52 protein-coding genes and 2 pseudogenes (2 of these 54 only partly in view) are annotated in these 57,671 nt (G+C 38.7%); 34 read left to right on the top strand and 20 right to left on the bottom strand.

Annotated elements, in window-relative coordinates:
• Positions 1-6 (bottom strand): annotated as a pseudogene (locus tag H6G06_RS27270) (fatty acid hydroxylase); its annotated part reaches 99 nt to the left of the window's first position; the annotation flags it as partial.
• A gap of 25 nt (positions 7-31) precedes the next feature.
• On the opposite strand from H6G06_RS27270, the gene H6G06_RS06945 reads away from it, so the two are divergent.
• Together H6G06_RS06945 and H6G06_RS06940 are read left to right on the top strand one after the other, a co-directional pair.
• Positions 32-421, top strand: a complete 390-nt coding sequence (locus tag H6G06_RS06945) for a 6-pyruvoyl trahydropterin synthase family protein (RefSeq protein WP_190558360.1) — start codon at positions 32-34, stop codon at positions 419-421.
• Positions 422-483: 62 nt separating this feature from the next.
• Positions 484-1,680 carry an MFS transporter gene (locus tag H6G06_RS06940; RefSeq protein WP_190558358.1) on the top strand — a complete coding sequence of 399 codons (1,197 nt, stop codon included), beginning with the start codon at positions 484-486 and terminating at the stop codon, positions 1,678-1,680.
• A 132-nt stretch (positions 1,681-1,812) separates the two neighbouring features.
• Here the strand turns inward: H6G06_RS06940 and H6G06_RS06935 are convergent, their stop codons facing one another.
• Positions 1,813-2,979 (bottom strand): AI-2E family transporter, encoded by a 1,167-nt coding sequence (locus tag H6G06_RS06935; RefSeq protein WP_190558356.1) that lies wholly within the window; start codon positions 2,977-2,979, stop codon positions 1,813-1,815.
• 118 nt (positions 2,980-3,097) lie between these two features.
• Between H6G06_RS06935 and H6G06_RS06930 the strand changes: the two genes are divergently transcribed.
• The 3 genes from H6G06_RS06930 to H6G06_RS06920 all read left to right on the top strand — a co-directional run bounded on the left by H6G06_RS06930 (position 3,098) and on the right by H6G06_RS06920 (position 5,844).
• A complete protein-coding gene (locus H6G06_RS06930; protein ID WP_190558355.1) occupies positions 3,098-3,484 on the top strand; it encodes a hypothetical protein in 387 nt (128 codons plus the stop codon).
• Between the two features lie 190 nt (positions 3,485-3,674).
• Positions 3,675-4,175 (top strand): hypothetical protein, encoded by a 501-nt coding sequence (locus H6G06_RS06925; RefSeq protein ID WP_190558353.1) that lies wholly within the window; start codon positions 3,675-3,677, stop codon positions 4,173-4,175.
• A 247-nt stretch (positions 4,176-4,422) separates the two neighbouring features.
• Positions 4,423-5,844, top strand: coding sequence for an LCP family glycopolymer transferase (locus tag H6G06_RS06920; protein ID WP_190558351.1), 1,422 nt, complete (start codon positions 4,423-4,425; stop codon positions 5,842-5,844).
• A 111-nt stretch (positions 5,845-5,955) separates the two neighbouring features.
• Here the strand turns inward: H6G06_RS06920 and H6G06_RS06915 are convergent, their stop codons facing one another.
• The gene (locus tag H6G06_RS06915; protein WP_190558349.1) at positions 5,956-6,108 is read right to left on the bottom strand and encodes a nicotinate phosphoribosyltransferase; all 153 of its coding nucleotides are present in this window, start codon (positions 6,106-6,108) and stop codon (positions 5,956-5,958) included.
• 374 nt (positions 6,109-6,482) lie between these two features.
• Between H6G06_RS06915 and H6G06_RS06910 the strand changes: the two genes are divergently transcribed.
• The 4 genes and pseudogenes from H6G06_RS06910 to H6G06_RS06895 all read left to right on the top strand — a co-directional run bounded on the left by H6G06_RS06910 (position 6,483) and on the right by H6G06_RS06895 (position 11,035).
• A complete protein-coding gene (locus tag H6G06_RS06910; protein WP_190558347.1) occupies positions 6,483-7,883 on the top strand; it encodes a nicotinate phosphoribosyltransferase in 1,401 nt (466 codons plus the stop codon).
• Position 7,884: 1 nt separating this feature from the next.
• Positions 7,885-8,506, top strand: a pseudogene (locus H6G06_RS06905) (nicotinate-nucleotide adenylyltransferase).
• A complete protein-coding gene (locus tag H6G06_RS06900) occupies positions 8,452-9,198 on the top strand; it encodes an NUDIX hydrolase (protein ID WP_190558343.1) in 747 nt (248 codons plus the stop codon). Before H6G06_RS06905 ends, H6G06_RS06900 begins: the two are co-directional and overlap by 55 nt.
• Positions 9,199-9,361: 163 nt before the next feature.
• Positions 9,362-11,035 (top strand): NAD+ synthase, encoded by a 1,674-nt coding sequence (locus H6G06_RS06895; protein ID WP_190558341.1) that lies wholly within the window; start codon positions 9,362-9,364, stop codon positions 11,033-11,035.
• 126 nt (positions 11,036-11,161) lie between these two features.
• On the opposite strand, the gene H6G06_RS06890 is transcribed toward H6G06_RS06895, so the two are convergent.
• Entirely contained in the window at positions 11,162-12,355 is a 1,194-nt protein-coding gene (locus H6G06_RS06890; protein WP_190558339.1) for a DUF4336 domain-containing protein, read from the bottom strand.
• Positions 12,356-12,472: 117 nt separating this feature from the next.
• Positions 12,473-13,162, bottom strand: coding sequence for a tetratricopeptide repeat protein (locus H6G06_RS06885; protein ID WP_190558337.1), 690 nt, complete (start codon positions 13,160-13,162; stop codon positions 12,473-12,475).
• Positions 13,163-13,504: 342 nt separating this feature from the next.
• Here H6G06_RS06885 and H6G06_RS06880 point away from each other — a divergent pair, with 342 nt between their 5' ends.
• Entirely contained in the window at positions 13,505-13,831 is a 327-nt protein-coding gene (locus H6G06_RS06880; RefSeq protein WP_190558557.1) for a YbjQ family protein, read from the top strand.
• A 422-nt stretch (positions 13,832-14,253) separates the two neighbouring features.
• Positions 14,254-14,889 carry a hypothetical protein gene (locus H6G06_RS06875; protein WP_190558335.1) on the top strand — a complete coding sequence of 212 codons (636 nt, stop codon included), beginning with the start codon at positions 14,254-14,256 and terminating at the stop codon, positions 14,887-14,889.
• Positions 14,890-14,996: 107 nt separating this feature from the next.
• Here H6G06_RS06875 and H6G06_RS06870 read toward each other — a convergent pair whose 3' ends face one another.
• From H6G06_RS06870 to H6G06_RS06855, 4 genes are all read right to left on the bottom strand, one after another.
• On the bottom strand, positions 14,997-15,455 hold the full coding sequence (locus H6G06_RS06870) for a YbhB/YbcL family Raf kinase inhibitor-like protein (RefSeq protein WP_338422918.1): 459 nt from the start codon (positions 15,453-15,455) through the stop codon (positions 14,997-14,999).
• Positions 15,456-15,610: 155 nt separating this feature from the next.
• The gene (locus H6G06_RS06865; protein ID WP_190558331.1) at positions 15,611-15,871 is read right to left on the bottom strand and encodes a hypothetical protein; all 261 of its coding nucleotides are present in this window, start codon (positions 15,869-15,871) and stop codon (positions 15,611-15,613) included.
• Positions 15,872-16,111: 240 nt separating this feature from the next.
• On the bottom strand, positions 16,112-16,459 hold the full coding sequence (locus H6G06_RS27265; protein ID WP_338422921.1) for a Uma2 family endonuclease: 348 nt from the start codon (positions 16,457-16,459) through the stop codon (positions 16,112-16,114).
• A 299-nt stretch (positions 16,460-16,758) separates the two neighbouring features.
• Positions 16,759-17,589, bottom strand: coding sequence for a hypothetical protein (locus tag H6G06_RS06855; protein WP_190558329.1), 831 nt, complete (start codon positions 17,587-17,589; stop codon positions 16,759-16,761).
• A 147-nt stretch (positions 17,590-17,736) separates the two neighbouring features.
• On the opposite strand from H6G06_RS06855, the gene H6G06_RS06850 reads away from it, so the two are divergent.
• Complete coding sequence (locus H6G06_RS06850; protein ID WP_190558327.1) at positions 17,737-18,054, top strand: flavoredoxin; 318 nt, start codon at positions 17,737-17,739, stop codon at positions 18,052-18,054.
• Positions 18,055-18,072: 18 nt separating this feature from the next.
• On the top strand, positions 18,073-18,390 hold the full coding sequence (locus H6G06_RS06845) for a hypothetical protein (RefSeq protein WP_242039608.1): 318 nt from the start codon (positions 18,073-18,075) through the stop codon (positions 18,388-18,390).
• Positions 18,391-18,393: 3 nt separating this feature from the next.
• On the opposite strand, the gene H6G06_RS06840 is transcribed toward H6G06_RS06845, so the two are convergent.
• The 3 genes from H6G06_RS06840 to sufR form a co-directional block, all read right to left on the bottom strand.
• On the bottom strand, positions 18,394-18,861 hold the full coding sequence (locus tag H6G06_RS06840; protein ID WP_190558325.1) for a hypothetical protein: 468 nt from the start codon (positions 18,859-18,861) through the stop codon (positions 18,394-18,396).
• A 46-nt stretch (positions 18,862-18,907) separates the two neighbouring features.
• Positions 18,908-19,603, bottom strand: coding sequence for a hypothetical protein (locus H6G06_RS06835; RefSeq protein ID WP_190558323.1), 696 nt, complete (start codon positions 19,601-19,603; stop codon positions 18,908-18,910).
• Positions 19,604-19,768: 165 nt separating this feature from the next.
• Positions 19,769-20,440: an iron-sulfur cluster biosynthesis transcriptional regulator SufR gene (gene sufR / locus H6G06_RS06830; protein WP_190558321.1), complete on the bottom strand. Its 672-nt coding sequence runs from the start codon at positions 20,438-20,440 to the stop codon at positions 19,769-19,771.
• A 207-nt stretch (positions 20,441-20,647) separates the two neighbouring features.
• On the opposite strand from sufR, the gene sufB reads away from it, so the two are divergent.
• From sufB to H6G06_RS06770, 12 genes are all read left to right on the top strand, one after another.
• The gene (gene sufB / locus H6G06_RS06825) at positions 20,648-22,087 is read left to right on the top strand and encodes a Fe-S cluster assembly protein SufB (RefSeq protein WP_190558319.1); all 1,440 of its coding nucleotides are present in this window, start codon (positions 20,648-20,650) and stop codon (positions 22,085-22,087) included.
• Positions 22,088-22,209: 122 nt separating this feature from the next.
• A complete protein-coding gene (sufC, locus tag H6G06_RS06820) occupies positions 22,210-22,995 on the top strand; it encodes a Fe-S cluster assembly ATPase SufC (RefSeq protein ID WP_190558317.1) in 786 nt (261 codons plus the stop codon).
• A complete protein-coding gene (gene sufD, locus H6G06_RS06815) occupies positions 22,995-24,335 on the top strand; it encodes a Fe-S cluster assembly protein SufD (protein WP_190558315.1) in 1,341 nt (446 codons plus the stop codon). Before sufC ends, sufD begins: the two co-directional genes overlap by 1 nt.
• 286 nt (positions 24,336-24,621) lie before the next feature.
• Entirely contained in the window at positions 24,622-25,887 is a 1,266-nt protein-coding gene (locus H6G06_RS06810; RefSeq protein WP_190558313.1) for a cysteine desulfurase, read from the top strand.
• A gap of 422 nt (positions 25,888-26,309) precedes the next feature.
• Complete coding sequence (locus H6G06_RS06805; protein WP_190558311.1) at positions 26,310-26,585, top strand: hypothetical protein; 276 nt, start codon at positions 26,310-26,312, stop codon at positions 26,583-26,585.
• Positions 26,586-26,943: 358 nt separating this feature from the next.
• Complete coding sequence (locus H6G06_RS06800; RefSeq protein WP_190558309.1) at positions 26,944-28,518, top strand: type II CAAX endopeptidase family protein; 1,575 nt, start codon at positions 26,944-26,946, stop codon at positions 28,516-28,518.
• Between the two features lie 762 nt (positions 28,519-29,280).
• Positions 29,281-29,556 carry a TM2 domain-containing protein gene (locus tag H6G06_RS06795; protein WP_190558307.1) on the top strand — a complete coding sequence of 92 codons (276 nt, stop codon included), beginning with the start codon at positions 29,281-29,283 and terminating at the stop codon, positions 29,554-29,556.
• Between the two features lie 380 nt (positions 29,557-29,936).
• Positions 29,937-32,369, top strand: coding sequence for a heavy metal translocating P-type ATPase (locus H6G06_RS06790; RefSeq protein ID WP_190558305.1), 2,433 nt, complete (start codon positions 29,937-29,939; stop codon positions 32,367-32,369).
• Positions 32,370-32,589: 220 nt separating this feature from the next.
• On the top strand, positions 32,590-33,090 hold the full coding sequence (locus H6G06_RS06785) for an FHA domain-containing protein (protein WP_190558303.1): 501 nt from the start codon (positions 32,590-32,592) through the stop codon (positions 33,088-33,090).
• Positions 33,091-34,580: 1,490 nt separating this feature from the next.
• Positions 34,581-36,158 carry a tetratricopeptide repeat protein gene (locus tag H6G06_RS06780; RefSeq protein WP_190558301.1) on the top strand — a complete coding sequence of 526 codons (1,578 nt, stop codon included), beginning with the start codon at positions 34,581-34,583 and terminating at the stop codon, positions 36,156-36,158.
• Positions 36,159-36,385: 227 nt separating this feature from the next.
• Entirely contained in the window at positions 36,386-37,711 is a 1,326-nt protein-coding gene (locus H6G06_RS06775) for a P-loop NTPase family protein (protein ID WP_190558299.1), read from the top strand.
• Positions 37,708-38,346, top strand: a complete 639-nt coding sequence (locus H6G06_RS06770) for a hypothetical protein (protein WP_190558297.1) — start codon at positions 37,708-37,710, stop codon at positions 38,344-38,346. The genes H6G06_RS06775 and H6G06_RS06770 overlap by 4 nt, the downstream gene beginning before the upstream one ends.
• 54 nt (positions 38,347-38,400) lie before the next feature.
• Here the strand turns inward: H6G06_RS06770 and H6G06_RS27765 are convergent, their stop codons facing one another.
• Positions 38,401-38,523 (bottom strand): hypothetical protein, encoded by a 123-nt coding sequence (locus H6G06_RS27765; protein ID WP_277875175.1) that lies wholly within the window; start codon positions 38,521-38,523, stop codon positions 38,401-38,403.
• A gap of 62 nt (positions 38,524-38,585) precedes the next feature.
• Between H6G06_RS27765 and hflX the strand changes: the two genes are divergently transcribed.
• The 3 genes from hflX (at position 38,586) to gshB (ending at position 41,892) form a co-directional block, all read left to right on the top strand.
• Positions 38,586-40,130, top strand: coding sequence for a GTPase HflX (gene hflX / locus H6G06_RS06765; protein ID WP_338422917.1), 1,545 nt, complete (start codon positions 38,586-38,588; stop codon positions 40,128-40,130).
• Positions 40,131-40,274: 144 nt separating this feature from the next.
• Entirely contained in the window at positions 40,275-40,547 is a 273-nt protein-coding gene (gene grxC / locus H6G06_RS06760; protein WP_190558295.1) for a glutaredoxin 3, read from the top strand.
• A 379-nt stretch (positions 40,548-40,926) separates the two neighbouring features.
• Positions 40,927-41,892, top strand: a complete 966-nt coding sequence (gene gshB / locus H6G06_RS06755; RefSeq protein WP_190558293.1) for a glutathione synthase — start codon at positions 40,927-40,929, stop codon at positions 41,890-41,892.
• A gap of 155 nt (positions 41,893-42,047) precedes the next feature.
• Here gshB and H6G06_RS06745 read toward each other — a convergent pair whose 3' ends face one another.
• The 4 genes from H6G06_RS06745 to H6G06_RS06730 form a co-directional block, all read right to left on the bottom strand.
• On the bottom strand, positions 42,048-42,602 hold the full coding sequence (locus H6G06_RS06745) for a coiled-coil domain-containing protein (RefSeq protein WP_190558291.1): 555 nt from the start codon (positions 42,600-42,602) through the stop codon (positions 42,048-42,050).
• Positions 42,603-42,617: 15 nt separating this feature from the next.
• The gene (locus H6G06_RS06740) at positions 42,618-42,995 is read right to left on the bottom strand and encodes a hypothetical protein (protein WP_190558289.1); all 378 of its coding nucleotides are present in this window, start codon (positions 42,993-42,995) and stop codon (positions 42,618-42,620) included.
• A 118-nt stretch (positions 42,996-43,113) separates the two neighbouring features.
• Entirely contained in the window at positions 43,114-46,257 is a 3,144-nt protein-coding gene (locus H6G06_RS06735; protein ID WP_190558287.1) for a helicase HerA domain-containing protein, read from the bottom strand.
• Between the two features lie 206 nt (positions 46,258-46,463).
• Positions 46,464-46,895 (bottom strand): FKBP-type peptidyl-prolyl cis-trans isomerase, encoded by a 432-nt coding sequence (locus H6G06_RS06730; protein WP_422387046.1) that lies wholly within the window; start codon positions 46,893-46,895, stop codon positions 46,464-46,466.
• Positions 46,896-49,065: 2,170 nt separating this feature from the next.
• On the opposite strand from H6G06_RS06730, the gene H6G06_RS06725 reads away from it, so the two are divergent.
• Positions 49,066-49,209, top strand: coding sequence for a FitA-like ribbon-helix-helix domain-containing protein (locus H6G06_RS06725; RefSeq protein WP_190558285.1), 144 nt, complete (start codon positions 49,066-49,068; stop codon positions 49,207-49,209).
• Positions 49,210-49,460: 251 nt separating this feature from the next.
• Here H6G06_RS06725 and ftsZ read toward each other — a convergent pair whose 3' ends face one another.
• The 3 genes from ftsZ to H6G06_RS06710 form a co-directional block, all read right to left on the bottom strand.
• The gene (gene ftsZ / locus H6G06_RS06720) at positions 49,461-50,747 is read right to left on the bottom strand and encodes a cell division protein FtsZ (RefSeq protein WP_190558283.1); all 1,287 of its coding nucleotides are present in this window, start codon (positions 50,745-50,747) and stop codon (positions 49,461-49,463) included.
• A gap of 799 nt (positions 50,748-51,546) precedes the next feature.
• Positions 51,547-52,464 (bottom strand): cell division protein FtsQ/DivIB, encoded by a 918-nt coding sequence (locus H6G06_RS06715; RefSeq protein WP_190558281.1) that lies wholly within the window; start codon positions 52,462-52,464, stop codon positions 51,547-51,549.
• A gap of 211 nt (positions 52,465-52,675) precedes the next feature.
• Positions 52,676-53,041 (bottom strand): hypothetical protein, encoded by a 366-nt coding sequence (locus H6G06_RS06710; RefSeq protein WP_190558279.1) that lies wholly within the window; start codon positions 53,039-53,041, stop codon positions 52,676-52,678.
• A gap of 768 nt (positions 53,042-53,809) precedes the next feature.
• Between H6G06_RS06710 and H6G06_RS27260 the strand changes: the two genes are divergently transcribed.
• The 5 genes from H6G06_RS27260 to H6G06_RS06690 all read left to right on the top strand — a co-directional run.
• Complete coding sequence (locus H6G06_RS27260) at positions 53,810-54,040, top strand: hypothetical protein (RefSeq protein WP_242039607.1); 231 nt, start codon at positions 53,810-53,812, stop codon at positions 54,038-54,040.
• Complete coding sequence (locus H6G06_RS27255) at positions 53,994-54,377, top strand: zinc ribbon domain-containing protein (protein ID WP_242039606.1); 384 nt, start codon at positions 53,994-53,996, stop codon at positions 54,375-54,377. Before H6G06_RS27260 ends, H6G06_RS27255 begins: the two co-directional genes overlap by 47 nt.
• A gap of 114 nt (positions 54,378-54,491) precedes the next feature.
• Positions 54,492-55,325 carry a photosystem II manganese-stabilizing polypeptide gene (gene psbO / locus H6G06_RS06700; protein ID WP_190558277.1) on the top strand — a complete coding sequence of 278 codons (834 nt, stop codon included), beginning with the start codon at positions 54,492-54,494 and terminating at the stop codon, positions 55,323-55,325.
• Between the two features lie 575 nt (positions 55,326-55,900).
• The gene (locus tag H6G06_RS06695) at positions 55,901-56,677 is read left to right on the top strand and encodes an RNA polymerase sigma factor SigF (RefSeq protein ID WP_190558275.1); all 777 of its coding nucleotides are present in this window, start codon (positions 55,901-55,903) and stop codon (positions 56,675-56,677) included.
• Positions 56,678-56,842: 165 nt separating this feature from the next.
• Positions 56,843-57,671 carry the 5' portion of a hypothetical protein gene (locus H6G06_RS06690; RefSeq protein ID WP_190558273.1) on the top strand. 53 nt of this gene lie beyond the right edge of the window, so 829 of the gene's 882 nt are visible here — the first part of the coding sequence; the start codon lies at positions 56,843-56,845; the stop codon falls past the right edge of the window.

The following is a 57,671-nucleotide window of genomic DNA, read 5'->3' as shown; positions in this document are numbered from 1 at the left end:
AATATTGCATAAACTAGGAAGTGATCTCAAGATGCCCAAATGGAAATTATTAACAGAATTCACGTTTGATAGCGCCCACTACATAAAAGACTATAACGGACCTTGTGGGAGAATGCACGGTCATACTTATAAGGTAAAAATTGAAGCAAAATCATCACAGTTACATTCTTCAGAATACTGTCCCCATCCTGTGATGGTTGCTGATTTTAGAAGTTTACGTTGGGCTAAAAAAGATGTCACCCAAGGAGGACTAGATCACTGTGTTCTTAATGAAGTTTTACCACCTGAATATGAAACAACTGCTGAGATGATTGCTAAATATATTTATGATGAGACTAAAAAGCGTTTACCCGCAGATGTAAAACTGAAGGTTGCAGTATCAGAAACACCTAATTCTTGGGCTGAGTATGAGGATGATTAAGCACAATTGTTTGTGGATTCCCGTGTTTTAATTGTTGAGGTAATAATCAACGGTTATCGGGTATGGCACAGAAATCCGCCGCTTTGAAGTTTGTGATTTTGCTTGGTTTTGTTAGCCTCTGCGCCGATGCGACCTATGAAGGAGCGCGTAGTATTACGGGAGCTTACTTAGAAGTTTTGGGGTCTAGCGGCACTGTGGTGGGACTAGTAGCTGGTTTTGGGGAATTAATAGGTCATGGGTTCCGCCTAGTTATTGGTTATCTTAGTGACAAAACAGGCAAATACTGGGGAATCACAACTTTAGGTTACATTTTGAATACAGCAGTTGTGCCATTTTTAGCCTTAGCCGGCAGATGGGAAGTAGCCGCAGGTCTGATGATGGCTGAACGTACTGGTAAAGCGGTGCGTACTCCCCCACGTGATGCCCTGCTTTCTCATGGTGCAAGTCAAATCGGTAGAGGGTTTGGATTTGGTTTACACGAAGCAATGGATCAAACAGGTGCAGTGATGGGACCTTTGGCTGTAGCCGCAATGGTTTATTTTCAAGGAGAGTATCGCAATGCTTTCACAATTTTAATTGTTCCAGCGGTGTTGGGATTAATTGTTTTATTAGTTTTACAAAAGCTATATCCAAACCCTAGTGATTTTGAAGTAGAAACAGTGGCAAATGAACAAGAAAAATTGCCGCGAATATTTTGGATTTATCTGGTTGCTGTCGGCATTATTGCGGCTGGATATGCAGATTTTCCTCTCATTGCTTTTCATTTTCAAAAGGGAGAAATTGCTTCTGGGCAAACAATTCCGCTGTTTTATGCTCTAGCGATGGCGGTTGATGCTGTAGCTGCTCTGATATTTGGATATCTTTTTGATCGTGTGGGTATTTCTATTCTGATAATTGCCGCTTTGATTTCATCTTTATTTGCGCCATTGGTGTTTTTTGGAAGCACTTATCTTGCTCTTTTGGGAATGGCATTTTGGGGGATTGGCATGGGAGCGCAAGAATCAATTCTCAAAGCAGCGATCGCTGGCATGGTTCCTATGAATAAACGAGCTACAGCCTATGGAATTTTTAGCACAGGCTATGGTTTATCTTGGTTTTTAGGCAGTGCTTTCATGGGGATTTTATATGATCACTCCATCACTTTTTTAGTGGTTTTTGCTGCGACAACTCAACTGCTAGCAATTCCTTTTTTTGTTTGGGTGAAATGGGAAGCGGATCACTCTCCCATCCCCTCCCTAGATGTTCAGGTAGGTGATTAATGGAGGCAGGAGGCCGTTTTTGTAACGGGGATTTATACCCCGCTCCAAAAACTTTGGACGAAGTCCGGTTTTAGACCCGATTGTTTTGATTAATGGAGGCAAATCGAAAACTTTTCGATTTACTGAAAGCAGCTATGGCTGAGAAACACTGAGGGAATTTTTGGATTCAGATGAAGGAGATTCTTCTGGTGTCATGGGTGCGGCTAACTCCCCAGATGAGGAATCTTCTGTATCTTCTCTAATGATCGGCGGACGGATGGCGCTAATAACTGTCTTAATGACAACAGCACAAGGAACCGCGACAATCACGCCCAAAAGTCCGCCAATTCTGGCCCCAGTCAAGACAGAAATTAGTATCCAAACAGGATTTAAACCCGTAAAATTCCCCAAAATCCGGGGTGCAATGATATTTTCAAGAATTTGCTGCACGATGACGGCAGCGGCTAATACTCTAGCACCCATCCAAACATCTTGTAGGGAAACCAATAAAGTTGTCATAGCTATCCCCACAGAACCCCCAAAGGGGATGAGAGCCATCAGGCCGATAGTTAAGCCAAACAACAACCCAAATGGCACTTTCAACCACAAAAATGTGGGAATGAGAGCCGAGGCCATACAGGTAGATAAAATCAACTGGGTGATAAAGAAGTTTTGAAAACTCAGGCGTACTGTTCTGGAAAAAGGGTCACGAAATTTTGTGGGTAGCCATTCTACTAAGCTTTCCCAGAGTTCACCACCATGTTGTAATAGATAGAAGGTCAAAACCATCGTCAGCAGAAAGTCTAGCAGACTGGTAAAGGTGACGACAGCGAGATTTAAGACTTGTCCAGCTATAGCTTGTAGTTGCCCCTTGACGCGATCATTAATTTGCACGACGATGGCATCGAGATTAATCGGTAAGCCCATCATTTCGGCTTTCTCGTTTAAAATCATTAACTGCGATCGCCCAGAGTCAATCAACTCTGGTAAGCGGGCTACCAGTTGCTGGGCTTGGGTCAGGGCTAGAGGAAAGAGGGTGACACCCAGCGCCAGTAAAATCGATAAAGCTAATAAAAATACTAAGATAGCAACTTGTTCTCGTCTAGCACCGTGCCTTTCCATCCAACTTACTGGGTAGTTGAGCAGAAATGCCAGTACTGAGGCTCCGACTAAAATCACTATCAAAGAGTGGAAATAATGGAAAATTGCCGATATCGCCCAACCATTGAGAACTAATAGGGGAGCGAATAGCGCGATCGCCCCGATTCGCGCTACTGGTGTAAATGTTTGCCACCAGTCAAGTAGCTTACGTGTCTGCATTTTCAGCTGATTGGGGATAGAACTAAATAGAACTTAAGCTAAATTCTTGTTTACAGACTATTATCTCTAACTATATGAATTTCAGTTCTGCCTCTAGTTTATGATTAGACCAACCACAATGCAAAATCTACCACCAATTGACAATTACCCACATTCTGAAGATACTGCTACCTCTAAACGATTGCTGCTTTTATATTTAATTCCTGTAATCGGCTTTTTTCCTTCCCTTTGGACTCTCTATCGCCGTCAGGGTAGTCGGGAACAACTGGCCGTGAGTCGTCTGTCCACTACCTTGGGTTTGACATGGATTTTAGGGTACTTGTTGTTAGCAACTGGGGCTGCAACTACTGATTTTTTTACATTACGTTTGTTAATTCTGAATAGTTTTCTCACATCTGGGTATTTCTTGGTGAGTGTTTGGTTAATTTTCCGTGTCATCCAAGAAAAATCTTACCGATTACCAGGATTCAGTAGTTTTGCCGAGCGAATACTGCGTAAATACTAAATCTTTATGTTTGTAAGATTTGGAGGATTGATACAGAACTTTATAGATCATCTGCCCAAGAATATGGTCAAATCTGGTTGATAAGAAAATAGGCTGAAAACCCTGGAGGTTGAGTATTGAAGTTTGGCGGAAAGATTCACAGTCCTTTAGGTCACAGATGTACGCGGAGTGTTCCCGTAGGGGAAGCCAGTTGAGCCGTTTACCGCTCAGTGACTTGATGATAATATATGGAAACTTTTTGTGGTTAAAGGGGGTGATATTGTTGTACAGTTGCCAACAAAATTTAATTAATCCCAAGCAGCAGTTAAACGCCGTTTTAGAATTTATCTGTTTGTCATCTCATAAGTTAACTCATTGCGGTATTTACTACGCCAGGCAGTTATATTTTCAGGTAGGGAGAATTGTTGGTAAGTTCAATTTAATCAATGATGAAGATAAAGACAATAAACATGACCAGGTTTTATATTCACAGGTAGCACAACAGACATTGATTTCTGTATCTGAATTATTTAAGTCATTTCAGGCTTTGGATAAAAAATACAGAAAAGGAGAACAAACAGATCAGCCTAGATTACCAAAATATCCTCAAACTGGATATGCGCTAGTAACATATCCAAAACAAGCATTAAAGCTGATTGAGGGGATTAAAGACTTTTGGCTAGATATCCCAGGTGCTATTACTATGCTTTGAGAGTCCGCTTTTGGGCTGCTTAAGAATCCCCGTACCTTTAGATCGGGGAGAGGTCAATCTTTCCATACTTCAATCAACCTCTCCGGATTATCAAAAAATTCAGAGAAATGCGGGTAAAGGTCTTGTCGTGTCTACGATAGGAAAAAGTCAGCACTATTAATTAAGATTTATCTATCATAGTCTGATTTGTCTATATATATTGAGTTGGAAAATCTACGATATTTTATCAGTCAGTGTGAGGGAATCTGTGACTATTCAACGAACATCAGCAGAAGATAATAAATCAGCTAAAGCCAAAGCCAAAGCCAAAGGCAAAAACTCTCGCAAGTCAAAATCTGGGCGCTGGCTATGGTTTGCGGTGGGTATGGGCGGGATTGCAATGGTGTCAGGTATGGCAGGGGCGTTGTTGGCAGTTTCCTGGGATAGCAAGCCTTTGCAGCAAGCCGAGTTAAGTGCTAAAGAGGCAGCAGTTTTTGATAGCGATCGCATTTCTGGAAATGGATTCCAATTTTCTCAATTAACTCGCCCTGTTAATATCTTGGTTATGGGGATGAGTGTACTGTCTTCAGATGTCCAAAACCCACCTAGTGAAACCAAAGAACTCAGGTATCTACCCCAGGTCAATTCTTTTGACGGTCTTGCCGATGTTATGCTCTTGATCAAATTTGATCCAGAGACAAAAAAAATAGTCATGCTTTCCATTCCCAGAGATACCCGTACAGAAGTTGAAGGGCATGGAATCAAAAAAATTAACGCCACCAATGTCGATGGTGGACCAGCCTTAACAGCTAAAACTGTCAGCAATCTCTTAGGTGGTGTGGGAATTGATCGTTATGTCCGCATTAATGTCTTGGGAGTTGCCAAGTTAATTGATGCCTTGGGCGGAGTAACAGTCTACGTTCCCAAAGATATGAAATATCAGGATGATTCCCAACATTTATATATTAATTTAAAGGCGGGTAAACAGCATCTTGAAGGCAATAAAGTACTTCAATTACTCCGCTTTCGCCATGATGAACTCGGTGATATTGGCCGCATTCAGCGCCAGCAAATGGTATTACGTGCCTTAATTGAACAAAGTCTCAACCCAAAAACACTAACAGAATTACCCCAAATTCTCAATACAGTAAAAGAGCATATTGACACTAATTTATCTGTTGAGGAGCTTGTATCCTTAGTCGGTTTTGGGGCGCGAACCAATCGCTCTAATATGCAGATGTTAATGCTTCCTGGTCGTTTTAGTGAAAAAAATGAGTATGATGCTAGTTATTGGATACCATATAAGCGTGCAATTACTAAATTAATGGTTCAAAACTTTGGTTTAGAATCGGCATCATTTGACAGCGAAATAATCAACCCTGCTAGACTACGCGTAGCAATTCAAGATAGTACAGGTGGCGATCGCTCTCAAATTCGTCCCTTAATTGCCGCCTTAGAACAGGCCGGATATCGTAATATCTTTATCTCTCAACCTTGGGGTGAGCCTTTAGAAACCACTCATATTGTCGCTCAACAAGGTGACAGTGACAGTGCTGAATCAATTCGTAACACTTTAGGTTTTGGAGAAGTACGGGTAGAAAGCACTGGTAATATCGGCTCTGATATTAGTATTCAGGTGGGTAAAGATTGGTTGCTACAAAAGGCAATGTTTGAAAATACTGCTCGGTAGCAGGGAAGAGAGCAGAGGCGCAGAGGAGAAGAGGCGCAGAGGAGCAAAGGAGCAGAGGAGAAGAAATATAGTCTTTCTTTTACCTCCTGACTCCTGATTCCTGAGAAAAATCTACCAAGATGCAACGTTACGTCTCTTATAAGGAATACCCGTAAAAGGTTGAAAACCAGTCACAGGATAAGCATCATCTGTAGGGCTAAAAATCCGCATGAAGGCTTCAGAAATAAATTGGGTCATACTAGCAAGCATTTTGGAGATAGCCATAACCTGAGACTCCTTTTTTTATGCCGTTTATTTATCTGAGATATCTACACTTTAATGCTGATATTTATGGGTTGCTCATATTCGCAATATATTGACAATTTATGCAATGATTTTTCAAATAGCTTTGCAATACTTTATTTAATTGAGCATTCAAACTTTTTCCTTTAATTCTAATTGTAACTACTCTGCGAGTAATAGGGAATTTTTGTTGCCTAATTATTCGGTATTACTATTACAAAATATAAAATAATAGGAATTTACAGATTAAATTACCTTGATTTACAAGGCTTTCAGACATAATCATATAAAGACTTGACATTATTTATGGTAAAAGCTACCATAATAGATAAGCAATTTTGCTAGGAAACAGTTATATGACCACTTTTATGGATGTGGGCTATGGCTACCAAAACCCAGATTTGAATCTGAGTCCTGAAGATTACAGCTTGTTGACAGACCTGTACCAGCTAACAATGGCGGCTTGTTACACAGGTGAAGGAATAGAACAAAAACGAGCCAGTTTTGAATTATTTGTGCGGCGCTTACCTGAAGGTTTTGGCTATTTAATAGCGATGGGTTTAGAGCAAGCTTTGGAATATTTGGCTAAATTTCACTTTAATTCATCCCAAATCGTCGCTTTACAGAAAACAGGAATATTTAATCATGCACCAGAGCGTTTTTGGACATTATTAGCAGATAGCGGTTTTACTGGAGATGTGTGGGCAGTACCAGAAGGCACAGCAGTATTTGCCAATGAGCCATTATTAAGAATTGAAGCACCTTTATGGCAAGCGCAGTTAGTAGAAACCTATCTTTTAAATACTCTTAATTACCAAACTTTAATCGCTACCAGAGCAGCAAGATTACGTGATATTGCGGGGGAGAAAGCAACACTTTTAGAATTTGGCACAAGAAGAGCTTTTAGTCCTCAAGCTTCTTTATGGGCAGCACGGGCAGCTTTGGCGGGTGGTTTAGATGCCACTTCCAATGTGTTAGCAGCACTACAGCTAGGGCAAAAACCAAGTGGTACAATGGCGCACGCTTTAGTGATGGCATTGTCAGCCCTAGAAGGTAGTGAAGAACAGGCTTTTACTGCCTTTCATCAGTATTTTCCGGGTGCGCCTTTATTGATAGATACTTATGATACAGTTGCAGCTGCTCAACAGTTGGCGGAAAAGGTAAATAGTGGAGATATTACATTAACTGGGGTGAGGTTAGATTCTGGGGATTTAGTTACTTTATCAAAACAAGTGCGGTCGCTCCTACCAGATGTATCTATTTTCGCTAGTGGTGACTTGGATGAATGGGAAATAAAGCGACTAAAAACAGCAGGTGCAGAAATTGATGGTTATGGACTAGGAACAAAATTAGTAACAGGTTCTCCTGTGAATGGGGTTTACAAACTTGTTGATATTGATGATATTCCTGTGATGAAACTGTCTAGCGGTAAGTTTACTTATCCAGGAAGAAAGCAAATTTTTCGTTCTTATGTAGATGCTAAGTTACAGGCTGATAGGTTGGGTTTATTTGATGAAATTCCGGGGATAGAAAAGCCTTTATTACAGTTGGTAATCAAAAAAGGTAAGCCATTACAACCACCTGAAAGTTTAACAACAATTCGGCAACGAACCACAGTTTCTGTTGCTGGTTTACCAGAGGAAACACGGAGATTAGAAAATCCGATTTCTGTGAAAGTGCAAATTTCTCCACCTTTGCAGCAATTGACTGAAGAGACTAAGAAAAGAACCGCAAAGAACGCAAAGGAAACAAAGTAAGATGAGGAAGATCGCTTTATTTGGAACAAGTGCAGATCCGCCAACCGCTGGACATCAAAAAATTCTCAAATGGTTGTCTGAACGTTATGATTGGGTGGCGGTTTGGGCGGCTGATAATCCTTTTAAGTCTCAACAAACACCGTTAGATCATCGGGCGGCAATGTTAAATCTGCTAATTACAGATATAGAAGCACCATTAGGCAATATTACTTTAGAACAAGAATTCAGTAGTTGGCGAACATTGGAAACAGTAGAAAAAGCTAAATTGCGTTGGGGTGATGATGTTGAATATACTTTAGTAATTGGTTCAGATTTGCTGACTCAGTTACCACGTTGGTATCATGTTGAAGATTTATTAAAACAAGTGCAACTACTGGTGATCCCCCGCCCAGGTTATGTAATAGATGATTCTAGTTTGGTGGGAATTAGGGACTTAGGAGGAAAAATAGCGATCGCTAGTTTAACTGGTTTAGATGTTTCCTCTACAGCTTTTCGTGAACAAAAAGATCCCGAAACTCTCACACCCCCTGTTATTGCTTATATTCATCGGGAGCAGTTGTACGTTTAAATGCCAGGACGCAATCAAAAAAAGATTCCAAATTCCACAAATCAACAACCTTTAGCTGATTTCAAAGTCGGTGTTGATAATGTCATTTTTTCTGTCGATACTACTCAAAATCGTCTGTTAGTGCTGTTAGTAATGCGACAGCAAGAGCCATTTTTAAATTCTTGGAGTCTTCCCGGTACTTTGGTGCGTCAAGGAGAATCCTTAGAAGATGCGGCTTATCGCATTATGGCAGAAAAAATTAAAGTCAATAATCTCTATCTCGAACAACTTTATACTTTTGGTGGACCAAATCGTGATCCACGAGAAAAAACTGATAGTTATGGTGTGCGTTATCTATCAGTTAGTTACTTTGCTTTAGTCCGGTTTGAAGAAGCCGAATTAATTGCTGATAAAGTCGCTGGTATCGCTTGGTATCCAGTTAAACAAATACCCCAGTTAGCATTTGACCATAATGAAATTATCACTTATGGACACAGAAGACTGAAAAATAAATTAGAATATAGCCCTGTTGCGTTTGATGTATTACCAGAGACATTTACACTCAATGATTTATATCAGTTATACACCACAGTTTTAGGGGAAAACTTCTCAGATTATTCTAATTTTCGGGCGCGGTTACTCAAACTAGGTTTTTTATCCGATACAGGAATTAAAGTATCAAGAGGTGCAGGCCGTCCCGCTAGTTTATATAAATTTGATGCCGAAGCCTTTGCACCTTTCAAAGATAAGCCTTTAGTTTTTATTTGATAGTTATAGTAATACCCTCTTAGTATCACAGAAAATACTGATTAAATGAACCACGAAGAAAGCGAAGAAAGCGAAGAAAGCGAAGGAAGAAGGAAGAAGGAAGAAGGAAGAAGGAAGAAAGAAGAAGTTTTAATAATCTGATTAACCATTACTAATTACAACTATGAAAATAGCCATTGCTCAACTTAATCCTATCATTGGTGACTTACCTGGAAATGCTCAAAAAATACTTGAAACTGCAAAACAAGCAGCATCAACAGATATACGTTTATTATTAACACCGGAACTTTCTTTATGTGGCTATCCACCAAGGGATTTATTATTAAATCCTAGTTTTGTGGAAGCAATGAATATCACATTACAAAAATTAGCTAAAGACTTACCACCCAATTTAGCCGTATTGGTGGGGACTGTGGTTAGAAATACCGAAGCTCACATTACTGGAGGTAAAACTTTATTTAACAGCATCGCTTGGTTAGAAGCAGGAAAAGTTAAGCAATATTTCCACAAGCGACTATTACCAACTTACGATGTATTTGATGAAAAACGATATTTTGAACCAGGGTTACAAGCTAATTATTTTGCTTTGGATAATATCAATATTGGGGTGACAATTTGCGAAGATTTGTGGAATGATGAAGAATTTTGGGGAAAACGGACTTATGCTGTTAATCCTATTGCTGACTTATCAATTTTAGGTGTGGATTTGATTGTGAATTTATCAGCTTCACCTTACACAGTTGGTAAGCATAAGTTACGAGAAGCAATGCTGAAACATAGTGCTGTAAATTTCCAGGAACCAGTAATTTATACTAATCAAGTTGGTGGAAATGATGATTTAATTTTTGATGGTCGTAGTTTTGCTTTAAATCTTCAAGGTGAAATTATCTGTCGTGCTAAAGGTTTTGAGACTGATTTATTAATTGTTGAATTTGACGAACAAGCGCGAGATTTACAGTTAGATTCTGTGTCTCCAGTTTATGAATCTGAAGATGAGGAAATTTGGCACGCTTTGGTTTTGGGTGTGCGAGATTATGTGAAAAAATGTCGCTTTTCTCAAGTTGTATTAGGTTTAAGCGGTGGGGTAGATTCGGCTTTAGTAGCAGCAATTGCTACTGCTGCACTAGGTAAAGAAAATGTCCTTGGTGTTTTGATGCCTTCTCCTTATAGTTCCCAACATTCTATTAGTGATGCTTTGGCATTAGCAGAAAATTTAGGTATTAAAACGCAGATTTTACCTATTGGTGAATTAATGCAAGGATTTGATAATACATTATCTGAATTATTTGCAGGTACAGAATTTGGAATTGCTGAGGAAAATATTCAATCACGCATTCGTGGTACTTTATTGATGGGGATATCAAATAAATTTGGTCATCTGCTTTTATCTACTGGTAATAAATCAGAAATGGCGGTTGGTTACTGCACTCTTTATGGTGATATGAATGGCGGTTTAGCGGTAATTGCAGATGTTCCTAAAACCCGTGTTTATTCTATCTGTAATTGGTTAAATGAGCATCATCAAAAAGAAATTATTCCCCAAAATATCCTCACCAAAGCGCCGAGTGCGGAACTCAAACCCGGTCAAGTTGACCAAGATTCTCTCCCTGCTTATGAGATATTAGATGATATTTTACAACGGTTGATTCATGACCACCAATCAGCGGAACAAATTGTAGCCGCAGGTCACGAAAAAGCAATTGTAAATCGAGTTTTACAAATGGTATCCCGTGCTGAATTTAAACGCCGACAAGCACCCCCTGGATTGAAAATTACTGACCGCGCTTTTGGTACTGGATGGAGAATGCCTATTGCTAGTCAAGTTGCAGATTATTGAGGATTATATCCCCGATTTCTGACATCAATTCATCATTATAATCGTTAGGGTATGAATAACATTTTACAAAAGGATAATATATACCCTACATATTTGCTCACAATTCAATTCAGATTGCTATATGTATTACACCTTTTCTTTTGTTGGTGTAGCAATACCACGCTCGACCAAACTAGCTTCTAGTTCTTGAATAAAGCGCAAATCTTCTGACAACAAAGGCTGGCTATCACTCACTGTTGGTTGCTTTTCTAAAAAACTGAATGCTTGGCGAAATTGAACAGGAGTTGCTTTAATTGGCGCATCAAAATGACAAGAAATAATTTGTTGAAAATTCCAAGTTGTGATTTTATCAGCCCATTCTATTACTTCTCTTGGTCTTTGAGGGAGAATGAGAATTTGTAAAATTGGTGCAACAAAAGGACGACCATTGCCAGATAATGCAGTAAATGTATTTTGCCAATTATCTTGCCACCGAAAAGGGAAAAAACCAAAGTATGCTTTAGGTGAATGGTCAGGCGCTCTTTTGGCATCTTGCCACATTTCCCCAAGTTGAGAAATTTGCACTGCACTGGGACGAAAGTAAATTGCAAACAGTGCTATTCTTTGCCAACCTTGACGACGGTTAGCTTCATTATCTGTAATTATTTGCTGTGCATTTTTTCTGGCGTGGAATAGCAAAGGATAAGGATACAATTGTAAAATAGTGGGTGGTTCTTCTGAGACGGAAATGATCGTATCTGTCACCAATAAAGTACGGGATGGTTTGTGCAGTAATGCAACTTCTACAAAAGAACCTCTTCCCAAGTTGATATCTAATATTGCATAGTCAAATTCATCACCGAAGGGATTTTGTTGAGTATCCTCTGATAAAACTAGGGTACGTTTTTGGGGAAAGCCTAACCAACTTAGAGGCAGATTGAAAGGAAAACTCCACTGGTGGGGTGCGACATAAACTAATGCTTGGGGAAATTTTCTGGCAAAAGGACCGACAAATATTTTATGCTCTAAACCGGAACTGGTAGGTAAAATTATGTATTTGACTCCTCCATGTTTTGCTTCTATTTCTTTTACCAACCGAATACATTCTGGTGTGGGTGCAACAGGTGCATAAATAAGAAGTCCGCCCGACTGTAGTTTAATAACTGTCATTCTAATTGGCACAATTGTATACAGGATGCCTTGCACCTGTTCAAATGTCCAAATGGTATCTTTGAGAATTTCTCGGCACAATGTCCTTCTCTGTCCATAGGGATACAGTGGTAAAGCAGGCCAAAAAGGCCATGACCAATCTTGCTGACTTCCAATTCCCTGAGCGTTCATTATTTTTCTAATCTGAGCTTATTTCTCATTTCTAGCATTAGAAAGGGCTTCACCTGGATTTCTCAGTTGTAGAGTTTCTATTTCTAAACTAAAATCCAAAATAGGTTGATATGTGAATTAGCCTCCTATTTCTCGCAGCATGGCTTCTACCCTGTCCACACCGTCTGGGTCATTACCACTGCGATATAAATTCAGGGCTTTCCTTAATACATTGCTGGCTTGTTGAGTTTGTCTTCGCTGCTTAAACATTGAACCCATTAACTCATAGGTGCGGGGGTTGTTTCTATTCAGGTTAATTGCTTGTTCATAAGCCCACATAGCTGATTCATAGTCTCCCAAACTGGTTTGGGTGACACCTAAACCTAGATAAGCATTTACATTACTACGGTTTAACTGGATGGCACGACGATAAGCTTCTTTGGCTCCGTTGGTGTCTGCTAAGTTCCCTTTGATATAACCTACAGCGTAATAAAAATCACTATTGTTGGGGTCGATAGCGATCGCACGACGGTAAGCAGTTAAGGCTAACTGAAAATTACCTTGTTGAGCATATAAGTAGCCAATACCAGAATGGATTCTCGCATTTCTGGGATCTAATCTGCCCGCTTCTTGATAAATTGCGATCGCCCCATTATAATCCCCCGCATCTACTAGTCTCCGCCCTTCCTCTAACAGTTCCTTTAGTCGCGGGTTTCTGGCTTGTGCAACTAATAATACTTCTGTATCCTCAGCTATCACAGGAGTAGTAGTCACAAAACTTCCTAACAATAGAACAGTCACTAAAAATGATGTTTGTTTGTATACCATAAATTTCCTTAAATTTTAGTTAAGTTTTTGTTTGTACATTAAAACAAAAATAGTTAGTTTTGAAAACTGTATTTATTCACATTGACAAAATCTTCCAAAATTGATAATTGCTGGAATCATTTCCTGTATACAGCAGTCTAGGCGATAATTTATACTAAAACTAGAAGTGGCAAGGCGAAGAGTTTGATCTAATTCGCATTTAAATCTGTGGGAGTATGACAATATAGGATGACAAGAACATTGCAAAAGTTCCAGCAATTCTCACAATCTGCATCAGGAGAATGCAAAAATAAAATATATCCAGATATATATCCAGGTATCTGCTCTTTGGAAGGTAAATCTATGCTCTTAAGTACCACTGATGTAATTCAAGGCGCTGTAATTGATTCCTATTTGGGTATTGTCACAGCAGAAGTTGTCTATGGCAGCAATTTTTTGCGGGACTTTTTGGCCAGCATTCGCGATATTGTTGGTGGACGTACTGGCAGCTACGAACGTCTATTTGAAGAAGGACAAAGGAAAGCATTAGCAGAACTCGAACAAAGGGCGCAACGTTTGGGAGCCGATGCTGTCATCGGAATTGGAATTGATACGGGTACGATTAACGTTGACCAATCTGGAGTTTTGTTACTGATTACTGCCACAGGTACGGCTGTAAAGATTCGTTAGGATTGTGTCATTTTTGAATACATAAAAAGTCTGACCAAGTAGATTTTTTTTATTTCCAGTCAGACTCTAATCAATTCGATAATTTTGATAATTTTTAGGTAAGAATTCAGTTAAGGCGATAAGATCCCCGACTTCTTTTATTTATTGGGTCCATAAATGATAAATTGATCTCAGAAGTCGGGGATCTGGATATGACTGATTGCTATGGCTGAATACTTACATTTTTAGATAAATAATTATGTTTGGAAATAAAATATAAACCTTGTCTTAGGAGGGTGAAATCATTATTTTCTAACTAAAGATATAGTGATCAACTCTTTCCACTGATAGATATGAAAAACACCAAAAAGTAATTTAATTTTAAACATAAGCATAAATATAGCTAGGAAACTTTGCTGAAATAGCAACGGAGAAAATAAACTATGTCATACGTAAATCGAGTAGGGGATGAAGTTATTCCTCCTGAGTCTCTGGTAGCGAGCCGAGTGACGGAATACCGTGATCGCGTGCGTTGGGGTCCGATAATTTCCGGTATTTTAGTTGCTTTAGCTACTCAATTAATATTAAGTTCCTTTTTTGGGGCGTTGGGTGCAGGCAGAATTGCTGACTCATTAGCACCAAGAACAATAGCAACAGGTATTATCAGTAATGTAGGCATTTGGTCAACTCTGGCTTTATTGCTTTCCCTATTTCTTGGTGGTTGGGTAACAACCCGCGCTTGTGGACCAATGCACCGAGATACAGCCCTACTCAACGGCGCAATTCTTTGGGCAGCAACCTTAGCTGTTAGCTCTTTTCTATTAGCAAATGGCGTATGGGGTGCTTTTGGTGTTGCTGCTGACAGTGCGGCAGCAGTAATGAATCAAATACAAGGGCAAGGTACTACCATACCACAGAATTTACCTGCCTTAAGTGCTGAACAAACTCGTGAAATTGCAGCTGCAACTTCTAGAACTTTGTGGTGGTTTGTTTTAGGTTCTTTATTAGGTTTAGCGGCCTCATTGATGGGTGCTGCTGCTGGTGCGCGTAGCCCTCGGACTAATAATTACAATCATTAACAATCTAATTTGCATAATATAGCATTTCATGATTAGATCCCCGACTTCTTGAAGAAGTCGGGGATGTTTATTCTTGATGATTTAGGAATTCAAGAGTTATTTGTTATTTAACCCTGACGTTTGTAGCGGCCAATTAATTCTGCTTTCTCCAAAACATGACCTTCCATTACACGGATGATTTGATTTTTATTAGCACCAGATTCTAAATTTAGCTTTTTATCTAAAGCATAAAGATGGAAAAAATAGCGATGGGTTCCACTGGGTGGACAAGGACCACCATAACCAAAATTGCCAAAATCATTTTTTCCCTGTACACCACAACTAGGAATAGTTTTACTACCAATTATTTTTTCTGGTAGTTGCTTAATGGTGGGAGGAATATCGTACACTACCCAATGCACAAACGTCCTTCCTGGTGCATCAGGATCATCAACAATTAATGCTAAACTTTGGGTTGCTGAGGGAATTTCATCCCAGATGAGGGGTGGGGAAATATCTGCACCATCACAGGTATATTTGGCAGGAATTAACCCATTATCAACAAAAGCACTGCTGCTTAATATCATGGTTTTTCCTCCCTTTGGGGACGGACTGAAATTATTATTAGCACTACAACTAATTAGAAGTAGTCCTGATAACCCAAAACTAGCAAAGGTTTTATTAATAAAAACTCGCCTTTTAGGCATATATATCAAGATAATGTCCCCCTAGAAATTATCCCCTACCACTTCAAAAATGCTTCTTCTACTCCTTTTTCTCTCCTGATTTTCGCATCTATTTCAAACCAAGTAATGATTTGTTTTGTTGTCAATTCCTCAATAGAAACATCATATTCTTTAGCAATATGTTGTAAAATCCGCAAAGAAGAAATAGTCAACCTGGTTAAAAACTTCTCAGGAGAAGATAATAAAGCTGCATCAACTTGGGCTGATTCGTCATGGGTTAAAAATTGGGTTGATGATTGATTAGGTGAGATATCCATAAGGTTTAAAGTTCTGTTTAAGTGCGAAGTTACCTTTATACTATTAAATCATATTATTGTAACCCCTGAGCAATAAAAGCCCAGCAATAAGTAACTCAACCTTCAAAAACATAATACCCAGATCCCCGACTGCTTAATTTAATCAGGAAGTTTGTGTTTTTAACCAACTCCGAAAATTCTTAATCATTGACACCTCACCCACTTGTAAACTAGAAGCTAAAAACTGAGTAACTTCTGTATTTAAAGGTAATTCGCAAAGGTTGGTGAAGCATTGCAAGGAATATATTTATCCTCAGATAAACTATAAATTTGCATCACAGGTTCATCATAACGCCAAACTTCAGGAACACCTAAAGCTAAATAAATAGGTAATTTATCAATAGAAGAACTAGCATAATCAACTTCTATTACTAAATCAGGTGGGGGATCTTGAGTTAAATCTAAACTGGTTTTATTTCTCATGATTGGTTCATTTTGAATATAGAAACTAGAATCAGGTTCTACACCTCTAGCTAAATCTTCTCTTTTACAAGTTAATGAACCAGTGCTTTTGACATTGAGATTTGATTCTTCAACTAAAGTATCAATTATTTTTTATATCAATCTTTTATTATGAACATTCAGCGAAAACTTTACCGAAAGCTATAGCGGAAGTTTTAATACATTTACCAGGTGGGGAAAGTTGGTTTAATCGTAAGTAGTCAAAGATCCTCAACTTCTGAGTTTAATTGTTGGTAAATAATGTGAATTTATCAAAGAAGTCGGGGATCTAAATGCAGGTTTATAAATTTGCAAATATTGGGAAGATTTTGATAAATTAACCAATATGCCTAATAAAGATGCACCAAGTAAAATTAGGAATTTATAATCTTTGCTGGAATATTTATTCAGTTAACGGTTGATATACCTTTGTTTTTATCATAAATGTGAATATTTTGCATTTCTTGGATGAGGGCATCTTTCCAAGATTTATAATTCTCAAAATAAGCATTCTGGTCAAGCTTTCGTAAATACTCTGAAAACTCGTAGTTTGCAATATTGTTCACTTGAAGCTCTTTTTCTAATAAAGAGAGTAGTTCATCTGGTTGAAATTCTCGCTTTGCAAAACATCTCGTCAGCAAGCGATAAAGTTGACTCTGATCCTGATCTTTAAATATTGTAACGCCGCCTTTGTCCGATATATAATCATAGTTCCACCAACGTAGAATCTTAACGTCATTCCAGCACCATTTTGTAATGCGAGAGATTGCTGTTGGAGGAATTAAATCAATATAACAACAGTTACCTATTTTTTGAAGGCTATCTTTCAAATAATCTTGATAGGATTCTAAATTTTCTTTAAAATATTTTGTGCGTTCTTTTAGCGTTTCTCCTATTTTACAAGGCAGGTTTGACTGTACTAAAAAGTCTTCGTCAGGGTAGAGCTTATCTTTTTCTAAAGAATCAATATCTATTTCAATTAAAGCTAATTTCGAGCTTACTGTAGTCAATTCGTTTGAGGTTTGCTTCAAGTTGAAGGAATACAAACGCTTATAGTATTGTGTAAATGCATAATATGGTGAATAAGCCTCACTTAAATAAACAGCGTCGTTCCTTGATTCAAAATCATTTGACTCAGGCATAGACCAATTGCTTTTTTTGGTTTCTCTGGGGGGTAAAACTCCTTTACTCCGAATTCTCTCAACATTTTCAAAACTTGTACCGTGGTAAAGAAACATAGGTTACAGATCCCTAAAATATAGTTATGTTCATTTTGGCATAGTTAGGGATGATATAGATATGCTAATTTCTCAGTTCTCCCTATCTTGAATTAACAATTACTGGTAAAGTAATTATTGCTTATATGGTGATTAAAGTTAAACCCTGTGGAAAAAATACCAGATGAAGCCTTAGTAGTGCGAGGAGGCCGTAACCGTCCAGAAGATATCCAAATGGGAATAGGCACTCATCCCAGTGGAATAACAGGAATTTCCGTACAATGTAAGGTAGGATTATCAATAGAGGAGTTAGTAAAAGTCATCCCTCATGGGCAAATAGGTGTTACAACAGTAGGAGAAGTTCGCAAAGCAGGTGGTGATGTAATCAGAACTTGTGGAAGGGGTTATCATGCAACGTTAACTGGTTTAACTCCAGAACAAATTAGTAATCTGCTCACACCTACAATTCCTAAACCAAAGCCATAATATTTATAGAGATTAACTATGAACACATTAACCAATTCTTTCAACTCTCAGGACAAGAATAAAGAACAAAAATTGAATAATATATTGAGAGTTTTTGCTGACTTTAATAATGCTGATGAAAACGGTCGTCTGCGTTTAAATTGTATTGGCACAATTGAAGATTTAGCACGTCAAAAAATCGAATTACAAGATGGTCAAACATTGATTTTTTATGGTGAAGATTTAGAAATTGAAGGAATACTTAAATATTCTCCCGAAGAGAATATTTGGGTTGCGGTGATTGATTGGGATAATATTAGACAAGTAGAAGATATATCTAAATTGATTAAAATATAATAATTACGCCAAAATCTCCCTCAACTTCTCCATCAAATCTTCCGCTAACTCCAACAACTCAACCTCATCAATAGAACTATTACCAGAAGCGCGACTACTTCCAGAAACCACAACATCACCAACTAAAAAATCCTTCGCTGCAAAAATCCGATCCTTCTCCGTTAATTGACTCAAACAATATTCTAAACCACCAATAATTTCATCATGAGATTTATCCTGTAAACGTTTCCTTACCTTTACCGCAACCACATCATCACTTTCTAAGAAAGTGGTAATTTTCTCAATATAACCGGGTTCATGGTCATCATCACCCCAAGTTTCCAACCAATCACCATCAACATCATCACAATACAAATAGGCAGCATCTAACCCATATTTCATAATATCATCTTGTAATTGCTGTGCAGCTTTTACAGATTCTAAAAAACTTGCTAATCTTTGTTGACTGTCAGATAATTTTTCGGCTACCATAATTAATTACCTCTGGTAAAAATATATCAAGTTCAAAAATATAAAACTATAAAATCAATTGCTGATAACTACCAGAATTTAGATGATCACTATTATCTAATGCTGTATTAACTATCTGATTAACAAAATCCTGATTTTTAGGGTTGTAACTTAAAAATAAACCTCTTTCTATTTCCCAGAAAATTAATCTATCTTTCCAATCAGTAACTTTATCAGGTAAAAATTCTTCAGCTAGGCTAGTAAGTTGTACACAAAGCGGTTTATTTTGACTACCACTAACAATTATATCAGTAGCCATTGACAAGTCAGCAATATATCTTTTGACAACTGTATCACCATCTTGATTAATAATTCTAGAGATAGAGTCTATTAGCGGTGCATCTTCCTGATGAAAATTTCCCGCCATTAACTCTCTTCTCCAAATATAAAATCTTTTGTCCTCTTTACTCAACCACTTGGGAAATAGATCACCATACCAATACTTTAGCGTTGGTGGTAGTGCATCCAAAGCAGATTGTTTTTCTACCTCAGAAGCTAAAGATTGAAATTTTATCCAAGCATCTGCATCCCTGATAATTTCGAGGAGAAATAAAATAACAAAACGTTTAGACATTAATGTACCAGGTTTAACATCTTTAATCCAGTTGTTAATCTGGTTTAACTTTATTGCTAAACTGCGATCTATAGTTGATGCTTCCTCAATTAATGATTTTAGTTTTTCCTTAATCTGTTGTGGATGCAAAATATATACCTGAAAATAATAAAATTTTTTATTGAGTTTATATATTTTTAATAGTTTTGTAAAGTAATAATTTATTGAATTAACCAGAGTACGTTTTAACGTACTTCAGCTATTAGCCCGGAAATTGATTTCCGGGTGGGTATAGAAGCACACAATTAACCTCACTTAACTTCTTTGTACCAAATAACCGCAACGATGCTCACCATCTATCAACCAATGCGTCCTTACCACAGTACAATCTGGTAAAATTGCCGCAAACATTTCTAACTCATGACCACACACACTAGGAAACGATTCAGCAACGTTAGAAATAGCGCAGGTGTGTTCCATAAAAATGAACCTTTCACCACTGTTGATATCTGACTCAACTGGATGAAACTCCGCCATAAAACCTTCCGCTTTTCGTAATTCTACCAAATTTGCAACTCGTTCCTGCAAAGAACCAGTACCTACTCTTTCCCGATATTCTTGCGCCTTACGTTCCCATTGTTTTTGTAAAATAGTCTTGACTTGTTCCCGTCCCACAGTTGCAGCTAAAGTATCCAACAGGGAAACCGCAAACTCACCATAACCATCACTGAAGCGGTTGACATTTCTTTGTAATTGTTCTCGTCCCCTTTGACTTAGCTGATAAAGATGCTGAGGACGACCCATAGCAACTTGTTCAGGTATAATATAAATAACTAAATTATCAGCCTCTAAATCCTTCAAATGACGGCGAATAGCTTGAGGGCTGACATCTAACACTTCCGCAAGCTCCAAGGCGGTAGCTTGTATTTGTTTCAAAAGATACTCTAAAATATCCTGCTTTGTTGTGGACTGCTGGGTAGTGGCCATTTTAGTCCCAAAAAATTTTCTGAAAAACTTGACTTAAACAACATTGTTGTTGTTAATCTATCGTACAATGAAAATAGATTAAACAACAGCCGAGTTGTTTTAGTCGTTAAACCTATTCTAGCAGCCCTGTTAGGAATCGGTAACAGAAAACGGGATCAGCTTTATGCAGCCCGTCGCCCGTCCTTTAAAGAGAACACAAGAGAACCGATGAGCGCATCCGTCACTACCTTAGTCAACCAACCTTACAAGTACGGCTTTGTTACCGATATTGAAGCCGATACTATCCCTCGTGGATTAAGCGAAGATGTTATTCGCCTGATTTCCGCTAAAAAGAATGAACCGGAATTCATGCTGGAGTATCGCCTCCGCGCTTATCATCAATGGCTGAAAATGACAGAACCAACTTGGCCTCATGTCACTTATCCGCCTATTAATTATCAGGATATTATTTATTATTCTGCACCGAAACAAAAGAAAGCAAAACTCAACAGCTTAGATGAAGTTGATCCCACTTTATTGGAAACCTTCGCCAAATTAGGTATTCCTTTAAATGAACAAAAGCGATTAACAAATGTTGCTGTTGATGCGATTTTTGATAGTGTTTCTGTCGCCACTACATATAAAGAGAAACTTGCCAAAGATGGCGTAATTTTCTGTTCTTTTTCGGAAGCTCTGCAAGAACACCCAGAACTGATTAAAAAATATTTGGGTAGTGTTGTTCCGATTGCTGATAATTATTTTGCAGCTTTAAATGCGGCTGTGTTCAGCGATGGTTCTTTCGTTTATATTCCTAAGGGACTAAAATGTCCTATGGAATTGTCTACATATTTCCGCATTAACTCCGGTGATACAGGACAGTTTGAACGGACTTTAATTGTCGCCGAAGAAGGAAGTTATGTTTCTTATTTAGAAGGTTGTACAGCCCCTATGTACGACAGCAACCAGTTACACGCGGCGGTGGTGGAATTGGTGGCTTTAGATAACGCAGAAATTAAATATTCTACCGTTCAAAACTGGTACGCGGGAGACGAAAATGGTAAAGGTGGAATTTACAACTTTGTAACCAAACGCGGTTTGTGTCAAGGTGTCAATTCTAAGATTTCCTGGACTCAAGTAGAAACGGGTTCAGCTATTACTTGGAAGTATCCTAGTTGTGTGTTGGTTGGTGATAATTCTGTGGGTGAATTTTATTCAGTGGCGCTGACAAATAATATGCAGCAAGCTGACACCGGCACAAAGATGATTCACATTGGTAAAAACACTCGCAGCACTATTATTTCTAAAGGTATTTCTGCTGGAAAATCAAGCAATAGTTACCGGGGTTTGGTGAAGATTAATCCCACTGCGAAGGGTGCAAGAAATTATTCTCAATGTGATTCGATGTTAATTGGGGATAATGCTCAAGCTAATACTTTTCCTTATATTCAAGTTCAGAATAACACTGGAAAGGTTGAACATGAAGCTTCTACTTCTAAAATTGGCGAAGATCAATTATTTTTCTTTGCTCAACGCGGTATTTCTTCGGAAGATGCTATCTCGATGATGATTAGCGGTTTCTGTAAGGATGTTTTTAATCAGCTTCCTATGGAGTTTGCTGTTGAAGCTGATAAGTTGTTGAGTCTGAAGTTGGAAGGTAGTGTTGGTTGATCTGTTTTCGTTGAGGTTCTTTTTTTAATGAACCACGTTCTGCGAAGCAGTTCCCGAAGGGTAGGCACGAAGAGCGCGAAGAAAGAAGAAAGAAGAGAGAAGAGAGAAGAGAGAGAGAAAAGATGATTATTGAGAATAGTGATTTGATTTTGTCGGTTAAGGGTTTGACTGCTGATGTTGATGGAACTCCAATTTTAAAGGGTTTGAATTTGGATGTTCGCGCTGGTGAAATTCACGCGATTATGGGACCTAATGGTTCTGGTAAGAGTACGTTTTCTAAGGTTTTAGCAGGACATCCGGCTTATACTGTGACTGGTGGTGAGGTGGTTTTCCAAGGTGCAAATCTTTTGGAAATGGAAGCGGAAGAAAGGGCTAGAAGTGGTGTATTTTTGGCTTTCCAGTATCCTTTGGAAATTCCCGGTGTAAGCAATTTGGATTTTTTAAGGGTTGCTTATAATTCTCGTCGGAAAGCTCAAGGTTTGGAAGAGGTTGACGCTTTCGATTTTGATGATTTGGTTGAGGAAAAGTTGGATGTTGTGAAAATGAATCCTGCTTTTCTTAACCGCAGTGTGAATGAAGGTTTTTCTGGTGGTGAAAAGAAGCGGAATGAAATTCTGCAAATGGCAATTTTAGAACCTAAATTAGCAATTTTAGATGAGACTGATTCGGGTTTAGATATTGACGCTCTGAAAATTGTTGCTAATGGGGTTAATCAATTAACAAGTCCCGAAAATGCCACAATTATGATTACTCACTATCAACGTCTTCTCGATTATATTGTTCCTGATTTTGTTCATGTTATGGCGCAGGGACAAATTATTAGAAGCGGTGGTAAAGAGTTGGCTTTGGAATTAGAATCTCGTGGTTATGATTGGGTTCTGGAAGAAGCTTTGGGAGTGGGTGTATAATGTCTATTCCAATTAATGTTGAAGTGTTGAATGAAGCTGCTTTATTATTAGATAGAGATTCTTACTTAACTGATTTATTAAGTCGGGTAACTACCAAAAAATCAGATGGTTGGTTACAAGATTTACGCGACGGTGCTGCTAATTGGGTGCGTCATTCGGTTATCCCCAATACCCGCGAAGAAGAATGGCGTTTTACTGATTTATCGCCTCTCAAACAGGTAACATTCAATAATGTAGAGACATTTCATGAATTGTTCCTACAAGATGATTTGGTTTTACCTAAAGTTCCTCATCGGTTAGTATTTGTAAATGGTGTTTATGCACCTAATTTATCTAATACTGAAAATTTACCTACTGGGTTAATAATCGGTAATTTGGATGTTTTACCTGGTGAAGTTGTTCAGGAATATTTAGCTCAAGCTGAGGGAGCAAAGGAAGTTTTTACTGCTCTGAATACTGCTGGTTTAAATGATGTAGCGGTGGTATGGGTTCGTAAAAATGTAGTGGTTGAGTCTCCTATTCATCTGCTATTCATTTCTGTTTCTGGTGACATTGCAACTATTTCCCAACCTCGTTTTTTAGTAGTAGCTGAAAGTAACTCTCAGGTAAGTTTAATTGAAGAGTATACGAACCGCAGAGACGCAGAGAGCGCAGAGGGGGGAGTTTACTTTACCAATAGTGTGACGGAAATCTGGGTAAATGAAAATGCTCAGGTGAGCCATACTAAAGTTGTGAGGGAAGGTGAAGCCGCTTTCCACATTGGTAAAACTGCGGTAACACAGGCGCGGTATAGTCGTTATACTTGTAATGCTGTGACGGTTGGTGGTAATTTATCCCGTCATAATTTGGAGATTTTACAAACTGGTGAGCAAACAGAAACAACGCTAAACGGTTTAACAGTTATTGCTGATAAACAGTTAGCTGATACTCACAGTGCGCTATCTTTAAATCATCCTCATGGTGTCAGTAAACAGTTACATAAGTGCATTATAGGCGATCGCGCTCATGGTGTATTTAATGGTAAGATTTTCGTTCCCAAACCCGCACAGTTAACGGACGCATCTCAGTTAAACCGCAATTTGCTATTATCATCTAAGTCTAGAATTGACACCAAACCTCAATTAGAAATCACTGCTGATAATGTTAAATGCGCTCACGGTGCTACGGTGAGTCAGTTAGAGGATGATGAAATCTTCTATCTGCAAAGTCGTGGTATTGATGAAAATAATGCACGCAAGTTATTAGTTAATGCTTTCGCTACGGAAATTATTAACTTTATACCTGTTCCTTCGTTGCGAGAAAGTTTGTTGAGAACTGTCACCAGTCTCACGAATAAATAACTGCCTTGCACTAAAGTACAAGGCTAATAGCTAAAGTTCGTTAAAACGAACTAAATTTCTGAATAATTAATAGTCGGTTAAAACCGACTTCTGCTATTAGCCAGGGAATTTATTCCTTGGCGGGTTAAATGAGAAGCCTTGCACTAAAGTACAAGTCTAATAGCTAAATTCCGTTAAAACGGACTTAGTTTGTGAATAATTAATAGTCGGTTAAAACCGACTTCTGCTATTAGCCAGGGAATTTATTCCTTGGCGGATTAAAATTCCCCTGAAATCTTTATTAAAAATGACATTCACTTCTACCAAAACTCTCGCTGATAAAGTTCGCTCTGATTTCCCGATTTTACATCAGGAAGTTCACGGTAAACCGTTGGTTTATCTCGATAATGCTGCTACTTCCCAAAAGCCTTTAGCTGTATTAAATGCTTGGCGTGATTATTACGAACAATATAATTCTAATGTACATCGTGGCGCACATTTTTTGAGTGCGAAAGCTACTGATGCTTATGAAGCAGCACGGGATAAAGTTGCTAATTTCATTAATGCGAAATCACGCCAGGAAATTGTTTACACCCGCAACGCTAGTGAAGCTATTAACTTAGTTGCTTACAGTTGGGGAATGAGCAATTTACAGCCAGGAGATGAAATTATTCTCTCGGTAATGGAACACCATAGTAATATAGTTCCTTGGCAATTTGTCGCCCAAAAAACAGGCGCAGTCTTGAAGTTTGTCGAATTAACACCAGAAGAAACTTTTGATTTGGAACAGTTTAAAAAACTAATTTCTGAAAAAACAAAACTGGTGTCAGTGGTTCATGTCTCTAACACCTTGGGTTGTATTAACCCAGTCAAAGAAATAGCCGAAATTACTCACAGATACGGTGCGAAATTCTTAATGGATGCTTGCCAAAGTGTCCCCCATATGCCTATTGATGTCCAAGAAATTGACTGTGATTGGTTGGTAGCTTCTGGACATAAAATGTGCGCTCCCACTGGCATTGGCTTTTTATATGGTAAGTTGGAATTATTAGAAGCAATGCCGCCATTTTTTGGTGGTGGTGAAATGATTGCTGAGGTTTATTTAGACCATTCCACCTATGCAGAATTACCCCATAAATTTGAAGCTGGTACACCTGCAATTGGGGAAGCGATCGCTCTTGGTGCAGCAATAGATTATCTTACTAATATAGGTATGGATAAAATCCATGCTTATGAAGCAGAATTAACTGCTTATTTGTTCGAGCAATTAGCGCAAATACCCCAAATTAGAATCTATGGACCAAAACCCAATGATCAAGGGGAAGGTAGAGCCGCATTAGCAGCATTTACAGCTTCTGAAGTTCATGCTAATGATTTAGCAACATTGTTAGATCAAGAAGGTATTGCAATTCGTTCTGGACATCATTGTACACAACCATTACACCGTCATTTAGGTTTATCAGGAACTGCACGAGTGAGTTTATCTTTTTACAATACTCGTGAGGAAATTGATATTTTCATCAAGGCTTTGAAGGAAACGCTGGACTTTTTTGCTAGTGTATTTGGTGAATAGGTTAATAAATTTTGGGTGGGTATTTCCCACCTTCTTTATTTCTCACGCAAAGACGCAGAGGCGCAAAGAGAATATTATAGAGATAGGTAGAATTTTAGTAATATTTTCTTCAGCCATTGCTGTTTTAATCTGCCCAGCAATCACTCTTTTTATAGCTATTAAATTAATTTACTCTAAAGTTCCACCTTCCTCTAAAAACGCATCAAAAGAAGAACCACTACAAGTATTCTCTGTCATGTTTGCGCCTCTAAGAAAATATTGTTTTAGCTGTATCAATTAAACTCTACCTCTTCTGGCAATCAAAAGGTAGAACAGAAATTCTGCCATCTGACACATGAATTACCGTGAATAACTACTTATTGTCAATTAATAAAGGGGACGAACCCTTAATTAAATCAACGACGTAAGTGAGGTAAATAATTATGTCAAATCAAATAGTCATGTTTGATTTACTTGAAGAGCTATCCACAGAAGCACAAGAGTTTTTGGTTGGAGGACAAGCACTACCAGGACAAGTACCACCAATACCAGGACAAGTACCACCAATACCAGGACAAGGACAAGGACAAGGACAACCAGGTGGTCCTCCTAAACCCCCTCAGAAGTCAGGAGCCACTGGGTATATTGTTCCTGACAACAACCCAGAGAATTACTTCTCCTGGAGACTCGACAAAGCACCACAAACGCTAGGCCAGTAACTGCACTCCTCACTAAGCTGAGGTAAACAGCATTTTCTATAATACCCCCGCGATATGCGGGGGTATTATATCAGTTTGGTAGCGTGATTTTATCTTTATACCGCTTATAAATAAATTAATTTCAAATACAGCAGATAGCAGATCAATGAGGTACAGAATCTAAATTGAAACCTATACACAAAGCCAGTTTTACTCCTGACTCCTACTGTATATAAACTAAGAAATAGTTAAAGTTGCTCCTCTTACCGCCATCACCACTGACAACCAACTGAAAGACTGATTATATCCCCCCAACCTCCCAGACTAGCTTATAATTTCCAAGGGGCTAACGCTCTGTACAACAGGTAAAGGGGGATAGATGACACTTAAGCGGTTGCTGTTAATTGGGCTGACACTGTTAGCAATGATGTTGTCCGGCTTGTCTTTATTTGCTAGTTGGCAAAAACCACAGTTTCAAAGTCGTTTGGAACTGTACCAAACTAATATTGTCCTGCAAGCCCAAGCATGGCAACCAGAAGATAGCAACGACGAGAGTCTTCTGGCTATTCGGGAAGCGATAGTGGGTGTTAAACCCCTAGAAAGTGCTGCCAAGCAATATCAACAAGCGAGTGAGTCGGTGCAAACTAACTTGGACAAAGCCGAAAACAAACTCGCAAAACTTCGCGCTCAAGACATTACTGCTATCACACCTCCCAAACCCCTACCAAACGACCCCCTTGAAACTAAAACCTCTCCCCAAGAACAACAGAAACAGTTAGAGCAGTCCATCAGCAAACTGCAAAAATTGCGGGATGAATTAGATTTACGTCTAGGAATTTTACAGGCACAGCAAGGGGAAACAGATAACGCCCTGAAAACCTGGAGTTCTCTAAAAGAAACCTCAGAGACAGAATTTAGGGAAACTGCTAACGTATTAAGTGGACTATGGAGCAACCCCCCTCGTCTACTCCCAAATGCTCAACCACTGATTCAAAAAAATTTAGAAGGTTGGTTTCGCTCCACAGCTTTGATTCAGCTATACCAACTCCAACAACGTGAAGATGCTTTAAGAGATATTCAAGCTAGACAACAAGCAGCCGCTACTGACGCAGTATGGAAATTAGCGATAATTGCCGCTATTCCCAGCTTAACAGCCTTTATTGGTCTAATACTACTGGTCTTTTTGTTAGGTCAGCGTTTACTGAAGGGAAGAGAATCTATATTGGCTCAAAATGGTGAAAAGCTTTGGTCAACACCGTGGAATGTAGAAACAATTTTACAAGTTTTTGTCCTGGGATTTTTCCTAATGGGACAATTATTTATACCTGAATTATTAACCCTCCTGCCTATCTCCCGTTCCTCGGATAACGTGCGAGTTCAGGCTTTTTCCGTCTTGGTGAGTTACGTGCTAGTTGCCTTGGGTGCGTTTTCAGTGCTGTATTTATCTATCAAACGCTATTTTCCCCTACCAGAAGATTGGTTTCGCTTCCGTTTTCTCAGTAATTGGTTTTTGTGGGGACTAGGTGGCTACTGCACAGCTTTACCCATAGTGGTGATAGTCTCGTTGATTAATCAACAACTATGGCAAGGACAAGGCGGAAGTAACCCACTGTTACAACTGGCGCTAGAAAGCAGAGATAATATAGCATTGGGGATATTTTTCTTTACTGCGGCTATAGCTGCGCCATTTTTTGAAGAATTTTTATTTCGTGGGTTTTTATTACCCTCTCTGACTCGTTATTTACCCGTTTGGGCAGCAATTTTTGTGAGTAGTTTATTATTTGCTGCTGCTCATCTCAGCTTATCCGAAGTTCTACCACTTACAGCATTGGGCATGGTCTTAGGAATAGTGTACACGCGATCGCGCAATCTTCTTGCCCCTATGCTCCTGCACAGTCTTTGGAATAGCGGTACATTACTGAGTTTATTTCTTTTGGGGAGCAGCAATAATTAAAACCGACAATTACGGATGAAAAAATCAAAAATATTTGATTATATCGGCATATAGCAGGTGACAGGGGACAGAGTTGAAAGTCTTTTTGTGTCTAGGTTTTATCAATGGCTTACGCCACGCAGCCCTATCAGTTAATGCCCTAAACACCTTGGCGGTTGCTATATAAGCCTGAGATTCCCGACTTTTCTAATCAGTGGGTAATCTTGTTATTTACGAATCTTTGAAAATTACTATAATTAAGCAATTAGTAACTAAAAGATTCGGTTTATAAATTGGGTTTAGCACAGATAACTTTATCTGTGTGGATACTTCATCACAACCTCACGCAATAAATATAGCTTGACCATATACAGCGAACTCAAAAAAGTCCGGACATAATAGCTATAAACCTGTAAAAACTAGTATAGTGTGGCAGCTGCTGCCGATTATTAGGGTTAATGATCCTGAAGAGAAATGTTGACCTATAAATCTGTAAACAGGCTGTACTAAACGTTGTCAGCTAATTTACCAACACTCATTGATGAAAATGTTATTTTCATGCGTTGTTGGACTATATCCTCAGTCCCATACTTCCGATTTACTTCTGGAATTATGGTGATTTGGCTTTAGCTATGGATATTTATAGCCATGGACAGGGTGGTTAGGACATCAATTGATAATGAAACTTTCACTACAAAAGGGTTTTACTCCTGACTCCTGACTCCTGACTCCTGCTATAGTTTTATACTTCAATACCTTACAAATCAAGGAGTTTCACTGAATATGGCTAATCTCAACCCCTCTCATACTACCAAACAACTTCTAGCTGGTTACTGTGGCATTATTGTTGGGGGTCTTGGGCTACATAAGTTTGTTCTTGGTTACGCACCAGAAGGTTTTATCATGCTAGTAATTTCTGTAGTTGGTGGTTCTCTAACTTACGGATTTACATTGCTAATTATGCAGCTTGTGGGTTTAATTGAAGGCATGATTTACTTGAACAAAAACCATGAAGATTTTGTTAATACCTATTTCGTGAAAAAGCAGGGTTGGTTCTAAACAGATTCTAAGATTTATGCTTAACTGTATTCCCCATGTATCCCTAATTTCTTAAAATATGCCACTACTAAAATATAAACAGCTGACTTGGATAATATTGTTGCTGCTAAGTATGGCTTATTTCACTACTATGTCTAATTTGGAAATTAACAATTTATATAAAAATTTAATTTTCATGCTGCCTATGCAACTGGTATCTGTAATATATATGACCTATAGACGCTGGAGTCGTTGACGGTAGGTTACAAACCTAACTAAATATTTTAATTTTTTAATTAAATACTATCACAGTTGGTCATAGTTCCAGATTTCGCCTACGCTCAAAGTAGACCCGCCTGTTGTCAGGCATTGAAATTTCGTAGCGAATCTAAAAACTTGCCATGCAACTTGCCCCAGAAACTAAGCTTGCCCCAGAATCTTCCCCAATTACAGAGAAAATTATTTTAGATGTAGGGGGTATGAAGTGCGCTGGGTGTGTGAAAGCAGTAGAAAGACAGCTAACCCAACATCCAGAAGTTAAAAACGTCTGCGTTAACCTAGCCACAGAAGTAGCAGTCATAGAAGCAGAGGTTGGTGCGGTACATCCAGATGAACTGGCAAAGGCATTAACAGCAACAGGTTTTCCCTCTCAACCCCGCACCGCTAATAGTCAAGCAGCAGGGAAGAAATTTGATCTAGCCACCAGACAGCACCAGGAAATGCAAGCTGCATTTAGACAATTAGTAATTGCTGCCTTGTTATTGGTATTTTCAGGAATTGGACATTTTGGTAATACCATTTTCCCAATTTTGAATAACATCTGGTTTCACTGCGGACTAGCAACAGTGGCGCTGCTGATTCCTGGTCGTCCCATCATCATAGATGGCTGGCAAGGTTGGCGACGGGGTGCGCCGAATATGAATACTTTGGTCAGTTTGGGAACTCTGACGGCTTATACTGCTAGTTTAGTGGCGCTGTTGTTTCCCCAGATGGGTTGGGAATGTTTCTTTGATGAACCAGTGATGATGCTGGGCTTTATCCTGCTGGGAAGAACTTTAGAAAAACAAGCTAGAGGACGCGCTGCATCTGCATTTAGGCAATTATTAGCACTCCAGCCTCAGATAGCAAGATTGATTGCCAACCCAGACTCAGAGAAATTAGTAGCAGGGGCAAATATTGTTCAGATACCAGCCGAACAAGTGCGGGTTGGTGAATGGTTACAGGTGCTACCAGGTGATAAAATCCCCGTTGATGGTGAGGTACGCTTTGGGCAAACGACGGTGGATGAGTCGATGTTAACTGGGGAATCTGTACCAGTGATTAAGCAACCGGGAGAAACAGTTGCAGCGGGAACTATTAACCAATCAGGTGCGATCGCTATTCAAGCCACCCGCACTGGCGATGATACAACTTTGGCGCACATTGTCGCTTTGGTGGAAGCTGCCCAAACTCGGAAAGCACCAGTTCAGAAATTAGCGGATACGGTTGCTGGTTACTTTACCTATGGAGTTTTAACCGCTTCTTTGCTGACTTTTGTGTTTTGGTACTTTTTTGGTACTCACATTTGGCCAGACGTTAATATTTCTGATGGCATGGAAATGATGAGTCATGTAGCGCATCACCCAGCCACCAAAATACAACATTCTTCACTTTTAATCAGTTTAAAATTAGCGATCGCTGTTATGGTCGTTGCCTGTCCCTGTGCTTTAGGACTAGCTACACCCACAGCTATTCTTGTCGGTACTGGCATGGGCGCAGAAAGAGGTTTATTAATCAAAGGTGGTGACGTTTTAGAAAAAGTCCACCAGCTAAATACCGTAGTCTTTGATAAAACAGGCACTCTGACCACAGGCAACCCCACAGTTACAGACTGTTTGTTATTTGCCGACTCAGAAGAGTCTTCCCTTTCACTTCTGCAACTAGCAGCAGCAGTAGAAAGCGGTACTTACCACCCCCTAGCTAAAGCAATTCACCAAGAAGTCCAACGACAAAATTTATCAATTCCCCATGCTGTAGACTTTCATACTGAGCCAGGAATGGGTGTATCTGCTGTAGTAGAAGGCAAAAACGTACTGTTAGGTAACTGGGAATGGTTGAAGTGGCATGGAATTACTATCAGTGAAACTGCTCTACAGCACGCACAAAGATTAGCAACTGAAGGTAAAACAGTTATTAGTGTTGCAGTTGGTAATAGTTTAGCTGGATTAATTGCCGTTAGCGATACCCTCAGACCAGATGCAAAAGCAACTGTTAACAAGCTGCGTCAGATGGGTTTGCGCGTCATGCTACTCAGCGGGGATAGATTAGAAGCAGCCAGTGCGATCGCTCAACAACTCGGACTAGATAGCACCGATGTCATGGCAGGTATTCCCCCAGCTAAAAAAGCCAGTGCAATTCAATCTCTTCAAACTGGGGAGATGGGTAAAACTAGTAATGGGGAAAGCGTAATCATACCCAATTCCAAATCCATCGTCGCTATGGTAGGAGATGGCATCAATGACGCTCCGGCTTTATCTCAGGCAGATGTCGGCATCGCTTTACACTCTGGAACAGATGTAGCTATGGAAACAGCAGAAATTATACTGATGCGGGATTCTCTAACTGATGTTGTTGAATCAATTCAACTTAGTCGTGCCACTTTCAACAAAATACGTCAAAATTTGTTCTGGGCTTTTGCATATAATACAATAGGCATCCCATTAGCAGCGGGTGTTTTCTTACCCTATTTTGGTTTTGTTCTTAGCCCATCCAGCGCCGCAGCCCTCATGGCTTTTAGCTCCGTTAGTGTGATCACTAACTCAGTCTTATTACGACGCTTTGCTCATCAACCGTAAAATTATCACTGGGAGGTAGTATGTCAGGGGAAAACCTAAGTAGGTTCCATCTTAAGTTAAACTACACTTAGGTACTCAGCTTTTCCACAAACCTGAATCTTAACTCCTCTCAGGTAGAATATAATCACAAGGGCAAAAAAAATATACTGTTGTCCATCCAATTCCATAATATGTAGTTTCAAAGTCTATTAGTTTGAATATTAAATAATCTCTCGGAAAAATGGTAGAAAACCATACTCAAAAACCTCTTCTATATCAAAGTTCAACAAATTTTAGTAACCATCTGTCAATGGCAGCAAAACTTAGTGAAAACCATCTACTGATTATTGAAGACGACCAAGGACGCAAAGAATTTCCTCTGGAAAATCCCGTCTATTCTATCGGCAGAGACCGGAATTGTAATATCCGTTTGATATCGCAGTTTGTGTCCCGTCACCATGCCACATTAGTCCGATTACCACGCAAGAATAGCAATCATAGCTATTATTACCGCATTGTCGATGGTGATCCCAAAGGTAAGCCTAGTTCCAACGGTTTAATGATTAATGGACGCAAATTGCCAGCCCATGATCTAAAAAATGAAGACGAAATTGTTTTTGGTCCTCAGGTACGCGCTATTTATTATCTGCTAAAAAATTCTCCCCCTTTAGGACAAACTGATGCCAGTGAGTACGATATTACATTAATCAATCCTGGGATGACAGAGGATGAAGAAGAGTGACCTGATTTTAGATGTTAGATGTGAGATTTTAGGTAAGCATTCAGCCGTCAGCTCATGCCTAACGGCAGGATAGGCTAACACTTATCAACTTTGTCAGTATAATCACGGCTTTTTGAGTCGCGCTGGATGATTTTAAGCAAATCTCGTCGCTCTATATACCAGATTTAACAAGCATTCTCTCTCTTGCACAGACGTTCCACCGAAACCTTTCCTAACTTCTGAAAGATGACAATTTGAGATTTGGGATTTGATAATTAAAAATTCCCAATCTAAAAATATAGGAATCCGGTTTGATTCCTGAATTTACTCGTAGAGGTAGGGAACAGGGAACTCTTAACAGGGAACAGAAAAGAAGGAAGATAAGGTGTATTGAGTTTGTATGGCTACGCCACGCAAGCTATCAAAAATCAAATAGGAGTCCTATATTTTAGGTAGGTATTCAGCCGTTAGCTATAGCAACTTCCCACCTGTTTAGAACATCAACAGATCAGAAAACTTAGACACCAAAAGGCTTTCAACTCTGTCACCTGTCACCTACCATATCAGCTAAAACCAAAAATCGCACCTCACACCCTCATTTCTCCACCGCTATAGGTGGCAATACTTATCTATTAAGGGAATAAGCGTAGAGTGGCAAGGGAAAGAAAAACCCCAGCGATGTTTATAAACATTTATAGAAATTTTCCCCGATAGCTTACAAGTAGGTTGTGATGCTACTCACACTACTGTTGCTAAGAAAAAAATATACTGGAAATAACAATAATACGATTTTGGATTTGAGATTTCAGATTGTGAAAATTTTATTCGGACTTAATTTTGCTCAAATATATAGCAGATTGCCAGTAAATAATGAGGTACAAACTGAAAATCAAAACATGGCTCTAGCAGCGTTCAGTCCTGGGTGCTGAACGACACTCCATTTGGGAAGCCACCCTGTTGGAAGGTTTTCCCGACTTGTAGGGAGTTGTGTGAGACCCAAAGCGCACGGCCTTCTCCAGAATTCTGCTGTATGTTGCCAACATTTTTTGAATTGCTATTATTTTTATCAATCAAAACAGCAACATCAGACTTTTCTAAATTTCTGTGTTAAAAATCAAACTATCAAAGCTGTTTTTGCCCCATATAGTCCCTGAAAACCTGATTTGACAACAAGTTAAAAAATAAAAAGGACATTTGCCATAAAGTATACTTAAGTATATACGTAAGCAAAATTACGCCCATAGTCTAGTTGCCAAAGCGTATATTTATTTAAATAATGAAGTTTGAACTATTCCTCATTTATCACGAAGCACAAACAAGCTGGAATTGCTCATAATGAGTCATGAAGATTGACTAACGAAGCTGTCTACATTTTAAATCTTAATTTGACCTAATCTTATGAACAATATTCTGATTATTGGAGATGAGCCTCAAATACAAAAAAACATTAATACTATAAAATTCTTTCCCAATTTTAAATTTTTCACGAAATCATCTACCATCAAATCTATATGATACTCAATTACAGTAACTGGGATGATGATTTACCCCCAGACCCCGAAGAAATCTATCAAGATTTACTCTGCGCCCTGGAAAGAAAATTAGGATTCGGTTTATATTTTGTACAATGTACTCCTGTGGAATCAGATCTTTTCATACATAAGATTCCCCAAGATATTCCCCATAAAAAGATTGCCGTATTACGCTTGATAGAACCAGTTGATAAGTTATATCAGCAAGTAGCTAATTACATTCAAGATCAAACAATTGACATCTTATTAATTAAAGGTCTGGAATATTCCCTATATAAATATGAGAAAAGAAATTTTGGGGAAATAACTGAAGGTCAGTTTATCAATTTAACCAAAGTACCACCAATACTAAATCATCTCAACCAACAGCGAGAAAGGTTTAGGGATGATTTCCCATTTTCCTTTGTATTTTTATTGCGATCATTTTCACTCAGCTATTTAATCCATCGCGCTCCTGATTTTTTTGATTGGCGCTCTGGAGTATATGAATTACCAACTACACCAGAATTAGTTGAAGAAGAATCTCGTCGTCTTCTACTAGAAGGAGACTATGAAAAATATCTGCAACTTACTTCTGAAGAAAAAATTGAAAAAGTCTTAGAAATTCAAGAACTTCTCACAGAAAAACATCAAACAGATAGTAATAAAGCAAGTTTGCTATTTGAATTGGGAAATCTACTTTATTCTGCCAATGAATACGAAACTGCTATTACTTTCTACGAACAAGAACTGAAAATTAAACCTGATGATCATTTTGGTTGGTACAACCGAGGTCATGCACTCCTGAATTTAGGCAACAATGAAGAAGCAATTTTATCTTATGAGCAAGCTTTAAAAATTAAACCTGATGATCATTACGCTTGGTACAATCGGGGTAATGCACTACGGAATTTAGGAAATAATGAAGAAGCGATTTTATCTTATGAGCAAGCTTTAAAAATTGAACCTGATGACCCCTATTTTTGGTACAATCGGGGAAATGCGTTACGAAATTTAAGACGTAATGAAGAAGCAATTTTATCTTATGATCAAGCTCTGAAAATTAAACCTGTTGACAGCTATACTTGGAACAATCGAGGTATTGCGCTGCGAAATTTAGACAGGTATGAAGAAGCAATTTTATCTTATGAGCAAGCTCTGAAAATTAAACCTGATGACCACTATACTTGGTACAATCGGGGCATTGCACTACGAAAGTTAGGACGAAATGAAGAAGCGATTATCTCTTATGACCAGGCTCTGGAAATTAGACCCGATGACCACTATGCTTGGAACAACCGAGGTAATGCTCTTGATGATTTGGGACGCACAGATGAAGCTCTTTTTTCTTATGATCAAGCATTAAAGCTGAAACCTGATGATAAATATGCTTGGTACAACAAAGCTTGCTGTTATGCTATTCAGGGTAATATTGAGCAAGCATTAGAAAACTTGGAGCAAGCAATTAATCTCCAACCTGAAGAGTTTGTAAAAATGGCAAAAGCTGATCCTGATTTTCATTGTATTCGTGAAGATATGCGCTTTCAATGTTTAATGCAAAAAGGTGTAAAACAGTGATTCCTTGAATCATTTGATAAAAGGATGATGGGAAGAAATTTTCACTCAGGAAATAGCATTTGTTAGCCATATTTGTCTATACCTTTTTGCCAATTTTTTTACTATTAAAATCTTGAATATCTGACATTTGGAACTTATTAGATTAAAATTATATAGCCTGTTTTCTATTGCTTATTTTTCCTAACTTTTTAGCATCATTAGACCCGAATAAACCAAGTTGTTTACCTATGTCCAACAATTCTGAATTACTCAAAAACCTCTACAATGCTTTTAACCCATTCCAACCCTTACCCGCAGGTGATCCCAACTATGTAGACTGTCAAGATGTGAGGGGAGACGCAGATATTTTAGAAGAATTAGGCAATCGTATTCAGTTAGCAAGTCAAAATACTTGTCAGTTATATTCTGGACATAGAGGTGCAGGTAAATCTACAGAATTACTAAGACTCAAAGAATATTTAGAAGCCAGACAATGTTATGTAGTTTATTTTGCTGCTGATGAAGAGGATATTGATTCAGAAGATGCTCAGTATACAGATATTCTCCTGGCTTGTACTCGGCGGTTATTAAAAGATTTGCGAACAATGGGCAATCCTCAACCAGTGCTAAATTGGCTCAAAGACCGTTGGCAAGATTTGAGAGATTTGGCACTAACTGAGATTCAAATCGAAGACATGAATGTAGAAATGCAAATTTCTCAGTTTGCCAAATTGACCGCAAATTTAAGGGCTGTTCCCGAATTACGCCAGCAAATCCGGGAAAAAGTCAATCCCCATACTGTGACTTTGATTAAGGTCTTAAATGAGTTTATTGCTGATGTTAAAAAGCGCCTACCCAGCAACCGCAGTCAACTGGCGGTAATTATTGATAACCTAGATCGAATGGTACTGGTAAAAGATGGTGAACGTACCAATTATGAAGAAGTTTTTTTAGACCGCTGTGAACAACTTAAAGCTTTAGATTGCCATTTAATCTATACTGTACCCATAGCGATGGTATATTCTACCAGGGCTACAGACCTGCGAGATATATATGGTGATCCACAAATTTTACCAATGGTGATGGTACGCACTCCCAGAGGTGAAATTTATCAACCTGGAATCAAAAAAGTGAAAGAGGTGATTTCCCGGAGAATTAAGCAGTTTGCTCCAGATAAACCTCTGGAAACGGCAATATTTGACAGTGCAGAAACCGTAGAGCGACTTTGTTTGATGAGTGGAGGTCACGTCAGAAATTTGCTATTGTTGACTCAGGATGCTATTGGACGCACTCAAGATTTACCAATTTCCGAAAGAGCAGTTCGACGCGCCATTACTCAAGCTAGAGATACATACCGCCGCGCCGTGGAAAACCATCAATGGACATTGCTGGCAGAAGTCTCCCGTTCTAAGCGTATCATCAACGATGATCAGTATCGGAGTTTGATGTTTAATCGCTGCCTGTTAGAATACCGCTATTTAGATGAAGAAGGGGAGATGCAGCGTTGGTATGATATTCACCCACTGATTCAAGGTATTCAGGAATTTAAAGAAGCTGTAGAAAATCTCCCATGAATTTAGAGTTTAGTGACTGGGATCAAGACGTACCCCCTGAAGGATACGAAGAATATCAAACTTTAATTAACGCTCTGAAGCGCAAAAACAACAATGAGTTTGGCTTATTGTTTGTTGAGTGTACACCTGTGGAAGCGGAGAAAGTGTTTTCTCGGATTCTCTATGATATACCAGAGAAAAAACTGGAAATTTTACGTTTAGTTGAGCCAATTAATACTTTATATGAGCGAGTTTTAAAGCTCTATATAAATAAGCAGTTTGATATCTTATTTATTAAAGGGTTAGAATATTCGCTCTATAAGTATGAAAAGGAAAAGTTTGGTGAAATTACCGAAGCACATTCTCATGATTTAAGCGGTGTTCCCCCCATTTTAGATCACTTAAATAAACTGCGAGAAAGTTTTAGAGATAATATCCCCATTACTTTTGTTTTTCTAGGACGACCTTTTTTAATTGACTATTTTATTCATCGCGCCCAGGATTTTTTTGATTGGAAATCATCAAATGTCTTGAAGTTAACATCAGTACCAGATTTAGACCAGGAAGAATCACCTAGTAACTCTGTGCGAAATTCCCAAGTCTCCCGTTCCCCGTTAACCGACAAATATTGCTTCCCGTGTGATAAGTTAAAATAAACATATAGAACAATTAGGGGGGGCCAGTTCACTGGTCATAAACGCCTATAGAGACTATCTTCGGAAATCTCCAAGGTTTAAAGTCCAGCCAGCTAAAGCAACTACAGCGGCTGTACCACCAGCGTATATCGGGCGATCGCATAACAACACCGGAGTTCGCCCAAAGGCTGGCTGCAATTAGTACGGAAATAAATCAGCCTGTATGTGCCTACCTCAACCGTCGCGGACAAGTGATCCGGGTGGGGGTAGGCACTCCGCGTCAAACCCAAATTCCACCCCTAGAACTGCCCCGTTACGGTGCAGAACGACTGAGCGGGATTCGTTGTATAGCAACCCATCTCAAGCCAGAACCACCGAATGAGGCGGCACTGACAGCAATGGCGCTACAACGTTTAGATGCTCTAGTAGTTCTGAATATTACGGGTGCGGGATTTACCCGTCGGGGTGGGGGTGCAACTGGGTACGTAAAAGAAGCTTATTTAGCTCATCTGGTATCCAATAGCAAACAGTTAGTTTTAACGCAGTCATCAGGAATTAACACCCCAGACTCAGCCTTATATTCCAACGTATCGCCGCCTTTGAGCTTAGATGCGATCGCGGATCAGGATTTTCTGGACTTAGTGGAAAGTCTAGAAGAAGAATTCCGTCGGGAATATATCGCTCAGGAAGTAGACGCTGACCATGACCGCGTGGTTATAGTTGGGATGCTCACCGATAATATGACTCCCCAGCAATTCCAAGACACCATAGCAGAATTAGCAAGGTTAGTAGATACGGCTGGGGGTGATGTATTGCAGACGCTACAACAAAAGCGATCGCGCATTCATCCCCAAACTGTAATTGGTGAAGGTAAAGTCCAAGAAGTAGCCCTCACAGCCCAAACATTAGGGGCAAATCTGATCGTTTTTGATCGGGATCTATCACCCGCTCAAGTCCGCAACCTAGAAGCGCAAATAGGTGTTAGAGTTGTTGACCGTACAGAAGTTATATTAGATATCTTTGCCCAACGCGCCCAATCTGGTGCTGGTAAATTACAAGTTGAACTAGCGCAGCTAGAATATATGCTGCCACGACTCACCGGCAGAGGCCGCGCCATGTCCCGACTAGGGGGTGGGATAGGGACTCGTGGACCTGGTGAAACCAAACTGGAAACAGAACGCCGGGCTATTCAAAAGCGAATTTCCCGACTGCAACAAGAAGTTAACCAGTTGCAAGCTCATCGTTGTCGGTTACGTCAACGGCGACAACATCGGGAAGTGCCTTCAGTTGCCTTAGTAGGTTATACCAACGCTGGCAAGTCTACCTTGCTCAACGCCCTCACTAACGCCGAAGTTTACACAGCCGACCAACTTTTTGCCACACTCGATCCGACTACACGCCGTCTTGTCATTCCTCATGCGGATACAAATGAACCCCAGGAAACCCTAATTACAGATACAGTAGGGTTTATTCACGAGTTACCAGCCTCCTTAATGGATGCTTTCCGTGCCACTTTGGAGGAAGTTACAGAAGCTGATGCCCTGCTGCATTTGGTGGATTTGTCTCATCCTGCTTGGTTGAGTCATATTCGTTCAGTTCGGGATATTCTCGCTCAAATGCCCATCACTCCTGGTCCTGCGTTAGTTGTGTTTAACAAAATTGATCAAGTCAATAGTGAGACTTTAGCTTTAGCACGAGAAGAATTTCCCCTAGCGGTTTTTATTTCCGCTAGTCAGCGTTTAGGCTTAGAAACTCTACGCCAGCGCATCTCCCAGTTGATTGAATATGCCGTAGACTGCGGTTGATATCCCCAGCCTGGGAAAAAGGGAGTAAAAACTGAAAAAGGTAGCTTTCAACCGTTCTGTCCAAGGATGGGAGAGACGCTACCTTTTATAATTTCCGTGGCAACGGTCTAAAATTGAAAAGTATTTGCTCAAATTGAGGATGTTATGACTGCTGCAAAAGTAGAAATTTACACTTGGACTACTTGCCCATTTTGTATCCGTGCTAAAAACTTACTGATGAATAAGGGCGTAGATTTCATCGAATACAACATTGATGGAGACGAGGTAGCAAGAAATAAAATGGCTGAGAGGTCAAACGGAAAACGTTCTCTACCTCAAATTTTTATCAATGATGATCACATTGGTGGTTGTGATGATATTTACGGTTTAGACCGCAAAGGCAAACTGGATGCTCTTCTTGCCGATAATAAGGTTTAGGTCAAGCTCCACAGATTACGTATTTAAATCCTGTTAACACTTCCCCTTCCTCTTAGCAGCGCCCCAGTAGCAGTAAACCATCAGCTAAGTATGAGAGAAACTATTTTCATGCTGTTTTAGACAGCAATTTTCATCTTAGTTCAACCACATCTTGATGAAAGCTTTGCGCCAAGACGCTGTGATAGGGAGCGGCATTGAACAGAGTAGGAATTACATTAACAAGACTGTGCTTTAAATACATGAAAACCGCTGTAATTTCTTTTTCCTTTTTCCTTCTTCCTCCTGAACTGCGCTGCGTGGACTAAGCCATACTGCTGGTTTGTTGAAAGATAATCTCAATTGACTCACAATTAAATTCTTGATGACTGAGGTAGAAAGGGTGAAACTGGCTTTTATTATTGATCCGATCCATCAGCTTGACCCATGCCATGATACGAGTGTTGCGCTCATGGAAGCAGCACAAATTCTCGGTCATGAAGTTTGGATAACTCAGGCCAATCTACTGAATGTTGTGAATAGCAAAGCTTGGGCTGTGCTACAACAGGTAGAACTTGCACCAGTGGAGTTGGTGGAGGGACGTTGGGTAGCCGCGAATCCTTGGTATAAGTTAAGCTCTAGCGTCTTAACTCCCTTGGAATCAATGGACGCTGTATTTATGCGGACAGATCCACCAGTCAACGATTCCTACCTCTATGCTACCTACATTTTGGATTACATTGACCAAAATAAAACCCTGCTGATTAATAGCCCCAGTGGTATAAGGGGGGCAAATGAAAAAATGTATGCCCTGCAATTTACTCAAGCCATCCCTGAAACCATTGTTAGTGGTGATAAAAAAGTTATCCGCCAATTTGTGGAAGCTAAGGGAGCAACAGTTCTGAAACCATTGGGTAACAAAGCTGGGGAGGGGATTTTATTTTTGCAATCAGGCGATCGCAATTTTAACTCTATAGTCGAACTAAGTACCCTCCAAGGTCGAGTACCAGTGATGGTACAAAACTATTTACCGGAGGCTAAAGAGGGAGACAAGCGGATTATCTTGCTCAATGGCGAACCCATTGGGGCGCTCAATCGCCTTTCTAGTGGCACTGATTTTCGCAATAATATGGCAACAGGCGGTACTGTGGCTCAAACCCAAATTACCCCCAGAGAGCAGGAAATTTGCGCCTTATTAGCCGACAAACTGCGTCAAGACGGCTTAATTTTTGTCGGTATTGATGTGATTGGTGGCTATCTCACAGAAGTCAACGTCACTAGTCCTACAGGAATTCGGGAAATTGATCGCCTAGATGGTACTCACCTGGCTCATCAGGTCATTCAATGGCTAGAACAGAAGCTACAGTAGGTGACAGGAAAAGTTATTTTGATTCGGTGAAATTGGATAACTAAAAAAGTAATAACAATAGCAGTGAGAGAGGTATGAGGAAGTTTAGCCATGACTCTAACCAAGCTAAATCTTCGTTGAGTTTGTATAATTGGCATAAGCTTTCTCATTACTTTTTATCTAAATAATCCTATTGATTGTAAACTGCTAACTAATTGAGCAATACCTTGTGCAGCAAGTCCAATACCAGTAGATAGTGAAGCTGCTATTTCAAGAATCCTTCGCAAATCATTAGACTTATCTTGTGCATCATCCCTATCATCTTTGCCATGTTGAATTTCAATTTTAATATTATTAGCTATAGAATCGTTTTTATGATTGAGAGAATCAACCAAATTTTCCATTTTCTCAATACGTTGTTCTTGTGTTTTGATCCTATTTTTCAGATTTTCTAATTTACCATCCATCTGAATTTTGACTTCACCAATTTTTTCTTTACACTCCTCTACATTAGTTTCACGAGTTTGAATTGCTGCTTCTATTGTAGCAATCATTTTATGATCTGAATTTGCAAAAACTCCTTTATTACTTTTTAGCATCTTCAGTTTTTCTTGTAGACTTTCTATGTCTTCTTGATACTCTTTTTGTGATTCTCCCAGAGTTTCAATTTGTTTACCATAGTCTTTAACTTCATTTTCTAAATCCTGGCGATCATTATATTCTTGTGACATGATTCTTAACCTCAATTATTTCTTAATTTTAATAAACATATCTTGAAAATCTGCCAAATCTATGGTATTGACAAAATCTATCATAATTTGGCAATCATGGGCAATATTTTTCAATTCTTCCGCTTCAGGATTAGTAGTAAAATGTAATTGTGCTTTAGCAGTTAATGTTGACAAATCTTGAAATTTAGATATTATTATCTGCTGTTCTTGCTGCATAGAAGCAACAGTTTTTAATGGGGAACTTCCAGATTTTTTTAACTCAGAAAACCAGTCAGGGGCTAAAATTAGTTCTTCATATATTTTCAGCAATTGCAAATAAGCCTGATTGAATTTTATAGCCTGATTTGCTAAAGTTTCGTAAGATAAAACCAGATTTTTAACTGCTATATCCAAAGTAATTTTCTCCTATTTATAAATTTCATAAATCGTAGGTTGGGTTGAGCGATAGCGAAACCCAACATTGTGTAAATAATGGTAAATGTTGGGTTTCGTTCCTCTACCCAACCTACAGTTATTTTACTCCTATTTGTAAATCATTTTTAACTTTATTAATCTTCGCTTGCTGAATAGCTAAACTCAAAACCTCCGTTAATTTTTCTTGCAATTCTTGTTTTTCATTTTGCAGACGTTTTAAAGTTTCTTTTAAAGATGATTCCTCAACATCGGTAATACGTCTTTGTTCATAATCAAGATTATCTTTTAATTTTTGAATATCCGCGACCTGTGATTCTCTATCTAAAACCTGCGCTAAATTGATTATCTGTTGTTGAGTAGTTTTTATCTGACGAGATAGTTTTTGCCAAAGTTGCTGATAATGAATACGACGAATACAGTTATTTGTATCCAATACCTTTTGATAAAATTCGTCAAATATTCCCAATTTAAGATTTACCAAAGATTGTAATTCTACCAAATCCGTTAAAGTTAAATTAGCAGCAAGTTGTAAATACTTCAAACTGCGAATATTATTAGCATCAATTCGTCTATCTATTTGCAGTGATAATTCATCAGGAATAGGGTTTAAATCAAAACGTAATTCTCCAGCTAAACGATGAAAAATTTCTTGTTTGATATTTGATAATAAAACTTGTAATTCTGTACAACCTTGAGAAACCTGATTTAACTCCTCCCGAATATCAGTTAAACTTTGATTGTGTTCTTTATACAAACGTTGATATTCTTGTAAAGCAGTGGATAGTAAAGTTTCCTGACCTTGAATATACCAAAGACGGGATTTAATCACATCTTTAATTTTATCATTTGTAATTGAACTTTCTACCCCTAACTTTTCCTTAGCACTATTTTCATAGGGAATTTTTACCGGGTGGGGACGATACCAACCTTCCATATATAAGAAAGATTCACCAGGTTGTAAACGGGCAATTTCTTCCATTTGTGATTGGTCTAAAAGCATCGCTTGACCGATATCTTTTCTATCATCTGCTGACACCAAACGATGGGCAATTTTTACGTTTGTATTTTTGACAACTTCTGCTGATACTCCTGTGGGTAATTGGTCAGCAATAATAATAGATTCTCTTAATGCTCGCATTTCTGCTAACATTCTGGTGACATAATTTGCGGCTTCTTGTTTAGTATTTGCATCTTCACCAGAGGAAGTCCCTAAATTTCTCCCAACTAAATTATGTGCTTCTTCTAATAATAAAATATGTTCAGGATTTCCGGCTTTTTCTGTACGTTGACGTTTGATATATTCTCGAATTTTTGTTAATAACAAGAAGGTCATTAAATTTGCTTGGTCTTGGTTCAAATAATCTAATTCTAAAATTGTGGGATATTTCAATAAATCAGCAATTGTGGGACTACTGCGTTGAGTATTTAACATCGCACCTACACCACGTTTTAATAAACTCCCAATTCTCACTTCTAAAGCTGTTTTTAGGTTAGATTTTACCTCACCTGCATAATCTTTGGTTTCAAATAAAGCGGTGATTTTTTCATATAAATCCCGCATGGTGGGAATTTGTAAATTTTCTGGTGTTCCCTCTTCGCTTCCTGTCCATTCCCGATCATAATATATTTCTTCCAATGCTTCGGAAAGCAAAGCGGGTAAGGGACCAGAAAGAGGTAACGCACCCCGAAAAGATGCTTCTAAATTAGAAATATGTTCATAAAAAGGAACACCTTGGGAAACTTCAAAGGGATTAAATCGAAAAGGAGAAATTAAATCATTTCCTAAAGTGTAAACTCGTAATTCTTGGGTGAGGATTTTTAAAGATTTGAGAAATTCTATATCAGCGCGAGTAAATTTATTTAGATTAGGATTGATAGCTAAAAGTGAACGATATTCAGTTTTCGCAGGTTCAAATACTAAAAATGGGATTCCATGACTCCACAACTGAGTTAGTAAATTAAAAGCTGTGGTGGTTTTTCCACTTCCCGGAACACCACAAATAAAAGCGTGTTTATTCAGTTGTTTTAATTCTATTTGAATTTTGTTTTCTTCACCTCGGTTAATTTCATAACCACCAAAATCAATCCATTGTTTATCTTTATCTAAACTGGTAATATCATTTTCTTGACTAATTCCCGCTACAGGTGCATCACTGGGTACAACTATGCGAAATAAACCACTAATTTCATTGAGTGTTGCGTAGCGGTGTAAAGGTTTTAAATCTAAGACGCGCACACTACCTTTACCTGTGATAGAATCACCTCCAAATTCTGCTTCTCCTAATCCTTTATCCCATTCTTCCCAGTGGGTAGCGGTGGAAAGTTTTCCTAATTGGGTAGCTGTGAGACTGGTGGCAAATGTGGGATGATTAGGAGTGAGAATTACTGTGCGGTAACGGCTTTTTTTCGTTCCACTTAATAATAATGTTCCTAAAACGCTGCGAACTGCTAACTCGTTTTTTCCCAAAACTTTGAAGCTATAACGAAATAAACTTTCTGTCAAGTAGGAAGATTGATATTTTTCATAAAGACGAGAAACTAATTGTGCGTTTCTGTCTCCTTCTTTAGCAGAACTTAAACTAGAACCACTACTAGCTTGTCGCAGTTGGGATAACATTTGGTCTAGGGCGTTTATCCAATTCGATTTTTCTTGTAATGTAGTAGTATCGGGTTGAAAAGTAATCTCTAGCATTAGAGGACTGTTGAAGCGAGAAATTACTTGACAGACTACTAACATATCGTTAGCTTCATCTGCTTCTAGTTGCAATGGTACATAATAATTTGGTAGTCCTTTTGTATTTAGTGATGCTAAGGAATCTTTGGGACGAGTGCTGATAATTTCTTCGTGTTTTATTGCTTCACCAATACAGTCTACCCAATTGAGATTTTGAATTTGGGGAACTTCTGTTTGTTGTTGAATTTTATAAAATTGGTTGAGAAATCCATCGGTGACAATTTTTTTAATATCTTCACCTATTTGAGTTTCTATATCAGGTGAAATAGGTTGTGATTGACTGACGACTAAATAAATACCCAGTCGTTTATCGAAGGGTAAACCAGGTGTATAGCGATAGCGTATGGAAAAGGTGAGGTTATACACTTTACCAATATCGCTGAGGAGAAGTAAGAAGTCTTTTTGACTGCTAAGGACTTTTTGACGTACTCCTTGGCCGTATTGGGAGGTGTATTTTTGTGATTTTAGGTCTGGGAGTTGGGGTATTTGGAATATAAGGGGGAACATGGTTTAATATTTTTGATTTAATAATTAAATTGATACAGAAGTGTTGAATGTTAAGATTTTGATGATCTTTTCCAAGTTGTGCATTGATTGGTGATACCAAATTTGAGCAGTTAATCACTCTATTCTCAATAGACCAGGAATTTTACCTGGATAGAAGGCAAAGACTGTAAAGTTTTATTGCAGGATTCAACACTTCTGCCCCATTACTATTGAACGCTGATCAGTTCTACGTCAAAAATTAAAGTAGAGTTGGGAGGAATAACGCCACCAGAACCACGCGCACCATAACCTAATTCTGAGGGAATAATTAGTTGACGACGGCCACCTACTTTCATGGTGATTACTCCTTCGTCCCAACCTTTAATTACTTGTCCTGTGCCAATTTTAAACTTGAAGGTTTGATTGCGATCGCGTGAACTATCAAATTTAGTCCCATCTTCTAAAATACCGACGTAGTGAACTTCAACGGTTTGTCCAGATTTGGGAGTTTTACCTGTTCCCTCTACTAGTTCCACATATTGTAATCCAGAGGGAGTAGTAACAACATTGGCTTGAGACGTAGTATTGCTCTTTATTGGCGTATTGTTTTCTTGAGTAACAGTGGTGGTTGGTTGTGAAATTGATAATAAATTTAATATCTTTTTCTCTTCATCTTTAAGATGAAGAGAAGGTCTATCGAGTTCATTTAATTTTTGTAATTTTCGATTTTTTGCTTCTTCAATATTTTTCTTAGAAGATTTTATTGTATTTTCAATAGTTGTCATTTTTCTAAAAATGAATTTAAATATAAAGATAATAAAAATAAACATAACAATAATAATAAATAAAGAAGTTAAAATGGTTATTAATTTTTCTAATTTAGCTTTTTTAAGAATTGCTTTTTGTCTAGCGATATTAGCATCTATAATAGCTAATTCATTTTCTTTATAATCTTGAGAAGAGTAATATTCATAAAACTGCGTCACTTCACCTTTTAATCGTGATGATTCATTACTTAAAGACAGTAAATAATTATTTAATATTGAATCATATTGGTCATTTTCTTCTATGTTTTTTATAACTATATAGCAAATAGTGTTTTGGTAATTTTCTGGTCTATATACGTCTATACATATTCTATATTGATTACTTTTATCTATATATTTAATATTCTCAAATTTATGTTTTGCAATTACGCTTTTATATACATCAGAATTAATAGATTGGATTTTCATTAGTTGTTCATCAAGTTTAGATTTTAAATCTTGTATTTCCTGAAGTTTAGCATCATAAAACTTATTTATTTCATCTTTTAATCGTAATCCTTCATCATATAAAGAATAGATATATTTATTCAAAATCAAATCATATCCCTCATTTTGTTCTATATTTATATAGGGAATATCTTTAAAATTATTATTTGCAATTACGCTTTTATATACCTGAGACTTAGTATCTCGGATTTGCTTTATTTGTTCATCTAGTCCAGATTTTAAATCTCGTATTTCTTTATATCTACTATCACATAATCTTTTCCTTTCTTTCATTTCATTTTTTAGGTTATCTAAAAAATGCTGGCAATCATTTTTTACACCTTTTCTGCGTAATGTTGGTAATAAGATTATCAAATTCTTAATTATCTCTTTCATTTCTTTATAAGAAATATCTGCCAAAAAATTTGAATTAATTTCTTTTTTAATTAAAAATATCGCCATTGATAAGTTTGGTTGATAACATTTATTAAATTTACCTAGTAATGAACTGTGTGTTTTAGCTATTTGATAAAGATTAATAGTGGCGAAATTTCTAATTTCTCTATTTCTACTTTCTAAACAATGAAGTTGAGTTTCAATTGCAATTTGTATATGTTCTGGTAAAAGATATTCATATGCAATTATTTGAGCAATACCTTCAAACACCTCATTTTCATCAAATGGTGTAGCATTATCTCCCATAGCTTCAGCCCTAGCTAAAGCAGCATTGGCATCTTTTATACCTCTTAAATTAAGCTGATGCACAATATCCCAACAAACAGAAAATTTATTGAGACGTTCTATTTTGTCACTATTTCTTTCTTCTTTCCATCCTTTGTTTTTTTCTGATTTCCATTCTTGATGTAAAGTCCAAAAATTATAATTATTAGTAATTTCTCTTAACTTATAAGAATCTCCAAAAATCCAGAAATTTAGAAAATCATCATAATCAACACTATCTATTAAGTTTCTATCAGCAAACTTTTTAATTTTACTCTGTAGTATTTTTTCAGCAATATTCTTAGGTTCTACCGTCAGATGTTGAGATACAGTAATAAAATCAAACCCAAGATTTACAATAGTCGTAGCAGCAGACCAGCGAATTAAATCTGTTTGTCCTGACTTCGCTTGCTCACTTAAAATCGCCAATAAATCACCACTTTGCTTCAATCTTTCCCTAATATCTGCATCAGTAATCTTCCCAAATGCCTGAATAGTTAAAGCTAATACAGATTCTACTTTAATACTTCTTAATATATCTACAAATGCCTCAACAGGTGGATCATCACTTGTCGCTAATGCTTCAAATAAATCAATTTGTTCACCTGCATTTTGACATTCTCGAAAGGCGTTAATGATATCAGCAGCCGTTCTGAGGCTTGAGTAATTCATACAGATGGGTAGATGTGACGAGTTACTTGCATTTAAAATATCACAGGAATAAAAGTGAGTATACAGTGCTTATACTTAATTAACAATTGTTCAATTATCCAGATCCCCGACTTCTTCAAGAAGTAGGGGATCTAAAACTTCTGTTATACAATACGTGTGAGATATGCAAATTGTTGAATAGCTTATGAATAATATCACCATCTCTAACGTTGATAATCACATCAAATATCTTCTGCAAGAACAATCAAAGAAACACGGATGTTCTCTTAAAGAAGAAGCTAAAAAAAATCTTCGTCTGGCTTTAACACAAAATAATGCTCATTCTTGATACAAGGATTTACAGGATTTTAATGGGGAACTGTAGCTCTTCATTTATCCAGGTCTTCGGTTTATATGGCTATTGCCAAGCTACGCTATCAGCAAGCCCTAAATACAAAAAATACAAAGAAAATATGGGGTTGGCAACTAAATTGCTGACCCCTACCCTGGTGATAAACCCTAAAACTAAGAAATTGTATACAGCACAAAAGCTAGAACTGAGACTGCTAAATTAATCTAAAATCTCAAATCTACAATCACTTAATTTTTGGGTGGTGTGCGTCGTCGTTGGAGGAAATCAGGAATATCTAATGATGGTTTTTCCTTGGGTTCGGGAGTTGGGGTTGGTTGATTAACAGTTGGTTGTACCCCTGGTTTCCTGGTATTTGTGGGAGTTACAGGTCTAACGTTAGCCACAGTTTGTTGTGGTGCAGTTTGGATCTCTCCTGTAAACCCAGTAGCAATAACGGTAATTCTGACTTCTCCTTGCAGTCTGTCATCAATTACTGCTCCGAAAATAATATTGGCATTGGGATCAACCACTTCATAAATTGTTTCCGCCGCAGCATTCACTTCATGGAGGGTGAGGTCGCTACCACCAGTAATATTAAAGACAACTCCTCTAGCACCTTCAATAGAACATTCTAATAATGGTGAAGAAATCGCGGCGATCGCTGCTTCTCTAGCTCTAGATTTGCCAGAACTCACACCAATTCCCATCAATGCTGATCCCGCATCTGCCATTACTGCTCGCACATCGGCAAAGTCAACATTGACCAACCCAGGAATCGTAATAATATCAGAAATTCCTTGTACCCCTTGACGCAACACATCATCGGCATAGCGAAAGGCTTCTTGTACAGGTGTTTGTTCGGGAATTACCTCCAACAGCTTATTATTGGGGATAATGATCAAGGTATCAACCCGACTTTTTAAACCTTCAATACCTTGCTCGGCTTGGCTAGTGCGTCGCCGTCCCTCAAACACAAATGGCCGGGTAACTACACCCACAGTCAGAGCGCCCATTTCTTTCGCTACTTCTGCCACAATGGGGGCTGCACCTGTACCCGTTCCACCCCCCATGCCAGCAGTAATAAATACAAGGTCTGCACCTTCTAAAGCCGTAGCAATCTCATCACGAGATTCCTCGGCTGCTTTTTGACCAATGGCAGGATTACCTCCTGCACCTAAACCCCTGGTCAGCTTCTGTCCAATCTGCAACCGACTAGGAGCGCCGGCTAGGGTAAGAGCTTGGGCATCGGTGTTAATTGACCAAAATTCTACCCCAGAGACATCAGACTCAATCATGCGGTTAACAGCATTGCCTCCGCCACCACCGACACCAATCACTTTAATATTGGCGACTCGGCCGGGGACAATTTCACCAATCCGGCTATTTTCCGTGATCTTTTTACTATCGTTACTTTGTCCGAAATTTAGCCCGGAACTACCGAAGGGATTATTTGAGCCAACTGCCAAAGATAACCCTGGTTGTCCCACAGATTGGGAATTTTTATAGGTAAGCTCTTGGTTATTATCAAGTGTCATTGGATTTATGAAGGTAGATAAACGACTTTTTCTGGTGTTATGCACCTAAGAGTCAACTATAGTTTAGTTGGAGGCTGTCACCAGCTATGGCACTTTTTTCTATTGTTATCACTACTTCTAAATCTAACCAGATTTGAAGTGCGATAATTAGCTATGGGATAAGTGGGAAGCTTATGCGTTCGCGTTGCGTCCCGCAGGGAATCGCATAACTAATTCTAGAAAAGTATACCTATCATTGTCCGGAAATCGGTTTATATAACTTGATCTAGACATTAAGATTTTCAATACTATGTTCCTAATTTGTCCCAGTGTAGCGTCATTAATATTGTTTATGCTCAGTATCCTCCCATTATTTCTGCTAAAAATTTTTATTAGTAATCAATTTTACAGCTTTATTTGTGCATTTTTTCGATAAATACTACATTTCGCAGTGAATTACTGTCTAAATTTTTATGAATTATTGAATAAAATACTTAAGAAATGCATTTTTGCTGATTTTTGGTCACATATCTCTGAGCTTGAATACACAAAAACACAAAGTATTCACCACGAGACAACGGCAGTTCCATCTGGGGGGAAACCTAAGACCTCCTCCCCACGGCTCTGGCTCCCTTACACTCAGTCCAAACCCTTGATTTTTCATCGACGTGCATAAATCCTATCTCCAAGGTGTTTCTATCATTTATCCTGCCATTTTAATAAAAACTTAATGCCAATTTTTGTTTCGATGGGGCAAACCTTAAAACTAACCAATATTTTTATCCTTGAAAACTGATGTACTCAAACAGGCTACAGCTTGTTAAGGATCTGGGGAGTTAATCTTCTGATTTTGGTTCACTTGTACTAAAGGCGAGTCAGGATTTTTGATATCGATATAGGCTAATTGTCTGGACTTAAATTTTGCTGGTAAATGCCGCATTTGCACAAGTACCTGGATTTTTTCAGGTAATTGGGCAGTAGGAACACCAAAATGTACAGTTCCCAGTTCTGTTTTCAAAATCAAATTTGTGGGATCTTGGCAATCAATTTCCATCACTTTCACAGAACTCTGACTGATAGCTTGATAAAGTTGAGTCCAGTAGGGGCGATATTGTTCTGGTAAACCGATAACTTTCAGACTAGGTAATTTACCAGTGGGGTTAAGTGCAGTGTATTTTTCTAGAGGAATCAAAGCTCCACTGGCATCCAGTAAACTTACATCACCCTGTTTGCTCTGAGCAACACTATTTTGCGGACAGGAAGGTGTTGGTTGTTTGACAAAGTTTTCCGAAGATTGAGGCTGAGTATTACAACTGGTTGTGCTTTGCCCTGCTGGAGTGTGAGTCATTGCCACAGGGAATCTTTCCTGAATTTTGATCATTAACCCAGGAGGAAACAGACGACGGCTGACAGTTGCTTGTGCAATAGCTGGTTGTTGCTCTAAAGTTTCAGCAATTACAGAAGGTTCAATCCGCCATAAAGATTGGGGATAGGACAGCACCAAAAGCGACTGAATAGTTTGCTCGGATAATAATTGGTTACCTGATGTCATAACTATTTGTGCAGGAGCCTTTAGCACCCACATTGGTTGGAGTGTTACCCAGAGTAATCCACCTGCCAGACCACTAGCGGCCAATGTCCGCCAAATAGTCTGGATAATTTTCTTTTGCTGCTGCCGACGTAATTTTTTACGGCGTTGGGCTAAATCCTTACGGGAAACTGATACTATACCGGCCATGAAAACCCCTTTCTGCTTTCAGTCCAATTCGTGAGATGCGCTCGGATGATCAATTGATTTGAGCAAAGAAAATACTTGAAAACCCTTGATACTGTATCAGGTTTAGGTGATTATTTGTCGCGCCAGTCATTTCATTAGTCCTGAGTCATTGGCAATAGGGAATGGGAAACAGTAAAAGGTGATAACGGATAACTAATAACTGATTTTTAAATTACCATTCTGCCCCGGTTTCAGTATCTAGCGAGTCATTAGTGTTTTTGATAACAGGATTTTCCTGAGCAATTTCTACTGGTAAATTCACTAAAAAAGCTTGTAATCGCATACGTTCAATATAAGGCCAACCCCCCTCAGACTCAATATCTTTGAGAAGTGCGTAGAGTCTTTGGCGGTTATCAGGCAAACTATCTTGAAAAATTCCATCACGAATCTCTTTATGTAATTTTTCTAACTGTCGCAGCAAAGCCAATAATGCTGTAACATCTCCTTGACAAGATTGGGCTGCATCTTGCACCGCAGCGGCGATCGCTTGCAACTTAGCAGATAAATTCCCCGATGGCAAATTTTGGTCATTGTTCATGTAATTTTCTGCTGCTGTTCTATAAAAGTAATATTTGGCGAAGTTTTACAATACAATACCCGAAACACCCGAAAAAAGGGAGGATGGGCAAGGGGGTTAATTAACAGTGGGCAAAAAGCTAACTATTATGAGGTATCTAAATGCGCTCCTCAATACGCATTGAGGTACTTGTCAGATGCCTTTAAATCTTTTTTCAAAAAAAGCAAAGGATATCCTGATTGCTTCATGCCTCGCGACGCTCCGCGCTTCAAGAAAAAAGGTAGACATGATTCCTTTACATTTAGATGGCTCAATTCACATCTACCACAGAAAAGCAAAAGTTCCTGTAATTGGGTAGATAAAAACTTATGAAATTTTACCAACAGCATATAAACCCAAATCAGTCACAATAAGTAAACAAGCCGATAGATGGTTTAGATCTGGGAAAATAAAAGTATAAATAAGTGAAACCATTAATAAACAAGAGTTTGTAGAAGTAGACTTAGGAGTAAATCATTTAGGAACATTATCAACAGCAGAAATATTTGATGGAGTAAAGATTTATAAAAAAATGAGTCTAAACTAGCAAGAATGCAATACTAGAATCGGCATAAATAAATTGGTTCAAGTAATTACCGAAAAGCCCAAATCAAAATAGCAAGACTACAAAAAAATAGCATACATATGGCTAACGCCACTCTACGCTATAGGAAAGATACATTACTTGACACTCTCCGAGCTAAAGCCCTGAATAGGCTTTCATCCCTTGCCTGAAGGACGGTTAAGTTTTTGCGCCAAGCTCCAAAACTTAACCGTTCGGCTGAAGCTCACGGCGAAGCCTCAAGGGTTTTCAGCCCATATCTTGATAAAATCACCACCTATTTGAGCAAAAACCACGCGGTGATAGGGATTGAGGATTTAAATGTATCCGGGATGTTAGCTGATGCTAAAGCTATAGCTGATATGGGATTTTATGAATTTCGTAGGCAGTTTAGAGTACAAGGCTCAACTTTATGGTAGTAAGTTAGTAATTGTGGATAGGTTTTATCCCAGTGGTAAAACTTGCTCTAGCTGTGGTGAGAAAAAAATATCTTTGTCACTGTCTCAAAGAGTATTTAAATGTGAATACTGTGGGTTTAAGTGTGACAGAGATTTGAACGCTGCCGTTAATTTAAGCAAAGAAGCGGTCAATTTGACCGTGTTAGCCTGTGGACTGGTGAAGCAGCGCGGTCTTGGGGGTTTATCCCATGTAGACACCCGAAGGGTGGCTTCCCGCAGGGTGCGACTGCTGAATCCCGAAGGGGGTAGTGCCGACACTTCCAGGATGAAACAGGAAGAAAAAGCAGGCAATTGTTAGCAATTGTTAGCACTTTTGTATCTGCTAAACCTTGAAACTCCATAACGAAATGCGTTTAAGTACGTTTAGTAGAGTAGTTTTACAAGTTAGATATTAATGACATTGAGGTTGACCATGAGGTATCGCGCTTTAATAGTTGCATTCTTAGCTTTATGCTTGGGGCTAATAACCGCTTGTAGTGATGCTCCCTCATCGAGCGGCAAAGACTTGCTGACTTACGAACAAATTCGAGGCACTGGCTTGGCTAACAAATGCCCTCAGCTGGCAGAAACAAGTCGTGGTTCCATTGCTCTCAATGGCAGCCAGTCCTACACCATCAAAGAACTTTGCTTAGAACCTACCAATTACTTTGTCAAAGAAGAACCTGCTAACAAACGGCAAGAAGCTGAATTTGTAGCTGGTAGATTGTTGACTAGGTATACGTCTACCATTGACCAAGTACAAGGCGACCTAAAAATCAACCCAGATAATAGTCTGACCTTTGTAGAAAAAGATGGTCTTGATTTCCAAGCTATCACGGTCAAACTTCCTGGTGGTGAACTGGTACCTTTCTTGTTTACTATCAAAAACTTGGTTGCACAAACACAGCCTAATTTGACCAGCATCAACACTTCAACTGACTTTGAAGGTACTTTTAAGGTTCCTTCCTATCGGGGTGCTTCTTTCCTAGATCCCAAAGGTCGTGGTGTCGTGACTGGCTATGATAATGCTGTAGCCTTGCCTGCCCAAGCTGACGATGATGATTTAACCCGCGCTAATGTGAAACGTGCAGAAATCCTCAATGGCAAGATTTCTTTACAAGTAGCTAAAGTAGACAATGCTACTGGCGAAATAGCTGGTACTTTCGAGAGTGAACAGCCCTCTGATACAGATTTAGGTGCTGGCGAACCAAAAGAAGTCAAAATTCGGGGTTTATTTTACGGTCGCGTTGAAGCAAATCGCGGCTAAATCCGCCTGATTAATAAAATTTAACCCAACTGCCTTGCTTTTTTAAGGGGCAGTTGGGTTTTTTTGCTGGGTTTTTTTGCGGATGGCAAACTCTGAACTAATTCCTTATCCCTTTGATTTTTCAGTAAATAAACAGTAGTTGAATTGGTATTTTTAAAGATGACATGAATTTAATGGAATTGAATACGTACTATTACTAGCCAATAAGTTTTACCAATCTAGAAAAATAATCGATATAATCACTCGCTACTTATAAGTAAATCTCATATTTATATTTGTTAAATTAAGTACGATCCCGGTTTGACATTGGGGACATAATTGTATATTTTGTTTCTATGGGAGTTGTGTGATAAGCTACAACAGACCAAATTTAATTCAAACCAAAAAAGTAACTCCGCTGAAAATCGCGCTCAATTTTCAACCCATTCTCAGAATCTATTTCTGGCCAAAAATTTTAGTCTGGCTGATGGCTTTATGGGTTGTTCAAGAACAGTGTCTATCTTCCTACAGCGTGATCACAGCTAAGTTTGAGAGCGATTAATAAAACCCACTATTTGCTAAATCCCCAATGTGCCATGCCTACTACAGCCACCAACGAACTGAAACATGAGATTTCGCAGATGTTGCGAGAATATGAGCAATGTCCCTCAGAACGCCTTCGCAATCAACTAGTGAAACTAAATTTTGGATTGGTGAGAAAAGAAGCTCACTACTGGATCAATCAATGCCATGAAAGCTACGAAGATTTGCTCCAGGTCGGCTGTTTGGGTTTGATCAGAGCTATTGAAAAATTTGAACTATCCAAAGGCAACGCCTTTAGTTCCTACGCCACACCTTATATTCGCGGGGAAATTCAACACTACCTTCGAGATAAAGGCGTGACCATGCGAATACCCCGACGCTGGTTAGCACTACAACAACAAGCAATAGGTATTTCCCGTTCTTTGCGAGAAAAATACAACCGCCAACCTACCGACGCGGAAATAGCAGCAGCATTGGAAATTCCTCAAAGTGAATGGCAAGAGATTAAATTAGCATGGGTTAATCGTTCTCCCTTAAGCCTAGATGTACCAGTGCAGGATGGAGAAGAAGGCTCTACTTGCTTGGGTGAATTGGTTCCAGATCCTCATTATCGCAGCTTTCAACTAGCCCAAGAAGACCAAATACGTCTGCAACAAGCACTAGTGCAGTTGGAAAACCGCACTCGTGAAGTTTTAGAGTGCGTATTTTTGCATGATTTGACACAGAAGCAAGTTGCAGAACATTTGGGGATTAGTGTAGTTACTGTTTCTCGTAGAGTCAAAAAAGGACTGGACTTGTTGAAACAAATTATGGGTGCGGCTGACAATTAACAACCAAATAATCTGAAACTGTTGTTGTGCTGGGCTGAAAGTGTTAAAAACAACCCTCGAAGTGTCAAAATGTAGGTTATAAAAGAAACAGACTTCGCCTGAATACAAATTTCGGGCGTGTTGATTTCCATAAGTAAACTTTCCTATAGCTTTCGAGAACAGCTAATGGGTATAAATTCACAAATTACAGCTGCGGCTATTTTAACGTTGGCGATCGCTGGATGTACTATCGGAGACACACCAGAAGCCACCCAGACTCCTAACCCTGCCTCAACTCCCCAAGTGGAAGCGCAGAAACCAGCAGAGAAGGCACCTTTTGGCGATCCTGTGGTATCTCCTAAAACGACTCAAGCACTTAGTCCAAATAATCCTGGCTTGATTGAATCGACTAAAGGCGATGTGCGTGCCGATTTGGTACAAAAAGGGCGACCTGACCCATTTGCGGAAATTGTCAAGCCGATATTACCGCCAATGTCCAGCGGTATGCAGCAAAGAGAAGTTCCTAAATTGCCTCCTCTGCCTATTCAACCAATCCAACCACAAACAGGACAGCCAGGACAGACACGGCAAAGAGGGCAAACAGGAAGTCCAAGACAACCACAAACCAATCCAGCCCAGGTAGGGCAAAACGGTAAGCCTGGTTCAAAATCTGCCATTCTGCCTAAACCAAAACCTCCACTCACTCCAGTTCTTCCCAAGGTTTTACCTCAAGTCATTGCTAAAGCGCCTATAAAGCCTTTATTACCGCCACCACCACAACCTGAAGCCGCACAAGCAGTTTTGGTAAGTGGTGTAGTTTTAATTGGTAGGGAACCCCAAGCAATTATCAGAGTACCGGATGAACCAACAAGCCGTTATGTGCAAGCGGGACAAAGATTGGGTAATGGTGTTTTGATTAAACGGATTGAAATGAATAGAGGTTCTGAGCCGATTGTCATTTTTGAACAATACGGGATTGAAGTAGCCAAAAAAGTGGAAGGAAAACCCACCACTG

The sequence above is a fragment of the Anabaena sphaerica FACHB-251 genome (genome assembly GCF_014696825.1).
Classification (GTDB): domain Bacteria; phylum Cyanobacteriota; class Cyanobacteriia; order Cyanobacteriales; family Nostocaceae; genus RDYJ01.
Note: the sequence above shows the minus strand (reverse complement) of the source record. Positions and strands in the feature narration are given on the sequence as shown.

What these genes read in the sequence shown, in the direction of transcription:
- ftsZ (WP_190558283.1), bottom strand. Translation starts at nt 50,747, where the DNA reads ATGACACTTGATAATAACCAAGAGCTTACCTATAAAAATTCCCAATCT.
- H6G06_RS06945 (WP_190558360.1), top strand. Translation starts at nt 32, where the DNA reads ATGCCCAAATGGAAATTATTAACAGAATTCACGTTTGATAGCGCCCAC.
- sufB (WP_190558319.1), top strand. Translation starts at nt 20,648, where the DNA reads ATGAGCGCATCCGTCACTACCTTAGTCAACCAACCTTACAAGTACGGC.
- psbO (WP_190558277.1), top strand. Translation starts at nt 54,492, where the DNA reads ATGAGGTATCGCGCTTTAATAGTTGCATTCTTAGCTTTATGCTTGGGG.
- H6G06_RS06805 (WP_190558311.1), top strand. Translation starts at nt 26,310, where the DNA reads ATGTCAAATCAAATAGTCATGTTTGATTTACTTGAAGAGCTATCCACA.
- H6G06_RS06870 (WP_338422918.1), bottom strand. Translation starts at nt 15,455, where the DNA reads ATGATATTAAGCAGCAGTGCTTTTGTTGATAATGGGTTAATTCCTGCC.
- H6G06_RS06915 (WP_190558349.1), bottom strand. Translation starts at nt 6,108, where the DNA reads ATGGCTATCTCCAAAATGCTTGCTAGTATGACCCAATTTATTTCTGAA.
- H6G06_RS06770 (WP_190558297.1), top strand. Translation starts at nt 37,708, where the DNA reads ATGAATTTAGAGTTTAGTGACTGGGATCAAGACGTACCCCCTGAAGGA.
- H6G06_RS06940 (WP_190558358.1), top strand. Translation starts at nt 484, where the DNA reads ATGGCACAGAAATCCGCCGCTTTGAAGTTTGTGATTTTGCTTGGTTTT.
- H6G06_RS06900 (WP_190558343.1), top strand. Translation starts at nt 8,452, where the DNA reads ATGCCAGGACGCAATCAAAAAAAGATTCCAAATTCCACAAATCAACAA.
- sufC (WP_190558317.1), top strand. Translation starts at nt 22,210, where the DNA reads ATGATTATTGAGAATAGTGATTTGATTTTGTCGGTTAAGGGTTTGACT.
- H6G06_RS27255 (WP_242039606.1), top strand. Translation starts at nt 53,994, where the DNA reads ATGAATTTCGTAGGCAGTTTAGAGTACAAGGCTCAACTTTATGGTAGT.
- H6G06_RS06930 (WP_190558355.1), top strand. Translation starts at nt 3,098, where the DNA reads ATGCAAAATCTACCACCAATTGACAATTACCCACATTCTGAAGATACT.
- H6G06_RS06800 (WP_190558309.1), top strand. Translation starts at nt 26,944, where the DNA reads ATGACACTTAAGCGGTTGCTGTTAATTGGGCTGACACTGTTAGCAATG.
- H6G06_RS06865 (WP_190558331.1), bottom strand. Translation starts at nt 15,871, where the DNA reads ATGGATATCTCACCTAATCAATCATCAACCCAATTTTTAACCCATGAC.
- H6G06_RS06895 (WP_190558341.1), top strand. Translation starts at nt 9,362, where the DNA reads ATGAAAATAGCCATTGCTCAACTTAATCCTATCATTGGTGACTTACCT.
- H6G06_RS06910 (WP_190558347.1), top strand. Translation starts at nt 6,483, where the DNA reads ATGACCACTTTTATGGATGTGGGCTATGGCTACCAAAACCCAGATTTG.
- H6G06_RS06885 (WP_190558337.1), bottom strand. Translation starts at nt 13,162, where the DNA reads ATGGTATACAAACAAACATCATTTTTAGTGACTGTTCTATTGTTAGGA.
- H6G06_RS06935 (WP_190558356.1), bottom strand. Translation starts at nt 2,979, where the DNA reads ATGCAGACACGTAAGCTACTTGACTGGTGGCAAACATTTACACCAGTA.
- H6G06_RS06735 (WP_190558287.1), bottom strand. Translation starts at nt 46,257, where the DNA reads ATGTTCCCCCTTATATTCCAAATACCCCAACTCCCAGACCTAAAATCA.
- H6G06_RS06790 (WP_190558305.1), top strand. Translation starts at nt 29,937, where the DNA reads ATGCAACTTGCCCCAGAAACTAAGCTTGCCCCAGAATCTTCCCCAATT.
- H6G06_RS06795 (WP_190558307.1), top strand. Translation starts at nt 29,281, where the DNA reads ATGGCTAATCTCAACCCCTCTCATACTACCAAACAACTTCTAGCTGGT.
- H6G06_RS06745 (WP_190558291.1), bottom strand. Translation starts at nt 42,602, where the DNA reads ATGTCACAAGAATATAATGATCGCCAGGATTTAGAAAATGAAGTTAAA.
- sufD (WP_190558315.1), top strand. Translation starts at nt 22,995, where the DNA reads ATGTCTATTCCAATTAATGTTGAAGTGTTGAATGAAGCTGCTTTATTA.
- H6G06_RS06840 (WP_190558325.1), bottom strand. Translation starts at nt 18,861, where the DNA reads ATGGTAGCCGAAAAATTATCTGACAGTCAACAAAGATTAGCAAGTTTT.
- H6G06_RS06880 (WP_190558557.1), top strand. Translation starts at nt 13,505, where the DNA reads ATGCTCTTAAGTACCACTGATGTAATTCAAGGCGCTGTAATTGATTCC.
- grxC (WP_190558295.1), top strand. Translation starts at nt 40,275, where the DNA reads ATGACTGCTGCAAAAGTAGAAATTTACACTTGGACTACTTGCCCATTT.
- H6G06_RS06845 (WP_242039608.1), top strand. Translation starts at nt 18,073, where the DNA reads ATGAACACATTAACCAATTCTTTCAACTCTCAGGACAAGAATAAAGAA.
- H6G06_RS06695 (WP_190558275.1), top strand. Translation starts at nt 55,901, where the DNA reads ATGCCTACTACAGCCACCAACGAACTGAAACATGAGATTTCGCAGATG.
- H6G06_RS06775 (WP_190558299.1), top strand. Translation starts at nt 36,386, where the DNA reads ATGTCCAACAATTCTGAATTACTCAAAAACCTCTACAATGCTTTTAAC.
- H6G06_RS06715 (WP_190558281.1), bottom strand. Translation starts at nt 52,464, where the DNA reads ATGGCCGGTATAGTATCAGTTTCCCGTAAGGATTTAGCCCAACGCCGT.
- H6G06_RS06875 (WP_190558335.1), top strand. Translation starts at nt 14,254, where the DNA reads ATGTCATACGTAAATCGAGTAGGGGATGAAGTTATTCCTCCTGAGTCT.
- H6G06_RS06725 (WP_190558285.1), top strand. Translation starts at nt 49,066, where the DNA reads ATGAATAATATCACCATCTCTAACGTTGATAATCACATCAAATATCTT.
- H6G06_RS06780 (WP_190558301.1), top strand. Translation starts at nt 34,581, where the DNA reads ATGATACTCAATTACAGTAACTGGGATGATGATTTACCCCCAGACCCC.
- sufR (WP_190558321.1), bottom strand. Translation starts at nt 20,440, where the DNA reads ATGGCCACTACCCAGCAGTCCACAACAAAGCAGGATATTTTAGAGTAT.
- H6G06_RS06785 (WP_190558303.1), top strand. Translation starts at nt 32,590, where the DNA reads ATGGTAGAAAACCATACTCAAAAACCTCTTCTATATCAAAGTTCAACA.
- H6G06_RS06890 (WP_190558339.1), bottom strand. Translation starts at nt 12,355, where the DNA reads ATGAACGCTCAGGGAATTGGAAGTCAGCAAGATTGGTCATGGCCTTTT.
- H6G06_RS06710 (WP_190558279.1), bottom strand. Translation starts at nt 53,041, where the DNA reads ATGAACAATGACCAAAATTTGCCATCGGGGAATTTATCTGCTAAGTTG.
- H6G06_RS06855 (WP_190558329.1), bottom strand. Translation starts at nt 17,589, where the DNA reads ATGTTTCTTTACCACGGTACAAGTTTTGAAAATGTTGAGAGAATTCGG.
- H6G06_RS06810 (WP_190558313.1), top strand. Translation starts at nt 24,622, where the DNA reads ATGACATTCACTTCTACCAAAACTCTCGCTGATAAAGTTCGCTCTGAT.